Here is a 52657-nt window from a genome sequence, read left to right as displayed (position 1 = left end):
AGCCTGGTCCAAGACCACTTCCTGCACGTCACCCGGGACGTCGGCGAAGCCATGCGTGTACACGACCTCGACCGACCGCCACACATCGGGGAACCGTGCGGGGAGGCGGAGCAGACCAGCAGCCGACCACTCAGGGTCAAGCACTGTCTGCCCCGCCACCGTCAAACTCGCGACAGACACAACGGGCCACACCGGAAGCCGGAGCACCCGGGCCCCCGCCCCGTCGAGAACGATCGTGTCGTCCTCGACGAGGCTGATGGGGTTCCGGGTCTGACCGCGGAACCGCTCCGACGCCATCCGCAGCGCCAGAGCGATCCCCGGGTCACTCGCCGGTTTGCCGAGCCTTGCCGCGAGATCGGCTGGATCGGCCAGCGGGGGCAGCGTCGTCTCCTGCAGAGTCACGTCCTGCCTCCTCCACACCGCGTGCCTTGTTGTGCACCAGACCGAGACGGTTCGCGTCTTCGATCCGATACCGGATCCCGTTGATGACGACCATGCCGTCCGTCATCAGCCGGCCGCCACCGTGCCGAGCTCGACGAGGGCGAGGTGCGCCGGCTTGTAGATGACCTGCGCGGCACGCAGCTCCGCCCGCACGTACACGAGGTTGCGTCGTGCGTAGTCGGCGTGCTGGTTGAACGCGACCACGGACAGCGCCTCACGCTCGAGGACGTTGATCGTCGACAGGTCACCGACGAGCGCGGTGCCCTCCGGAATCGCCTGCGCGGTCACGTACGGACGGCCCCACAGAGTGCGGGGACCAGCACCGAACGGACCGTTGCCGTAGAAGCGCTGGTTCCCGTCCTGCATGAGATCCAGCACCTCAGCGTCGGCCGGGTTGAGGACGATGCCGGTGACCTGTGCTCCGACCTCGTCGAGGGCGGTGAGCGCCTTGCGGATCGACACCGGGATCTTGACCGGGTCGGTGCCAGCAGCGGCGATCTGCTGGATGCCTGTGGTGTTCAGGATGCCCGTGGGCTGGCCTGCAGCACCCGTGCCGTTGAGGAGGTAGTTCTCGATCACGGCCCGGATGTTGTACGCGAGCTGCCCGTTCAGGTAGGACGCGAACGCTCCCGCGTCGGCGAGGAGCTCATTCGTGACGGTGTAGCCGTCGGCGTAGGTGAACACCTTGCCGGTGGCGATCGCCGTCGACAGGTCGGACAGGGGCTTCAGAGCAGACGCGGGGTCCGTCGGCAGGATCTCGTCCTTGACGATGCCCGCGTTGCGGAGCACCGAAGTGATCTGCACGTAGTCGAAGCTGTTGCCGGTGATCGACCCGGTCGAGATCAGGTCGAGCAGCGTCAGGGGACGCTGGTACGTCAGGTCCACCTGCGGCAGACGCGTGGGCTGCAGACGGCCCACGGCGACCGACAGGGGGTTCGGGTCCGCCTTCAGACCGCGACCCTTCGCCCCGACGGTGACCTTCGGCAGCTGGATCAGCGACCCCTCACCGAACCCACCCGGGTTCGACTTGATGAGCTGCTGGTACGGCGCCGACTCCGTGTACGCCTCACCGAACGACTTGAAGCCGTCGGGCTGCTCCTCGGCCGGCTTCGGCTCGTCGTCGGACTTCGCAGGCGACGTCGACGCGAGGAGCGTCTTCATGTTCGACTGCGCGTCGTCCGCGGCCTTCACCTGCACGGTGAGCTCGTCGGCCTGCGACTTCAGCTCACCGATCTTCGTGATCTCGTCTGCCGTGAACTCACGGTCCTCGGACTTCGCCAGATCGGCGATGCTCTTCGCTTCGGCCAGGACGGCCGCGAGCTTCTCTCGGAGCGTCTTCATCGTTCCTCCATCAGGATCAGTTCTGCTGCGGTCGCCCAGGCCGCCACTTGGGCATGAGTAAGGCCCGCCGATTTCGACGGGCCTGACGGTTCCCCATCCTGGGGAGGTGAGCTTTCCGGCGGGGCGCCGGAAGATTCGGTGGGGTCGGGCGGAACCTCGACGTTGGGTGTCGGCTCCACCTCCCGAGGGTCGGCGGCAAGTTCCTCACGCACGATGCGGCGGATGTCCTCGTCGGACTTCGTGCCGAGCAGCTGCGTGTCGGGGTTCATGCCTTTGAGCGTGGGCCCGAATTCGATCAGGTTCAGCTTCCGGAGCTCGAAGAACTCGTCCTCATCCTGCGTGACGTAGCCACCATCGACGACGTCGTACCCGAAGGAGAACTCCTTCACCCGACGCTGCTTCAGCAGCTTGTACGTCTGCAGCGCCGTCGGGTTCTCGAGGTCCAGCTGCGCGGTCACGAGGAGCCCGTCAGCGGTCTCCGCAGCCGACAGGCTCCACCCGATGTGCGCGAACGGGTCCGACCACTGGTGCGACCAGATCGCGGGGATCGCGTCACCAGACGCCGCCCAGTCGCGCAGCGACTCAGCGAACGCACCAGGGACGATGACGTCGCCGCCGTGGTCCTTGTTACCGAACACCGCGACGAGCGCCGTGAACTGACCATCACCAAGACCGTCAGCGGTACCGACGGCCTTCACGTTGGCGTTGAAGCTCTTCGTCTTCATGCGCTTGCCTCCAACTGCCCGGTCGCCCAGAGCACTTCCATCGCCTGCTTCGGTTCCAGCCCCTTGCTGCGGAGCAAGTCGTACGCCTTCGCCACCTCCGGCGTCGCATCCCCGGGGGACGCCTGTGGGCCACCGCCACGCACCACGTTGAGGGGCGTGATGATGTCGTCACCGCCCTCAATCGCCGGCCGGTTGTCCATCGCCCGGGCCTCGTTGATCGTCAACCAGGGGCCACCAGTCGCCGTCGACATGATCGCCGCGGACTCCTCGAACGACCCGCGGAGCTTCGCGCCCAGGTCGAACTCGACGTACAGCGACTCGTCGCCACCGTTGAGGAGCGGAGTGATGTGCGCGTTGAACGCCTGCTCGAACTGGACGAAGTGCGGGCCCAGAGCATCGCGGTACAGCGACTGCCGGAACGCCTCCATGTTGGAGTAGTTCCCCTGCCGCGAACCGATCATCTCCGGAGGGATGTGGTACGCCGACGCAACCTCGATGTCGGTGAGGGTGCGCCCCTCAACCTCCTGCATGTCCTTCGGCGAGAAGATGTCGACCTTCTTGACGTCCGCACCGATCGGCAGGACAGGCATCTTGCCTTCGCTGCCACCACCGTCGGACCAGTTCGACATCTCCGCCTCGAGGCGACGCATCGCCGAACCGTCAAGCGATTCGACACCGTCCACGGGCTGCTGGGTGACGACTGCGGGGAACCGTGCGCCCTTCTTCCAGATCGACCGCCGGTACTTCACCGACTCCGTGTACTCGTCGAGGATGTGCCGCAACGTCTCGATCGGGGGGGTGCCGTTCCCGGACCCGTACCCCCGGTCGAAGAACAGCCCGTCGAGGCTGATGTGTTTCGGCTTCCCGTCTCCCACGTACAGGTCGACCCCGTCAACGAGCGACGTGCCCGTGAACGTGAACCGCCACGACTGCGCCGGCCAGTGCTGCAGCACCACGCCTGCTCGCGAGTCCGCGGACGGCACCAGCTGCGCCATGAACCGGTCGTAGACCAGGAAGTCGCACAACAGGGTGTGCCAGAACCGGTACTGCGTCAGGTGCTTCTGCGGCTCACGGATGAGCTCCGCAAGCGGCCCATCCGTGACTCGCTTCCGGTCAGTGTCCCCGTCACGGCGGTACACCTTCATCGGAGTCGACGCGATCTTCGTCGCGATGAAGTCGACGACCTTCCGAACCGATGGCTGCGACTGCCAGATCGAGTACGCCGACTGCGCGTAGTCCGTCAGCGGCATCCCCGGGTCAGCGACGATCGACCGGCCGTCATACCGCCACGGCGTCGACAACGACGGGAACTCCGCGAGGATCTGACCGTTCGACTGGTCAGACGACTTCTTGAAGAACAGGCTCACGTCATCCTCCAAGCGATCAGGAACAGGGCCACACCCGCGACGACGAGCGCCGCCGGCCAGTACACGGCCGCGACACCCGCGGTGATGAGGAGCACCCCGAGGATCTCGAGGAGGATCACGACAGCTGCACGAGTCATCAAGCCACCTCCGAGGTGCCGAACACGCTCGCGTCCGGATCGTTGTACGGGTTCTTCTTCTTCGGCTTCGTGACCAGAGCCTCCGACAGTGCATTCACCGTCGCCGCGACACCATCGATCTTGTCCATCGAGTGCGCCTTGTTCGGCTTCACGTTCCCGTTCGCGTCGATGTCCACCGACAGGTTGTCGACGTTCCACCGCAGCACCGGGTTCCCACCCGACCGGAACAGGGGCTTCTCCTTGCTGCCGGTCAGCAGTAGACGCTGCAGCTCCTTCAACGGAGGCGACAGGCGCCGGAAGTCCTGGTACACACGCACCAAGTTCTTCACCCCGGAGTCCTGCAAGCTGTTGACCATCTGCGTCGAGTTCCACGGGTCGAACCCGATCGACACGACATCGAACCGGTCGAGGTCCGCTTGGATCTGAGCCTGCACGAACGCGTAGTCGGTCACGTTCCCCGGAGTGGTCCGCAGGAACCCCTGCCGAACCCACGCTGATGCGTTGCCCGCGGTGCGCTTGTTTAACGCGTCCATGGCACCTTCAGGGATCCAGAACCGCGCCAGGATGTCGTACCCGTTCCCATCCGGGAACAGCAGCACCCACGCGGTGAGGTCCGACGCGGATGCAAGGTCCCAACCGCCGAACGCCTTCCGCCCGGTGAGCTTCGCCTCATCCACCGTGCCGGCGTTCCGATCCCACGAATCGAGCGTCAGGAACCGTGCCTCCTGCTTCGTGCGGATCCCAAGGTGCAGCCGCAGGAAGTCGCCGAGCTCCGCGGGGGAGTTCTTGGCCTTCAGCGCCGCAGCATCGAGGTACTTCCGTGACGGGCTGATCCCGTAACCCGGATTCGCCTTCCGCTGGGTCTCCGGAGCGAACGGGTCGTCCGTCTCGTCGGCACCCCAGATGGCGCCGTACCAGGAGTGATCCTTGATCGTCCCCGCTGCCAGCTTCTCGACGTACAGCCGCGTCTCGTCGTAGATCGTCCCCGACTTCGATGCGTCCGGGGTTGTGATCCGGATGCCCAACGGCTGCGTCCGCGAACCGCGACCAGTCTCGAGCGTCCGGACCAAGTCCGGCGTCTTGTGGACGTGGAGCTCATCGACGATGAAGCAGTGCAGGTTCGCGCCGTGCTGCGCATCAGCAGCCGACGAGATGACCTCGATGTACGACCCCGACTTCGGGTGCACGATCCGCTTCTGGTGCGCCTTGAACCGACCAGCAAGAGCCGGCGTCTTCTCCACCAACTGCTTGATCGGCCCGAACACGAACCCCGCCTGACGCTCCGTCGAAGCGGCCGTCACAACCTGACCGCCCGACTCACCGTCAGCACCAGTCATGTACACGGCAATGCCACCCGCGAGAGTCGACTTCCCGTTCTTGCGAGGAACGTCGACCATCACGTCACGGATGATCCGCACCATCGCGAGCGCGTCCTCATCCCACTGCACCCACCCGAACACCGGCGCGATCACGTACGCGATCTGCCACGGGTCAGGATCCAGCGGCTTCCCCGCCCACTTCCCCTGCGTGTGCCGCAGCAGATGGAACGTCTTCAGCACCTTGTCGACCCGCTCCGGGTCGAACTGTGCACCCTCAACCTCACGCGGCTCAGGCGTCTTGAACTTCGGCGGGATCTCCGGCAACGGGTAGCCACGGTCCTGCAAGTACCAGGCAACCTCCGGAGACAGCTTCAGCCGCTCGAGAGTCGCCTCGTCGAGGGCGTCAGAACGGGTTGTCGTCTTCCCCATCGTCGGACTCCTTCGCCAAGCTCTGCTCCGAGCTCGGCGTCAGTCCAAACTCCCGTGCCAGCAGCTGCAGCCGATGCCCCGCATTCCGCCTGATCGCAACCGCCGGATGCGGAATCTCACCCTGCTTCGCATCGATCGTCAACGACCCATGCTCCTGCAGAGACAACGTCGCAGCCTTGAACTCCGACCACGTCTCGCAGTACGTCGCCAGAACCGCCCGATCCTCCGCCTTCACAATGTCCAACCGCGTCAACTCCGGAACCACACGGTTCCACTCAGCGACCGCCTCATCCGACAACCACTCAGGCGCCGACGGAGGCACCCGCTTGAACGCCGGAGCATCCACAACCTTCCGACCACCACTGTCACGACCATTCCCACGACCCTCAACGAGCCTGAGAGCTGCCGGTCTCGCTGCACGAGGCATCGGAGACCCCCTTGTCGTCGTAGTGAGACGCGAACAGCGGGCGCACCGGCGTGCGCTCTTATGTGACATTGATATATGATCTAGACGCCCCTACCCCAGTAGCACCGCCGAAGCACCGTTCCTCACACCCGTTGTCTGGGCTGCCGTGTTGTAACTCACCGTCAGGTGGTCGCGCACGCTACGGCAGCTGCTTCCAAAGGCGAGCTGCGAGGGTTTCGGTGTTGCGGTCTTGGTGTCTCAGGGTGGTGAGGCGTTGGACCCGTTTGAGGGCTGCTTGTCGTGTCTTGTGGTCGTGGTGTGGGTTGCAGAGGGGCTGCCAGTTGCCGTGGTCCCACATGGCGCCGCCGTCGGCGAGCTCCACGATGTGGTCGACGACGGTTGCTGGTCCGTCGCAGACTCGGCATCGTGGGTTGCTGCGGAGGTACTGGGTGGACTCTGTCCGCCACCGTGCGGTGTTGCGTCCGTCGCCGGGGATGACGCGGTGTGCGCCGCTCTTCCGCTTCCGCTGGTGTTCAGCGCATCGGCCACGGTTGGTGGCGAGTTCGTCGCAGTCGAGGGCTGAGCAGCGCATGGGCGCGCGGGTGGGCATCAGTCCCGGTCTTCTACGACGTCGGACATGGCTTGGTCGATCTCGGCCACTGTCTGGGGGTGCAGGGTGAGTGGTGCCGGCCACCGGTTGCTGCGCGTTCGGTGGCTGCTGATGTCGTCTTCGGCCATCATGTACCCCGTTTCGGAGGCGGTTCTGGTCTGAGCCCGTCTCAGCGGAGCCGGTTGTACCCCATCAGTCGACGGTGATGCCGAGATCGCGGATGGTTTCCACGACTTCGTCGCCGTACATGCGGAGGCCGCGTGCTTCCCAGGCGTTGGCGACTTGCTCTTCGCTGAGGTGCACGTCCGCGTGGGCTGTGTTCTGCGCGATCAGGGTCAGCTGCTTCTCGATGCCGGCGAGCAGGTTGAGTTTCGCGCTGCGGTACTCGCCGAGGCTGAGGTCACCCGCGGTCATGCGCGTCACCCTGGTAGTTGGTGAGCGTCCGCAGACCGAGCGGGTTGCGCATGCCCTTGTGCTTCTCGTTCGCGATGTCCGCGTGCTGGATCTGGAAGTCGATGGGCATGCCGGTCGCTTGTGCCAGGTACTCGCCGATGGTGATTCCAAGGAGCTCCACCACGTTGGGGCCGGCAGCACGAAGGGCTGCGTACTTGTCGCTGTCGAGCATGAGTCGAACGTCAACGTCCCGGTAATCGTGCGCCTCACCGAGCTTCCCGAGGGTTCGCTCAACGGATGACCCGACGAGGTAAGGGTTGGCATCGAACGCTTCCGCGATGGGCTTGCATGCCTCATCGAGGCGGAACATCTGCCGGGGGCTGAAAGCGCTCATGCTTTCACCGGTTCCGGGTCGCCGTACGTGGTGGTCTTGACCACCGTGGCGAGGGTCACGTCGGGTTCCAGCATCGCGGCCCGCATGTTGCTCTCGATGCGGTGCAGTTCGTTGACCGCTTCGGCCTGGTCGACGACGTACGAGCTGATCGCCTTCCCGCCTCGAGCGACGGTGAAGACGGTCTCCTTGATGGGCTCAGGCATGCGCTGCCAGGTGCTCGTCAAGCTTCGTCATGTCAGGCAGCATGTCCACCCAGATCGACGAGCCACGCTTCATGGCAGGGCCGGGGAGCACATCGACGGGGACGCGCTCAGCGCACTCGTCACACTCGATCGTGATGCTTTCCATCGTCGCCTCCATGTGTGCCATGTACGTCAAGTAGTCGACCGCTCACGGCTGAGTTCCGCGCGCCACAGCGGGTTACTCAGGGTCACGGTCTTGAAGGGTCCTCGTGCTCGCGCCGCGATCGTTAGGTTCGCTGTGCGGCCGGTGTCGCCCTGACGTGACAGGTCGGGGCCGGCGGCTAGGTGCGGTGCTGATGCGTGTCGGCTGGCACGAGGAAGTGTGGGGCACAACGAGTGGGCCGTCACGTGGCTGATGCGACTTGCTCAGCCGCTGACACGTACCCGGCCCACTCGAAGGCGGTGCATGTTGTTGTCGCGGACTGCTCGCCGCGGGTGGACTACCACCATCGTCGGAGCCAAACCGAAGCGGCTCCGACAGCCCATCCCAGGGCGGTACATGCGAGAAGCCCCGACCGGTCATGGTCGGGGCTTCTCCGGACAGACTCGTCCGACGTGTCTCCATTCTGCCACAAAACGTGTCCGAATGGACGTGTTCCAGGGCATGGATCGGTCAGCGTGTCGCAGCTGGTCTACGTGGTCAGCTCCTCGGCTTTCTCGGTGAGTTCGTCGCCGAGTTCCGCGACCGCTTCGAACCCGACCCACTCGGTCGCGGAGCCGATGATCTCCGGGCATGCCCTGCATGTTGCGCGGGGGCGGATGGGTTGCCCGTCTACCTTGCGGTACTCGACGACGATCGGCCACCGGAACACTTCCCCGTTCTGGTCCGTCCAGAACTCGGACCGGCAGACGGGGCACACGGTGCGGATCTCAAGCCGCTTCGGCGGTTCCAGCTGCGTGCGGATGACACGCACCCACCTTCGCAGTTCCGTCGTGTACCAGCCGATGTCGGCGGGTTCGTTGCAGCGGGCGTTGAAGGTGACGTACCAGCGTCGCAGGGACCCTTGCACGTCGTCCTTCACCCAGTCGGCGCCCCAGTTGCAGCACCACCCTCGGACCGCTTCGCTGATGCGGCCCCACTCGGCCAACGCTTCAGACTTCACCATGTTCCGTTCACGGGCGGCGACGGACTTCGATCCGCCGTCGTTGCCCGCTGAGGGGGTGATCGACGCGTACAGCTGATCGAGGAGGCTGGGGTGCTGCACGGAGTGGATGCCGACGTACGTGCCGTCATCCGCTGTCTGCGTGATGTGCTCCGTGGACGGCTTCGTGAGGACGTCCACGACGTCGAGGAGATCGGTCATGCTGCGCCTCCCAACTTCATGCGCTCAGCCGCTTCGACAAGTGCCCTATCGGTTCCCGCAAGCCTCAGGGTCGTCTTCGTGACCGCTCGCGAGAAGGTGGCCTGCTGGTGGCGCCCGAACGCCTCCGGCTCACGCCGTGCGGGCTGCTTCAGCGCGCGCAGGGTGCTCCCCGAAGCGACCATGAGGCCCCAGCCGTCGGGCAGGTCGTCACGGACAATCGCCTTGTCTGAGACGACGAGCCACCAGAAGTCGCAGTACCGGGCGAACGCTTCTGCCTTCTCGGGCTCCTTCAGCTCGTGGAGCCAGTCCGATCGGGAAACCTTCACCTCGTGGCCGTGGAGCAACGGCCCGGTGGCTGTGGTTCCGTACCCGCCAGGCCAGAGGTCGAGAGCCATGTAGTCGCAGATCCGGCGGGTGTCGAAGCCCGCGGTCAGCTTCACGTGCTCGGCGCGGGCGTAGCGGAAACCGTTGCCGTTGAACGATCCGTACCGAGTGTTGAGGCGGTCGAGCATCGTCCGCTCCGTGTGCTTCACGGGTTCGTCCCACAGCTGCTCGCTCTCGCCCATCAGAACGGCGTCTCGTCGTTGAACCCGTCGGACGGGGCGGACCAGACGTCGTTCGACTGCTGCGAGCCCTGCTGCTGTCCGCCCTGCTGCCCCGTCTTAGACCGGCGATCGTCGATACCGATGCTCGGGTTCCGGAGGACCACCGTCGCGCCGGCACCGTTCTTGCCCTCGTAGACCTGCACCTCCGGGTCGCCCGAGATCGTCACGTAGGTGCCCTTCTGGACGCGGCGGGCGTAGTACTCGGCGTCCTGGTCCCAGAACGTCGCTTCCGCCCACGTGGTACCGCCGATGGTCTCGTAGCCGCCACCCTCCTGCTTCTTCGACCAGGAGTGAGCGACACGGATCGACAGCACCTTCTTCCCTGTCTGTGTCTGGTTCTGGCGGGGCTCGACGGCCCAGCCCTCGACGGTCATCGTTGCGTTGCTCATGCTGCGAACTCCTCGGTGTTGATGTGCTTGTCCATCAGGTCGGGGCGGAAACCACCCCAGGTCTCGACGGTGAACCCGCCGGGGACGGTCGGGTCGGGGTTCTGCACGATGACGATCGGCGCCGCACTGATCCCGAGCTCACGGGCGGCGGCGATCACCCCGTCGTCCTCCGCGGAGTCGTGGATGTACGGAACCTTGTGCTCCGTCAGCCACTTCTCCGTCATGCGGCACTGCACGCACGCGGGCTTCGAGTAGACACGGACGGTCTGCTGCGTGGTCATGGATTCTTGCCTTCCTTGCGGGCCTTGTAGGCCGCGATCTGTGCTTCTAGGTCTGGGTCGTACGGTTGTGTGCCGTGCGCTGTCCGGTGCCACCGGTATGCCCGCTTTTCCCACGGGTTCAGGTCCGCGTACTCGACGGTCGCCATGAACAGGTCGAATGCGGCGTCGGCGACTCCTACGCCGTCAGTGAAGCCAGCGCGGTCACCGGTGCGTTCCACGGGATCAGCCCTTCGCTACGTGCCTGGTCCCAGCGGCGGTACGTGTCGCTGTCCGGAAACCAGTTGCTTCCGAGGGTCATCCCTTGCCGGGCAGCCCGGTCGGCCTCGTACGCTGCCTTCACGGGCGCGGGGAGGGGCTTCCGGTCCGGCCAGTCCAGCGGAACCACACCGCGGTCCTTGCCCTCACGGACCATTGCGACGTTCTCCCGTGCGATTCGCTTTGCGCGAGTGACAATGTGCGCGGGCTTCAGGTACTCGGTGGATTCCTGGAAGTGCTCCACCCCTGCCTGGTAGGCGAACTCGACGTCGAGGTCTCCGATGATGGCGAACCACATTTCGACGGTCTCCGGCTCAACCTGCCTGTGGTCAACGATCGAGAAAGTGGTGAGCAGCTTCGAGAGTTCGAGCTTGTTCATGGTTGTTCTCCTGTTCGAAGTAAGCGACGACGTCGAGGGCTTTCTTGAAAGCGGGCTGCTTGTCCTGTCCGCGGCGGACGGGGAGCGGGTCGTTCCACCCCTCACCGGACAGCCAGGACTTGAAGTACGGCACGTACTGCAACGGGGTGCCGATGCGGGTGTGCTCCGTCGCGTGGGCGAGAGCGGCCTGGATGATTGGTGCCATGTCGGTTCGCTTGCTCAGGGACAGCCAGACCTTGAGTGCGCGTGCCTTGTCGTTCTTCCGAGGCCACTGCTTCCACACCTGCTCGAACGAGGCTGCGTGCGCATCTACCTCTGGTGATTCCTTCTGGGGATTCACCTGGTGGTTACTATGCGCGGAAGCTGCTTCCGGTAGGTCAGGCGTAGATTTCCGGTAGCCCTCGCGTGGATTTCCGGTAGCCGATCCAGCGGAAGAATCTTCCGGTAGCGCTCCGACGTTCAACACGTACCGGTCGCTGGACCGTGTCCCGTCGTTCCGGAGGCGCCGCGCCCGGGTCAGTAGACCCATGTCCTCGAGGTCAGCGATCGCGTCCCGAACGGTGCGCGACGTGGAGCCCGTCATGCGGGCGATGTTCTCCTGCCCGGGGAAGCACGAGAACTCCTCGTCCGCCCGGTCAGCGAGGGCGATAAGCACGAACTTGCGGCTCATCTTCAACGGCAGGGACCATGCCCATGTGATCGCTTCGTGAGCCATCAGGCAGCCGCCCCTGCGGGCAGACGGTCTAGTATGGTGAGCATCAACCCACCACCTCCAATCCAGGTGTGTCGGGCTAGGCCCGGAATGGTGTTCCACCACCTTCCGGGCCGCTTTCTGTTCTGCTCCAATTCTACCCGAACAGGTGTTCGAAAGCGTCTATCCACACCTGTGTAGAACTGCTTTTTTCCGCGGCTTTCCGGGGCATTCTTTCCACAACCCCGGTGCACGTCACGGTCGACCATGTGCAGGTGCGTGACCGCTGCCTGCTGCCTGCCGTTCATGCGAGCCACCCAGCGATCGGACGGACTTGCATGCCGAGGGAGGTGGCGACGTGGTTCTCGAGCTGCGCCCCGCGGGACTGCTCCCAGCCGGGTAGCAGCGCGAGGCCTTCGGAGTCGACCACCATCCGGAGGGCGTGGCGCATGTACCAGTCCCACGCTTGGGGTGCGCCGGTGGTGTTGTGCTGCTCGGCGTCGACCGGGTTGAGCACGTCGAAGCCGGCAGCGCGGAGCTGATACTCAGCGGAGCGGAACGCGGGGTAGTTGAAGTACTCGTACCCGGTCATGGGCCCTGCAATGTAGAGCTTCACGAGGCACCTCCCGCAGGGACCTTCGTGATCCCCAGGTCGAACAGGCGCTGCTTCGCGTCCTCGGTGCGGACCGGCGCCCACTCCTGCTTCACGCTCTCGGTGAACAGCACCCACCGCTTCGAACCCGACGGCGACGGGACGAGGATCGGGACTTCCTCCGACTCCTCCACCCACGACGGGATCGCGTAGCCGGTGGCGCGGGCTTCCTCACCGTGGCTGTGGACGTGCTCGTGGCAGTGGAGGCACAGGGCGACGAGGTTCGACATGGTGTGCCGTCCGCCGCGGGATCGGAACTTCCGGTGGTGAAGGTGCAGGGGCGCATACGCCAGTGCTCCGCACCGCTCGCACTTGTTGCCGGCACGCGAGAGGACGATGTTCCTGACCGCGGTCGGGATGCCGGCGCTCACGAGTCGTCTCCCATCGGGATCCATGTGGCGCGGAGAACTGCTTTGGTCGTTGTGACATCACCGAAGGCGTCACGTACGCGAACTTCCTCATCGCCGATCACTGCCAGAACTTCGAGGTAGACCCGGGGGTGAACCCTGGATTCCATCCACGTGCCCGGTTCGATGCTGCTCATGCGTCCGTCTCCTTCGCGAGAGGCTGACCGCCGACGGCGCGGGCGGCGGGGATGCCCATCCGTGCGCGGCGTGCTCCGATGGCGCCTCGTGACTGCCCGAGCTCGCGTGCGATCTCCCCGTCGGTTGCGCCTTCACTGTTGCGGCGGCGGATGATGGTGTCGCGTTCTTCGCGGGTCACTCGAGCGGGCAGGGTGGTGGGTGCTTCGGGGATGACCTTGATGACGAGTGCGCGGAGCAGGGTGGACACTTCGGTGCCCTGCTTGGTTGCTTCGCGGTTGAGGGTCTTGAAGCGGTGGCGGGGGATGTGCACGAGGACGGGAACGTCGAAGTTGTCGTCCATCAGGCACCTGCCGCGGTGAAGACGTCGATCTCGGTGCGGGGGTTGTCGGCGTCGTGGTGCTTGCTGATGATCAGCGACACGATCTGGGAGTCGTCGGCCCAGGCGAGCCCGTTGAGGGCGTCGAGAGGGACTTTCGCGAGGTTGTCACAGTCGACTCGTCGGTTGTCGTTGCGGAAGAACCGCAGACGGACGTTCAGCTTCCCGGTGACGGGGGTCTCGATGGTGTGGCGGACACCGAGGGTGCGGTGGAACTCGGCGGCGATGCCGGCTTCCGCAGACAGGGTGCGCTGGTCTGTGAAGGTGCGGCCTCGGCCGAAGCGGGGCCTGCCCTTCGGGATGGGTTGGCCGGGGATCGTGAGTTTCAGGATCCGGTACGTGCCAGAGTTATCGAACACGCTGGTCTCTCTTCCTGGGATGGAGGGGTTGCGAGGGTGGAAGGGGCGGCGGGTGTTACAGCACCTGCCGCCCCGGTCCAGGTCAGGACTGGTCGACCTGGACGGCTTCCTCGGGGAAGAACTCCCGAGCGGGGATGCCATCGACGGTGACCGTGGTGTGGATGCGGGCGAGGGTGCCGACGTCGCGTGCGGTCCAGTCGGCGATGGGGCGTCCGATGCGGGTGACGAGCTGTCCTGCGGTGACACCGATGCCGGCGAACTTCTCGATCGCGCCGTCGATGCGCTGCTCGAGCGGAACACCTCCGCCGCCTTCGAGGGTCTTGCGCAGGATGTCTTCCGCTTCCGAGACGAACCAGCCGGGGAGCATGGTGAAGATGCACTCGCGGACGGCTCGGGCGCCGGTGTTCTGGTTCGCGAGGTAGATGTCGCCGAGGTCGGTGAGCTGCTGCCGCTGGCGTCCCTTCATCCGCTGGTGGGGTTGGATGAACGAGCGGGTGGAGCGGACGTTGGTCTGCTGGTCCCACGCCCACACCTGCATCTCGGAGATGCCCTCGGCGTCGTCGCGTCGTAGTTCGCGGACGCCGTAGTCGACGTTCTGCCAGATGCGGACGAGTTCGCGGGCGATGTGGATGCTGAGGCCAGTGCCGCGGTTGGGGACTTCGTAGAACGCTCGCTGTGCGACGGAGAGGGATGCGCAGAGTTCCCGCATCTCCTGTGCTGCGGTGTCGGTGTTCCGGGGGAACTGGCGGGCGACCTGCACCGCTGCTGCCACTTCGGCTGCGGCTCGGGTCTGCTCGACGACGGTGCCCTGCGATGCGGGCCTGGGCTGGGGGAGTGCGACGTCGGTCATGATGCGTCCCTCTCGGTCTCGAAGACCGCAGTGAGGCCTTCCTCATCGCCGACCACGTAGTAGTCGTCGTCGTAGTCGACGCCACGGCCCTTGGCTGCTTCGAACGCGGCGTCTGCCTGGTGGAGGAAGTCACCGATGTCGCGGCGGCTGAGGCCAGCGGGACCGGTGTTCTCGATCCGCACTTCGTGCCGCGTGATCTTCTTCTTGTGGTGCTGAGCGGTGTTCATGCGTACTGCTCCTCGTGCTGGTAGATCGCCCACTGGGGCGGTGAGATGAGGCCGACGGCTTCGGGGTAACCGGGCCAGGTGTCCGCGGCGGCGCACTGCGCGTAGAGCTCACGGGCGCGGCGGGCTTTCGCGTGGCCCATCTCCCGCCAGACGACGTCGAGCTGGTGCACGCCGACGAGGTACGGGGCAGTGGTCTCGGCGACGACGAACACGAACGGGAGCTGCGCCTCTGTGGCGAGGTACAGGGTGTCGTCGTAGTGGCCTTCCTGTGTCTCGTACCCGAAGTTCGCCACGGTCTTCGCGAACCCCTCGGGCGACGCGGACTTCCCGGTCGTCTTCAGGTCGACGGCGATCGGGTTGCGGCTGTCCAGCAGCGGGAGGAAGTCGAAGCGCGCCCTGAGCTCCACACCGGTCTCCGGGTCGGTCGCGAACACGGATGCTTCCGAGTTGCCGGGCTGCTCGAACAGCAGCCGTGCGGTCGGGTGTGCGAGGACGGCTTCGGACATGTCGTGCACCGTCTGGTGCACGTCGGACTTCACCGGGGTGTTGCCGGCGGCACGCTGTTCCTCGATCCACTCCTTCGCTGCCTTGGTGGAGGCGGCGCCGTTCGACGCGAGGAGGTCGTCGGGGATCGCGACGGTCGGTGCACCGGTGCCGAGCACCTTGGAGTGGACGGCGGTGCCGAGGTCGAATTCCTTCTTCGGTGCCTGCGGGTGGTCGCGGTCCCACTTGTAGCGGGCGGGGGAGTCGAGGAGTTTGCGGGCTTGGGTGGAGGACAGCTCGGGGCGGGAGTGGTACTCGGCTTCGTCGAGGTCCAGGACGATGCCGTTCACCATGTGCGCATCTCCTTCTTCCACTGGCGGAGCATGAGCCAGCGGGTGAACGGTCCGGGGAGGGTGGCCCACTCGGACGGGTCGGAACGGTCCCAACCGACGGGGTTCACGCGTCCACCGCCCGGGCTTCGCTGTCGAACCCGTAGTGATCGCGGGCGAACTCACACCAGCAATCCGTCACCCAGAACTCGACTTCACCTTCTGCATCGATCACAGCGCTGTGCATCTTGTGCTTCGCGCCGACGTCGTAAGTGCCGCTCATGCGACGACTTCCATGCGGGTGAAGGGCGCGAACTGGGATGCGTGCTGGGCGGTGAACCACCGGTCCTCGCAGTGGCCGCGCGACACGTCCATCCACGGTGTCTCGGACTCGACCTTGGTGTGGTACCAGGGGATGCCTTCACGGTCCTGGTACATGCCGGGTTCGGTGGGCATCGGGTGGCTGTGCACCGTGGGCTTCCGGAACTGGATCTCGTACTTGGGGGCCGGTTGCTCGTCGGTGAGGAAGTGCAGGATTGCCATGAGGGCGTGGGTCTGGGCGGTCTGCTGGTTGCCGGCGCGGTAGTTGTGTTCGGCGGCGTCCGCGGCTTCGGCCACATCGGCGCTGACGGGCCTTCTCGTGGTGGTGGTCATGGTGTGTTCTCCCTGGGATGGGTGCGACGTCAGTCGCAGGAGTCGGTGTGGTCGTGCTCAGCGGCCCGGGCGATGGCCTTGCCGAGTCGGTCGTCGTCGAGGTCTTCGGTGACCCAGCAGACGGGGCAGGCGCAGAGGACACCGTGGGTGGTCATGCGCTCATCCGTTCGTCGGCGGCGAGGATCGCGCCGACGATGTGCTTGATGAACGTCGGGATGGAACCTTCGGGGATCCGGCGGTACAGGTACAGGGCCTCGTCGATTGCGTCGAGTAGGGCGGGGTTACCCGCGGTCAGCATGATGAGATCGGTGTCTGCGTCGTTACGCAACCATGCACGCCAGTCGCCGGGAGTCGCTGATCCCCGGTGCTTCTCGAGCACGTCGCGGGCGCGCTGGATGTCGGTCATGCGGCCACCCCCAGCATCGCGAGGACGTCGGCCGGGTCGCCGGGGCACGTGTTGAGGACGAGCTGGCGGGCTGCCTGCTTCTCCCCATCGGTGAGCACGAACTCGGGTCGCGGGTCCACGGAGGACAGGTCGGTGGGGCCGGTGAAGCCGGTCATCGTGGAGCTCATCGGTTCACCCCCGGGGCGTTCACGACGGCGTGGACTCGGAGGAGGGCTGCAACGAACAGGACGACGACAGCCCACACGAGGACCGGCCACAGGAGGGACACGGTCGGAACGCCGGACGCGAACACGGCTGCGACGAACGACAGGTACAGGAGGACAGCGGCGGTCTTCACAGCGCACCCCCACAAGCGATGCCGACAGCGGCGACGACGAGCGTGACACCGACGAGGGTGAGGAAGGCGCCGATGATGCGGTTCTCGAACCGCTCCTGCCGATTCACGACTTCGGCTCCGTCGGGAGGGACACAAACTCATCCGCGTGGGTGAACATGCGGCTTCGCAACAGCGCAGCGGCTAGCGCGGCTTCGTCAGCGGTTGTGTGATAACCCGCCGAGTGCTGCTTTCCGTTGTGCCTCACGTACGCGTAATACGGCTTGCTCCGTCGGTCGGGCCGCTTGTATACGCCTCGTAAACGCGAGGCGCTAGACGCGTTAGCTCCTTGCCGGTGCTCGATGTTCTGCTTCGGCGTGACGAGCCGGAGGTGATCCGGGTTAACGCAGCGCCGGTTGAAGCAGATGTGGTCAACCAACATGCCATCTGGGATCTGGCCACGAGCGTTGACGTACGCGACCCGGTGTGCGTCTTCCTGACGCCCGTTGATTCGGATGAGGCCGTAACCGGTTCGGGTGCAGGCCGTCCAGTTCCAACACTTGTCGGTCCTGGCGACGTTGGTGTCGAAGCGCTGCATGTCGCTCGCGCTGGCAATGATGGCGCTCATGCCTTCGGCTCCGTCGGCAGGTTGCGGAGCCACTGCAGTGCGTCTTCGCGCGTGATCAGCGGCTTCTTCTTCGCTGGGTACCGGCGGACTAGGTCGCCACGCTTAGCCGCTTCGTCGACGGTCGTTCGGCTAAGGCTGACGAGCCCAGCGAACGACTCGACGTCGTACGCCAGCCTCTGGTCCTCTGCCACTGCCAGGTAACGGACAAGCGCGGGGAGGAGGTTCGCAGAGATTCGATCAGCCAGAGAGTCGGAGAGGCCCGCCTGCTGGATGATCGCAGCGATCGTGTCGTTGAGCTCGAGTTCCCGGGTGGCGCTCATGCTGCACGCCCGAGCTCGAATCGGGTGTCACCGAGTTCCAGAGCGACGGTGGCGAAGTCGGCCCAGTCGAAGGGGACGACGCCGTCGAGCTCTGCGGTGAGTGTGGGGAGTGGAATGCCTGTGGCCTCAGAGAGGTCGGCATCGGTGCGTCCCGTGGACTGCATCCGCTGCCTGATCCTCCTGGCCGTGGTCTGACTGGTCATGATGGACACACTACACCTCAAAAGTGAGGTGTTCAAGACGGCACGGTACCGCCGTGTCGCTTTTTAGCCGTTGAACGCTGCTAAAGTGACGTAGTGCGAAACGACAAGAAGCAGGTGCAGACGAGCGCCTTGAACCGATCTATGGCCGCCGTGATCCGAGGCGAGTACAACGCGCTCGATCTGTCTCAGGCCGAGCTTGTTCAGGCGACGGGCATCTCGCTGGCGACCGTGCAGCGCCTCCTGAAGGGCGAGCAGAAGTTCAGCTTTGATCAGGTCGAGGCATTTGCGAAGGCGCTCGGCCTCGAGGTTGACGAGCTGTCGCGCCGCGCAGTCGAGTGGCGCTCAACACGAATGTCGGAGGCTGCACCCGACAATGTGACCCAGCTGCAGCCCCGGAAGCGCGTCGAAGACATGACCGTGGAAGAGATCGAGCAGCTGAAGCATGCGGCCACCGTCGACCCTGAGATGGATGAGCCGGAACAGTTCGACTAACCACCGGCCTGGGGGCACCTTGTACGACCCGTACCAACACGCGGAAGAGCTCAGCATTCAGGTGCTGCACCGTCCGCTCCGCACAGCACACGAGATGTGGCTGCCGGACCACAACATCATCGTCGTCAGGTCCGGCCTGCGAAGGATCCACGACCGGTCAGCGCTTGCTCACGGCATCGCACACGCGGCCCTCGGTCACCCCGACGACCGACCGAAGCACGAAGTGCAGGCAGACCGGTATGCCGCTGAGCGCCTGATCGATGAAGACCAGGCGCTCGCACTGTGCAGGTGGACGCAGGACCCCGCCCGCATCGCAGCGGAGCTTGGGGTGTCAGGACGACTCTGGCGGGTGTGGGCAAACACCCACCGGCAGGTCGCCTAGAACTCCTCGGCCGAGTCGCGCAAGATGTCCCAGCCGTCGTCGTAGTACATGGCAATTGCTTCGAACTCAGTGTCCTCTGCCGCCTTGAACCGCTCGATAGCAGCAGTCAGGCCGTTCAGCGATGCCGCGGCCTGCGCGAAGCCCTTGGCGATGACCTCCCGCGCGTAGAGCATGGCGTCATCGGCGCGAAGCATCAGCATCTCGTACTCTTCGTCGCTCATCTCGCTCATGCTGCTTCTCCTTCGTCCGTGGTTCCAAGGGTACGGTCCGGCCGCGTCAACGGCAGGTACGCCCGCGTGAACGCTTCGCGGAGCACTTCACGGTTCTGCCGTGACCGGTAGTGGCGGGACATGACGACGGTGGAGTGGCCGACGATGTCGATGATCGTCATCTCGTCCACGTTCGCCGCGTACAGCATGTCCACCGTCGTGTTGCGTGCCGTGCGGAGTTGCGTGTCCTGAACGCCGGCACGGGTAAGGACGTCGTGCCAGTACGCAGTGTCGGTGGACGGGTCGATCGGTGAACCATCAAGGGCAGGGCCCCCCGGGGCGCGCTTGGGTTCCGAGGTCCACAGCAGACCGTGCGGGTTCGGTTCCGACGCTGCCGTCTCCACCCGTCGTTCGATGATGGACCGGAGCGGGTCAACGAGGGGGATGATCCGCCACCCCGAGTCCGACTTCGGCCGGGACAACCACAAGCCACCCTCCAGGTGTCGGTACTCGCGATCCTCGGGCGCGTTCAAGTACCGTTCCGGGCACTTTGCTCCCTGCTTCTCACCACAGTGCGGTTCCCACGGCTTCGCCGGGTTGCAGCCGTGCGACCACGAGAACCGCTTCAACTGCCACGACAGGTCCAGCTCGTCGGTGACACGGTCGAGCTCGAGGCCGATGACCTCACCCTGACGTGCACCGGCAAGCAAGGCGGTCGCGACCCTGGAGCCGAGACGTTCATGCTGCACCGTCTCGAGAACACGGATACCACCGTCCACGTCGAGGCGGGGGAGTTGCGCCTTCTTCTTCTTCGGCTGGTCAACCAGGGTCGCGACGTTCCGGCTGACACGTCCGTCGCGCATGGCATCGCGGAGAGCGAGGGACAGCACCCGGTGCGCCTGCTGCGCGCTCGCACCCCCCAGCCCCTTGTCGCGGATCGCCTGCTCCACCTTCCGCACATGCTGCGGGGTCAGCTTGTCGAGGCGGGTCTTCCCGATCGCCGGCACGATGTACTGCTCGATGCTGGTCCGGTACGACGCGATGGTCTTCGGGGCGATCTTCTTCGAGTGGATGTGCGCGAACCAGTATCGGATCCACGACGTGAGCGTCTGCGACGCGGTCGGCATGTCCCCGATGTCGGCGAGGTCTTTCTGCAGCCGCTTCAACTCCGCGACGACAACGGCCTTCGACTTGTTGCGGACGAACTTCCGGCGCCGCTTCCCATCCATCGACGGGAGCTCCAGGACCGCCTGCCAGTACTTCAACGGCTTCGTCGGGTCCTTCGGAACACGGAACAGGGCACCCTCACCAGCACCACGCTGAATCGCACCCATCAGGCGGGCCCTTCCGTGTCGAGCCAGATGTCGACCCAGTGGCCGTTCTCGTCCGTACGCGCGAGCTCCGCGCCAGCGACGCGGAGCGCGTCGGGGTGATCCGACATGTAGGCCTTCACGGCGATGTCCTGCGGCTCCGGCCCTTCTAAGCGCGGATCGATACGGTACGTGACTCGGTGCCACACGCTGTCGATCGCCATCGTCAGTCCTCTTCCCTTCTTGCTGGCAGCTGCACGTCGCGGATCGTGGACGGGTCGACGTAGTCCGGGCGCGCGCCGGTGCCGTGCGTCAGGCAGGTCAGCCAGCGGACGCCGCCTCGCTCCATGAGGTGGAAGCGATGCGGAGTGTCCGGCACGCCTGCGCCCTCGGCGGTGAACCGCGTTCCCGGCTGCATGGTGTTGAGGTCCGCATCGTCAGCCACGGTCGGCCCCCTTCTGGAGCAGGGCGAGTACGGCGTCAGCCTGGACCTCATACCGGTTCTCGCCCCAACGCGCGGTCTGGTCCGCGCGCTGAATCACTTCCGCGATCTGCTCGCGCGTCGGCAGGGACGAGGGCTCGTCGGGCGGCAGTGGCAGACCGACAAGCTCATGGATCACGACCGTGGTCGGCACCGGGCGCTCGATGCGGACGACAGTGTCATCGTCGGACGGCCGGCCGGCCGCATCGGCTGTGTACCGATCGCGTGCCTTGACATCAACCCACTGCGGGTCGTCGCCCTTGTCCCTGTCCGCGATCACGCGGTACTGCTGCTGCTCGGTCATGCTGACATCGCCTCCGTGTGCTCGTGCGCCCATTCGGGGTGCTGTCCTGCGATGTGCTCGCGCACGTTCTGAAATGACCGCCGGCAGTTCGGCACGGGGCAGACGCCATTCGCGATCTTGTTGCGGAGCCGAGTCAGGTGACCTCGGTACGAGCGTGAAGATCGCTCTGCCGCGGCAGCCTGATCCTCCGCGGCTTCACGGGCCACGCGGGCGTAGTCGCGGGAGCGCTCGGCTGCCTTCCGCAGACGGCGTTCCTTGTCGACGTCGGACTCGCCGTTGAAGACGAGGGGGTGACCGTTGGGGCAGTAGAAGCCGTCGTGCTTGCGACGCCGGTCCTTCTCCCAGAGCTCCGGCACGCCGAACGTCATGTGGCAGTTGGCGCACTCGATCGTGGTCAACGTAATGGTGTGTTCCGTGATCATGTCGTCCTCCTTCTTGGGCTTCCGCCCTGTCCTGTCCTCCTGTCGTGTGCAACCCAGATACGGCAGGTGGGTCTCCTACGTCGGTGGTTGGTCGTACTGTCCACTTCTGTTCCTTCCGGTGCTTACTTCACTGGTGGGGGCGGGGCTGATCCGTGAGCGCGGGTCAGCCCCTTTCTCTTGCTGAGGTCAGGCGTTGATGCGCTGGTCGGCGGCGATGATGACACCCGCGAGAGTGATGGCTTCTCCGACAGCGCCGGGTTCGTCTGTGCGACCAAGCCGCCCGCGTGCCGCCTCGAGGTCTGCTTCCGAGTCGCGCAGGAAACGATCGATCCAGTCGAGCAGTTCCGGGTTGCCCGCGGTACCGACGATCAGGTCTGCCACGGCGCCGTCAGGCTGGCGGTCGTCGTCGAACTTGACCACGTACTCCTTCTGCGCCGGGGCGAAGAGTCCGACGAGGTCCGCGCTGAACGGCAGGTTCTTGTCGACCTCCCACAGGCTGTTGAAGCGGTTGGTCCGCCACTTCGCGAGCACGTTGCGGGCCTGCTGGATGTCGGTCACTGTGTCCTCCTGCGGTGGTGCAAGGTGTTCTCTTCCTGGTGGTTCGACGCGTCAGCTTCGGGTGAAGACGCGGCGTGTGCGCTGGGGTGCGGGCGGCAGTTTCGTGCCGCTGCGGTCTCCTGCGGGCGTATTTGGGGTGCATCCGCCTCGTGTATCCATCGGTGCGTGTCCGTACGGGTTCGTGCGGTCACATTGGACACGTTACACGTCCGAAAGGACGTTCGCAACGTCCGAATGGACATCTTCCAACTGACTCTTAATCAGTGGGTTCTCGGTTCAAGTCCGAGGGGGTGCACCGCAGGACGAACGCCCCGGCTCATCGAGTCGGGGCGTTCGTGCGTTCCCGGCAGGCTTCCACGCCGACGCGGAGACACGCCCGAGGTGTGCAGGAACGGCGAATTGCGTCCGCGGGGACGTCAGCCGGCGCGGACGTCAGCCGGCGCGGACGTCGACGATCCGCTCCTCGCCGATGACGGGTGCGAGCGAACCGGCCGACGCGGCGGCGAGGTCGGCGGTCAGGGCTCCGAGCGCCTCGTGGGGGACCCACACCTCGAAGGTCGCCGCCTGGCCGTACTCGGTCGGGCCGAGCGTCGCGTGGTGGTGCCGGACCCAGTCGCGCAGCACGTTGTCGAGCCGCCCGGCGTCGGCGTGGTCGACGTCGAAGCGCACCTGCGTCAGGGCCTCGCGACGGACGAGGACCGCCGTGTCGAGCGCCTCGGACACCGAGGTCGAGTAGGCCCGGACCAGTCCGCCGGCACCGAGCTTGACCCCGCCGAAGTACCGCGTGACGACCGCGACGACGTCGGTCAGCCCGCGGCGTCGCAGGACCTCGAGCATCGGGACGCCAGCGGTGCCGGAGGGCTCCCCGTCGTCCGAGGATCGGGCCTGGTCGCCGAGCACGCCGGTGACCATCGCCGTGCAGTTGTGCCGGGCGTCCCAGTACCGTCGGCGGACCTCGGCGATCACGCGGTCGGCGTCCTCGACCCCGGACACCGGCGCGACGGTCGTGATGAACCGCGACTTCGTGATGACGATCTCGTGCTCGACCGGTGCCGCGACGGTGGCGGGGAAGCGGCGGGACATGCCCACGAGGGTAGCGGCGCGCGTGCCGGGCACCCGCGCTAGCATGGCGTCCACGCGCCGGACCCACAGGTCGCGCGGACACGGCTGGGGAGGAGTCCGAGATGGACACGGGTGATCTGAAGGGCGGGGCGCTCGACGCCGCCGAGCTCGCGCGCCGCCTCAACCTGCTCCTCGACTTCGAGGAGTCGCAGCGTGGCGCCCCGGTGCCGTTCTCCTCGATCGAGGAGTACGTCGCGGCGCACGGCGGTTCGCTGTCGCGGGCGAAGTGGACCTACATGCTCTCCGGCGACGGCCGCCGCAACCGCGACACCGAGCTCCTGCGCCTGCTGGCCGGGTACTTCGAGGTCGACGAACGCTTCCTGCTCGAGGACAGCGAGGTACCGGAACGGATCGGTGCCCAGCTCGCCCTCGTCCGGTCCCTGCGGTCCGCCCGGGTGAGCGGCTTCGCGGCCCGGACCTTCCCCGGTGAGCTCTCACCCGACGCGCTGCGGCGCATCGCCGAGGTGCTCGAGGAGGAATCGCAGCGGGGGAGCGTCGCATGACCGACGCCCTCGTCGAGGCGTTCTGGGCTCGTGGTGCCGCCGAGGGGTGGTCGGACGTCGACCAGGCCGTCGCCGCCGCCGCTGACGTCGTCGGCAAGCCGATCGTGGTGCGCGAGGAGTCGTTCCTGGCCGCCGAACCCGTGTGCGGCTTCGTGGCCACCCTCGAGCACGCGCACCTCGTGATGATTTCCCCGACGACCTCGCCGACGTTCCGCTCGTTCGTGATCGGGCACGAGCTCGGACACGTCCTGCACCGGCACCAGGAGCACGCCCCGCAGAGCGCCTACATCCGTGACGTCATCCCCGACCTGCCCGAGTACAAGGTCGAGCGGGCGCTCGCCCGTGGGCTGTTCTCGAACACCTACGAGCACGAGGCCGAGGTCTTCGCCGACCGCCTGGCCACCGTGATCCGCCAGCACCGCGGCCGCCCGAGCGCCTTCCGCGGGGTCTTCGGGTGATCATCGCCGTCGTCCAGGCGGTGCTGCTCATCGTCGGGACGATCGTGCTGTTGGTCCTGCAGCGCGGGCAGGACCGCACCCTGGCGTTCACGTTCCTGCTCTTCGCCGCCACCATCGTGACGAACGTCGACCCGCTGTACCGGTGGCTCGACCCGCTGCTCGGTGGGTTCAACGTCGTGACCGTCATCAGCGACTGCCTCATGGTGGCCGGCACGAGCACGCTGCTGTGGGGCGTGGCGAAGGCGGTCGGCGCGGCGCGGCCCTGGCTCCGGAACGCGGTCGTGGTGTCCTTCGCCGTGGTCGTCGTGGTGGTCGTCGTCGCGTTCACCGTGCTCGACAAGCCCGCGACCACGACGACCTTCATGCTCGACGCCGGCTCGCACCCCGCGGCCACCGTCTACTCGATCGCGCAGACCGTGTACCTCGGCGTGGCCCTCGGCGCCACGGGGTTCATCTGCGTGCTCCGGCTGCGCGAAGCCCGGACGACCACCGACCTGGTGGGGCTGTGGGTCCTGGTCCTCGGCGGGGTGCTCGGGGTCGTCCGCATGGTCGTGGTCGTCGTGATGGACGTCGCCCACGTCGCCGGCGACCTGGACGTCACGCACGCGCTCTCGCTGCCCTACGACGTCACCACGCCGGGAGCCGTGCTGTGCGTGGCGTCCGGCATGCTCCTGCTCGTCTTCGGGCACCGGATCTCCCGCCGCCGCCGTGCCCGCCGTGTCGACGATGCGCTCCGCCGCCTGGCACCGCTGCACGAACGGATCGGCGTGGACAACGCCTACCCGCCGACCGACGACCCCGCGACCCGGCTCAGCCGCCGCATCGTCGAGATCAACGACGGCGTCCGGGGTGCACGGGCGTCCCTGACCGACGCCGAGCGTGCCGCCCTCGCCGACGCCGAGGCCGCGCTCGAGACCGTGTAGTCCCTCGACGCTGCCGAACAGGCCGTGTACAGTCTGTAGCAAGTGCTACAGATCCTGTGGCCTGCCGGGTCGGGACTCGGCCGCGTTGGGGGCGGCCGAGCACCACCCGCCCGGCGTCGCCGTACCGGCATCGTCGGTCCGGCGTTCACTAGGATCGTCCCGTGCTCGTCTTCGCCGCAGTCGTCCTGTTCATCGGCGCCGTCTTCAACGTCGTCACCTGGCCGCGCTTCTTCCAGCGCGTCGCGAAGGACTCCCGTGCCCGCGACGCCGCCGGCAAGCCGACGACGTTCTACACGGTGCACCTCGTGCTCCTGCTCATCGCGCTCGCCATCGCCGTCGCGTCCGTGATCGCCGGGATCCTGCTGCTGGTCTGAGCACGCCGGGTCGGCGCGGCCCTGGTCCGGACCACCGCCGGACGGGAGGCCCGTGGCGGCGCCGCCACGGGCCTCCCGTCCGCCCCGGTCACCGTCGCGAGCCGCGCTGGCGGGCCGCTTCAGCCCTGCTTCAGCGGGGCACGGCAGGATCGACCCCATGCGTGTGCTGGTGGTCGACGACGAGGTCCGGCTCGCCGACGGCGTGCGCCGCGGCCTCGAGGCCGAGGGGTGGGCGGTCGACGTCGCGAACGACGGCGTGGACGGTCTGTGGCACGCGCGTGAGTTCCGCTACGACGCGATCGTGCTCGACCTGATGATGCCCGGCCTGAGCGGCTGGGCCGTGTGCGCGCAGCTCCGCGCCGACGGCGACTGGACCCCCGTGCTCATGCTGACGGCCAAGGACGGCGAGTGGGACCAGGTCGAGGCGCTCGACGCGGGGGCCGACGACTACGTCACCAAGCCGTTCTCGCATCCGGTGCTCGTCGCACGGTTGCGGGCGCTCGTCCGACGGGGTGCCCGTGAGCGCCCCACCGTGCTGACGCTCGGCGACCTGGTGGTCGACCCCGCGGCGCGCACCGTGGCCCGCGGCGAGACCCCCGTCGAGCTGACCAGTCGCGAGTTCGCCGTACTCGAGTACCTCGCACGGCACCCGGGACAGGTCCGGTCGAAGCGCGACGTCATCGAGAACGTCTGGGACGTCGACTTCGAGGGCGACCCGAACATCGTCGAGGTGTACGTCGGACACCTCCGCCGGAAGCTCGACCGACCGTTCGGGCGTGCCGCGATCGAGACGGTCCGTGGCGCCGGGTACCGCTTGGCGGCGGACGGTGGCTGAGCGGCCGAACCCCCGTGCGAGCGAGGCCGCACGAAGCAGGCCACGGCGCGCCCGGTCGGTCCGGGCCCGCACCACCCTCGGCGCCGGTGCCGTCGTCCTCGCGGCGCTGGTCATCGGAGCCGTCGCGTTCGTCGTCGTGCTGCGGCTCGTGCTGCTCGACGGCGTGCGGACCTCGGCCGAGGCCGGTCTCGAGCAGGTGTCCTCCCGGGTCGAGGCGGACGGTGCGGCCACGGTGACCGGCTACGAGGACGTCCTGGTGCAGGTGATCGGCGACGGCGGGGCGGTCCTGGCGCACGGTGAGGACGCCGACGGGGACGCCCTCCCGACCGCCGACGAATCCCGGTGGACGCACGACGGCGAACGCTGGTTGCTCGTGGCGGACGACGTGGATCTGCCCGGCGGCGGTGAGGCAACGCTCGTCTACGGCGCCACGCTCGACCAGGCCGACACCGCGGTCCGCACCGCCGTCGTGCTCCTCGCCGTGGGGGTGCCCGTGCTGGTGCTCCTGCTCGTCGCGGTCACCTGGGCCGTCACCGGGCGCTCACTTCGGCCGGTGGAACGGATGCGCACCGAGGTCGAGACGATCCGGTCGGCCCGTCCCGACGCCCGGGTCGAGGTGCCGGACACCGGCGACGAGGTCGCCCGGCTCGCGAGCACCATGAACGCCATGCTCGACCGCCTCGAACGGTCCGCCGAGAGCCAGCGGCGCTTCGTGTCCGACGCCTCGCACGAACTCCGGTCGCCGATCGCGTCGATCCGGCAGCACGCCGAGGTCGCCGTCGCGCACCCGGAGCGGACCGAGGTGGCCGACCTCGCCGACGTCGTCCGGTCCGAGGCGGTGCGCCTGCAGGACCTGGTGACCGGGCTGCTCGAGCTCTCCCGCCTCGACGAGGGCGGGATCCGCACGCGGCGCCCCGTCGACCTCGACGACCTGGCGCTCGACGCGGTGGCTCGGGCTCGGGCGCGGTCGACGGCCGGTGTCGCGCCGGCGCGGGACGGCGACGCCCCGACGGTGCGGGTGGACGGCTCGGCGATCTCGGCAGCGCGCGTCCTCGGTGACGAGCGCGTGCTGGCGGGGGTGGTCCGGAACCTCGTCGACAACGCCGTCCGGCACGCGAGCACACGCGTCGCCGTGTCGCTCACCGAGCACGACGGGTCCGCGGTGCTCACGGTCGACGACGACGGCACCGGCGTCCCCGAGGACGAGCGCGAGCGCGTCTTCGAGCGGTTCGTCCGTCTCGACGAGGCCCGCAGCCGGGACGCCGGCGGCGCGGGGCTCGGCCTCGCCATCGTCCGCGACGCCGTGCGGGCCCACGGCGGTGAGACAACCGTGGTCGCGTCCCCGCTCGGTGGCGCACGGTTCGTCGTCCGCATCGCACTCGGCGGCTGAACAGGCGGCTTCAGGGCTGCTTCAGCACCCCGACGCGATGCTCGTCCACATGAACTTCCGTACCCAGCACCAGAAGCCCTCCGCCCGCCGCATCGCCGCGTTCGCCGCCCTGCCGATCGTCGCGGCGCTCGCACTCACCGGGTGCGCCAGCGACGACTCCGACGACGACACCGGCTCGGCCGGCTCCGGTTCGGTCGGCTCGTCGGCGACGGACTCGGCCGGCACCGGCACCGGCTCGTCATCGTCCGGCTCGGCGTCCGCCGGCTCGAACAAGGCCCTGCTCGCCGCCGTCGCCACCGCACGCGGTGAGGTCGGCTCGGGCACCGTCATCTCGGTCGAGCAGGAGCAGGGCGCCTCCGCCTACGAGGTCCTGGTCGTGACGAAGGACGGCACCGAGCACGAGGTGCACACGAACGCCGACGGTTCCGCGGTCGCCGGCACCCCGCAGACCGAGGCCGCCGACGCGGACGACAAGGCCGAGCACGAGCGCTTCGTCGCCGCCGCCGACCTGAGCGTCAAGCAGGCCGTCGACGCCCTGCAGGACCTGCACGCGGGGACCGTGACCGAACTCGGACTCGACGACCACGTCGGCACGGTCGTCTGGGAGGGCGACGTGCTCGACTCGTCCGGAACCAAGCACAGCGTGCGCATCGACGCCGGCTCGGGTGACGTCGTCACCGACCGCGTCGACACCGACGACTGAGCCGGCCCCCGGGCAACGGGGCCCCGGGCAACGGGGCTGCGGGCCCCGGCACCGGCGTCCTCAGGACTCCAGCGGCGGGCCGAGCACCTTCCGGATCGCCAGCGCAGCGAGCTGCTCGTCCGGGGTGTCGAGCAGCACCCGGTAGGTGTCCTGCCCGGCGATGAACTCGACGCAGACGGCGTCCTCGTCGCACGGTCCGAGGCGCCACCCCTGCACCGCGTCCATCGGCACCACGGTGCGGGTCTCGCGCTGGTAGTCGGTCTCGGCCTCGAGACGATCCGCGAACACCCGGAGGCGTCCGTAGGCACCTCGCCAGCTGAGCTGCAGGTCGAGGGTGGGAGAAGGAGAGCGGTCCGGCACCCGCTGATGGTAGCGACGGGTGCCGGACCGCTCGTGTTCGGCGCCGGGGGCCTTGCGTTCCGGGGACAAGCGGAGCGCTAGCTCCTGTCGCCGTCGCGTCGCACCGAGGCAGCGGGGTCGCGGACGCCGATCGGGTAGGGGCCCGTGACGCCCTCGCGCAGGGCGGCGATGCGCAGGATGCGGTCACGCTGCAGGAACCAGCCGACGACGAGCAGCGGGATGATGATGACGAGCGACGCGATCGTGTACGTGCCGACCGGGTAGTCGATCGCCATCAGGACGATGACCGAGGCGAGGAACGCCAGGGTCAGCCAGGCGGTGACCGGCGCCCCGGGGAGCTTGAACGAGGGTTCCTTCGCGAGCCCCTGCTTGGCCCACTGGCGCAGTCGCATCTGGCACAGGATGATCGTGCCCCACGCGGTGATGATGCCGAGGCTGGCGATGTTCAGCGCAATCTCGAACGCCTGCTTCGGGACGAAGTAGTTCAGCACGACGCCCGCGACGGTGAACGCCGCGGTGAGCAGGATGCCGGCGTAGGGGACGCCGCCCTTCGACATCTTCGTGGTCCACTTCGGCGCCGAACCGTTCATGCCCATCGAGTGGAGCGCGCGTCCGGTGGAGTACAGGCCGGCGTTCAGCGACGACAACGCGGCGGTGAGCACGACGAAGTTCATGATGCCGCCGACGATCGCACCGACGTGCGGGTTGCCGAGCGACGAGAAGAACGTCACGAAGGGGCTCTCGCCCTCCTTGTAGGCCGTGTACGGCAGCAGCAGGGAGAGCAGGATGATCGATCCGACGTAGAAGACCGCGATGCGGAAGACGACGGAGTTGATCGCGCGCGGGATGACCTTCTCGGCGTTCTGCGTCTCACCCGATGCCGTGCCGACGAGTTCGATCGCGGCGTAGGCGAAGACGACACCCTGGATCACGATGACCGCGGGGAGCAGCCCGTTCGGGAACAGCCCGCCGTTGTCGCCCCAGATCGTGAAGCCGGTCCGGACGGCCTCGCCACCGGCCTCGACGGGGAACGCGAAGACGAGCCAGATGATCGCGACGACGAGGAACGCCACGAGCGCGGCGACCTTGATCAGGGCGAACCAGAACTCGAGCTCGCCGAACACCTTCACGGCGACCATGTTCGCCGCGAGGACGACGATCAGGGCGATCAGCGCGAGCAGCCACTGCGGCGCCGCGGTGAAGGCCGACCAGTACTGCAGGTAGATCGCGACGGCGGTGGTGTCGACGATCGAGGTCATCGCCCAGTTCAGGAAGTACATCCAGCCGGCGGCGTACGCGAACTTCTCGCCGTAGAACTCGCGGGCGTACGAGATGAACGACCCCGAGGACGGGCGGTGCAGCACCAGCTCGCCCAGGGCCCGCAGGATGAAGAAGGCGAAGATCCCGGCGACCAGGTAGGTCAGCGCGAGCGCGGGGCCCGCGGTGTGCAGGCGTCCACCGGCACCGAGGAAGAGGCCGGTGCCGATCGCGCCGCCGATCGCGATCATCTGCAGTTGCCGGGGCTTCAGACCGTGCTGGTAGCCCTCCTGCTCGTGCGAGAAGTCGTTCGCCGGCGCTCGGTTGCCACCCGTGTCGTTCTGCGCTGTCATGCGAGAGAACCTACATGCGCACCGGACCGGGGCGTCACGCAAACCCCGGTTCGGTCGAACCGCAGCTGCTGAACGTCCGCACAGCCGACGGCGGCCCGAACCTGAACGACGACCGTCGTCCGTTGCTTGCATGGAGGGATGGACATCCTCCTCCGACTCCTCGTCGCGATCGGGTTCGCCCTGCTCGTGACCGCCGTCGTCGCCCTCGTCCTGCACCTGGTCCTCCGGGCGATCGCGCGCCGGGAACGGTGGGCCGGCGTGCTCTCACGCCGGACGAAGCACCCCTTCCGCACCGTGCTGCTGGTGGTCCTGCTCTGGATCGCGTTCACGTCGAGCATCCCGCGGGACCCCAACGCCTACCCGTGGCGCGACGAGGTCGTGCACGGCTTCCTCATCGTCACGATCGCGGTCGGCTGCTGGCTCGCGTGCCAGGTCGCGATCTTCCTCGAGGACCTCGGGCTCCACCGCTTCCGCATCGACGTGCCCGACAACCGGCAGGCGCGTCGCATCCGCACCCAGGTGCTCATCATCCGGCGGCTCACCGTCGCCGTGCTCGTCATCATCGCGGTCGGCGCGATCCTGCTGACCTTCGACGGGGTCGAGGCCGCGGGCGCGAGCGTGCTCGCCAGCGCCGGCCTCATCTCCGTGGTCGCGGGCCTCGCCGCGCAGTCCACGCTCGGCAACGTGTTCGCCGGCATGCAGCTGGCGTTCTCCGGGTCGATCCGCGTCGACGACGTCGTCGTGGTCGAGCAGCAGTGGGGACGGATCGAGGAGATCACGCTGACCTACGTCGTCGTGCACCTGTGGGACGACCGTCGGTTCGTGCTGCCGTCGACGTACTTCACGAGCACGCCGTTCGAGAACTGGACCCGGACCGGCAGCGAACTGCTCGGTGCCGTCGAGTTCGACCTCGACTGGCGGGTGAGCCCGGCCGACATGCGTGCGGAGCTCGACCGGATCCTCGACACCTCGACGATCTGGGACCGCCGGGTCAAGGTGCTCCAGGTCACGGACGCCGTCGGGGGACTGGTCCGGGTCCGCATCCTCGTGACGGCACCCGACGCCGGCGGCCTGTTCGACCTCCGCTGCTACGTCCGTGAGGAGATGGTCGAGTGGATCCAGCGCACCCACCCGGACGCCCTGCCGGTCCAGCGGGTGCAGCTCACCGAGCCGGGTGCGGCGGCACCGCGCCGCCGCGGACGCCCGGCAGAGGGGGACTCGCAGCTGTTCGGTGACGACGAGCGCGGCGCGCTCTTCACCGGACCGATCCAGACCTCCGGCATCCCGGAGTCCGAGCGCTGACCCGGTGACCGGATCGGCGTGCCCTGGACGGCCAGGACGACGAACGGGAGGCACGGTGCCAGCTGGCACCGTGCCTCCCGTTCGTCAGGCCGGTCGCGTCTGCAACCGCCTGCCGCGTCTGGGCCTACTGGCGCGCCTTGACCGCGCGGTCGTCCTCGACGACCGTGCCGATCGCCACGATCGTCGTGGCGAGCCACGCGACCCAGGTCAGCGCGAGCCGCCAGTCACGCGGTCCCTGGCGGGTGGTCTGCAGCACGCTGTAGCCGCTGATGAGCGAACTCCACACCGCACCGTTGAACATGAACTTGCGCACAGAGGCCTCCTGTCGTCGTGCTGACAACGCTACCGGCCCGTACATTGGAGCGCCGCCGGTCACCCTGCCGCGGTGTCTGCCAGAGGAGTGTTCGTGCGTCAAGCGGTCATCGGAGCGGCCCTGCTCGTGGTCGGCGCGGTCTGCGTCGTGTTCGGGCTGCTGCCCCTCGACGACCTCGCCGTGCTCGCCGACCGGGTCCTGCCGGTCCTCGGGTTCGTGCTCGGGCTGACCGTCGTCGCCGAGCTCGCCGCGGACGCCGGGGTGTTCGACCGCCTCGCCGACGTCGCCGCCCGGGTCGGTGGCGGACGCACCATCGGCCTCTGGGGCGCGGTCGTCGTGCTCGCCGTGCTCTGCACCGTCTTCCTGTCGATCGACACCACCGCGGTGCTCCTCACCCCCATCGTCATCTCGCTCGCACGGCGTGTGGGGCTGCCCCCGATGCCGTTCGCCCTGACCACGGTCTGGCTCGCGAACACGGCCTCGCTGCTGCTGCCGGTGTCGAACCTGACGAACCTGCTCGCCGTCGACCGGATGGGGCTCGGCGGCCCGCTGCCGTTCGCCGGGCTGATGGCCTGGCCCGCGGTCGCCGGCGTGGTCGTGCCGTGCGTCGTCCTGCTCGTGGTGTTCCGCGGCAAGCTGTTCGGCCGGTACTCGCCGGTGTCCGTCCGCACGCCGAAGGACCCGGTGTTCTTCTGGGCGGCCTCCGCGGTGCTCGTCGCGCTCGTCGTCGCCCTGACGGCCGGGGTGACCGTGTGGATCGCCGCGGTCCTGGCCGCCGTGGTGCTCGTCGTGGTCGCGGCGTTCCGGTCTCCGTCCGAACTCCGGGTGTCCCGCGTGCCGTGGTCGACCCTGCTGTTCGCCGCCGGGCTCTTCGTGGTGGTCGAGGCACTGCACACGACGGGCATCACCGACCCGATCGTGCACGCGCTGCAGGGCGGCACCGGGACCGGCCCGCTGCTGCTGCTCGGCGGTGCGGGCGCGGTCGCCGCGAACGGCATCGACAACCTGCCGGCGTACCTGGTGCTCGAACCGGCAGCCGGGCACGAGGCCGTCCGGTACGCGGCGCTGCTCATCGGCGTCAACGCCGGCTGCCTCATCACGCCGTGGGCCTCGCTCGCGACGCTGCTGTGGCACGCACGGCTGTCGGCCGAGGGCGTGCACCTGTCCTGGGGCCGGTACATGGCGCTCGGGTGCGTCGTCGCGCCGCTCACCGTGGTCGCCGGGGTCCTGGCGCTCGCGATCTGACGCCGGCGGAGCCCGGTGCCGAGGCGGTGCCGGTACCGGTGCCGTGCGCGGTCAGAGCCAGTCGCGGGTCTTGAAGACGCGGTAGAGCACGAGCGACGACGCGGTGATGATCGCGAGCGAGGCCCAGAGACCACTCCAGGCGCCCTCGCCCGGGAACTCCACGTTCTGCCCGAAGAAGCTCGTCACACCGGTCGGGATCGCGATGATCGCCGCCCAGCTCGTGACCTTCTTCATGACGGTGTTCTGCCGGTTCGACGCCAGGTTCAGGGTCGTGTCGAGCACGCTCGACACGGCGTCACGGAGCTGTTCGACGGAGTCGGCGATCGAGACCAGGTGGTCCTCGACGTCGCGGAAGTACGGCCGGATGCCGTTCGAGATCGTCTCCGCGTCACCGTGCAGCAACGAGGCGACGCTGTCCCGCGTCGGGACGACCAGCCGCCGGAGCACCCCGAGGGTCTTGCGGAGCCGGAACGACCGCCGCTGGATCTGCTGCTCGCGGGGGTCGCCCGGTTCGAACAGGTCGTCCTCGAGCGCATCGATCTGCCGCTCGAGGTCCTCGACGGTGTCGGTGGCCCGGTCGACGACCGCGTCGAGCAGCGCCCAGACGAGCCAGGGCACGCCGTGTTCGGCGATGTCGGAGTTCGCCGTGAGCCGGTGTTCCATCGGGGTGGTGTCGACGTCGGACCCGTGGATGGTGACGAGGGCCCTTTCGGTGACGAAGGCCTTGACCTCGTGCGTGATCAGGTCACCCTCGTCGTCCGTGCCGCCCACGTCGTAGACGACCAGGAACAGGCTGTCCCGGTACCGGTCGAGCTTCGGCCGCTGTCCGTGCTCGACGGCGTCCTCGACGGCGAGCGCGTGGATGCCGAGCTCCTCCTCGATCTGCTCGAGGTCGGCCGCCGTCGGGTCGGTGTAGTCGATCCAGACGAAGGTGTCCGGGTCGGCGACGAGGTCGGAGATCCGGTCGACGGGGAAGTCCCGCTCGACCGTGTCGCCCTTGCACCACGCCCGTGTCCTGACCATGCTCGTCAGCCTACTGAGACGGCCGACCCGGGAGGTCCCGGGTCGGCCGTCGTGGTGCTGCGGAGCCGCTCGGTCGGCTCCGGCTCAGCTGGCTCCTGCTCAGTAGGCGGAGACGAGCTTGCCGTCCTCCACCTTCAGGTACTGGTTCACACTGAACGAGTCCTCGCCGCGCTTCTTGTCACCGAGGTACGAGGTGTAGCCGTACGAGACGCTCCCGTCCTTCGTGCTCGTCACCATCACGATGCCGGCGCGGGACGCCTCGACCTCCAGCTCGGGCATCGACGTGACGTCGTACTGCACGCCGCCGTCGGCGTCGTAGGGCCCGTACCAGGGGCAGCCGCTCAGGGCCCGGAGCTCGGTCTTCTCGGCGCAGTCGTCGATGAGGTCGGTCACGTACTGCTCGGCGTCCTGTTCGAGCGCCTTGGTCGCCTTCGGCGCGAAGTCGACGTAGCCGGACGTGACCGCGCCCACGGCGACCTTCTCGGTGCCGCCGGTGAAGTACTTCGTCCCGCCGACCGAGACCTGGTAGGTGCCGGGGTAGGCGAGGGACGTGAACTTGCCGTCGCTGATCTCCCCGATCTCCTTGCCGCCGACGGTCACCGGAGCGCCCTCGAGGACGTCGGAGGCCGTCAGGGTGACCTGCTGCGCCAGCGGCTGCGTGACACGCCACTCGTCCTTCACCAGGAACGAGGTGCCCGTGCGCCGCAGCGACACCTGGCCGGAGCGGTTCTTGCCGTCCTGGGTGTAGCTCAGGGTGGCGATGGCGGTGTCACCGGTCCGGGCGACCCGGCCGACGCGGATGTCCGACGGGCGGTCCTTCGCGCTCCCGAGCACCTTCGAGTCGAGCATCGCCGCGTCGTCGGGGATCTCGCTCAGGTCGGCGGCGGTGTCGGCGTCACCGCTGGCGATGGCCTGCACGTAGGACTTCACGGTCGGCGCCGGACCCCAGACGTTGGCGCGGAGGACGCTCGTCGTGACCGCACCGGCGATGACGACGACGATGACGGCGCCACCGGCGATGAGCGAACGGACCAGGATCTTCTTGGCCCGCGGGGACATCGGTGCCGGAGCCGGGGCACCACCGCCGATGAACGGCTGCGACCCGTCGGCCGGTTGTGCGCCGTACGGGGGCTGCGTGCCGTAGGGCGGCTGCGACCCGGCCGCCGGCTGCGCGCCGGAGATCGACTGCACGCCGTACGCGGGCTCCTGGGCGGGCCCGGCCGGCGGGTACGGCACGTGCTGGTCGGCGGCCGGGGGAGTGTTCCACGCGGCGGCAGCCGGTGCGTCGGCGGCGGCAGGAGCGCCGGGCGCAACGGGAGCGCCGGGCGCACCGGGCGCGGCTGGGTCGACGGTCGCGGTGGGCGCGACGGGCGCACCCTGGCCGGCGGCGGGCCCGGCCGGGAACGCCGGCGGCACGACGGGGCGGGGGTCCGCTCCGACCAGGCGGGACGTCCGGAGCACCACGGCTCCGCCGAGGCGGGGCAGGAGCACCGGGGCGAGGTACCGGGCGACGACCTCGATCGCGCCGCCCCACAGGGCGAAGACGATCGGCGTCCACGGTGCGATGCCGATCGACCCCGACCCGTCCACGGAGCTCGTGCTGCTCACCTGGTACGAGACGACACCGGTGCCGAGGACGAAGGAGAGCAGACCGAGTGCGAACCACACCAGCGGCGTGACGACCCAGTCGAGCGTGGTGCGGATCCGGTCGTTGCGGCGGACGGCGAGGGCGAGCCCGGCCGCGACCGAGGTGACGACGACGAACAGCACGACGAGCCAGGTCCAGCCGCCGGCTCCGCCGAACACCGAGGCGGTGTCGCTGGCGGACCCGAAGCCGGACGTCCCCACACCACCGAAGAACCCGAGCGCTGTCAGTCCGATCGCGACGTTGCCGAGCAGGAGCGGCAACGCGGAGCCGTAGGACGGCTGGGCGATCAGGGCGACGACGATGACGACGAGGGCGACCAGCACGACGAGGACCGTGAGCTGCGACGCGGCGACCCGGAGCGTGCCGAGCAGGCGGGCGGTGAAGACGTTGCGCCCGGCGAGGACGGAGGGCCGGGCGAGGAGTGCCGCCAGGGCCCCGATGACGAACGCACCGATGATGCTGCCGAAACCGACGGCGTGCACCGGCTCGATGACCGCGCCGGACACCGACGGGAACCGGATCGCGAAGAGGCCGGCGGCGACGTTCGTGAGCACGGTGGTGACGAGGCCGGAGACCACCGCGGTGACGAGCACCTGCGTGCGGCCGAGGCCACGCGTGCGGATACGGCGGGTGAGCACGACGGCCAGGACGACCTGCGCGGCGAGCACCAGCGCGGGCACCACGGCGAGCGAGCCCGAGCCGGAACCGAGGAACCCGATCGACCCGGACAGGTGCAGTCGGCCGAGGTCGGCGAGGGCCACGAGCTGCGCCGGCGCGCCGAGCAGGACGCTCACGCCGGAGAGCAGGGACTCCACGTCGGGGGCCGAGCCCGCGCCGAGGTCGGTGCCGGACCCGGTGGACGGAGCGGCCGACCCGCTGCCGCCCGACGCGAGCAGTCCGACGGTGATGAGCAGCGAGAGCCCTGCGACGACGTACGCCGCGACCCAGCCGCCGACTGCGGCGAGCACGGCCGCGAGCCAGTCGCGGCCGGACACGGACCGCAGGAAGCGACCGAACGCATCGGACGGCTGCGCGGCGGGGGCGGGCTGACCCGACCACTGCTGCGGGCCTCCAGGCTGCTGCTGCTGCTGCTGCTGCCAGGCGGGCTGACCGTTCCAGGCGGGCTGGCCGGAAGCGGGCTGGCCCGAAGCGGGCTGGCCCGATCCTGGCTGGCCGGCACCGGGCTGGCCCGGACCGGGCTGCGACGGCGGGACGGGCTGGTTGGGCGGGTTCTCGCTCACGGCTGGGGTCCTCTCCGACCGGGAGGCCGGCGCCGCACTCCAGCACCCGTGTCCCCCCGACACGTGCCTGCAGCGTAGCGGAACCGCCGATCCGCCGTGAATACGCTGTCCCCACGCTGGTAACTTCGGCAGCGCACCCGGCGCAGCACGCCGGACCACCCGGCGCACCACGCCGGCCGTCGCACCCGACGCACCGACGCAAGACGCACCCGACGCACCCGACGCACCCGGCCCCGGCCGGGCGGAACGGAGATCACACCACCCCATGCCTGCAGACCGCACCGAACAGACCCGCTACTCGTTCGTCGTCGCCTCCAACCGACTCCCGGTGGACCGCGTCGTCGACCAGGACGGCAACGAGGGCTGGCGGCACTCGCCGGGTGGCCTCGTCACCGCCCTCGAACCCGTGATGCGCGCGAACGACGGAGCCTGGGTCGGCTGGGTGGGGCAGGCCGAGGTCGAGGTCGCACCGTTCGACAACGAGGGCATCCACATCGTCCCCGTCCCGCTCTCCGACGACGACGTCGAGGAGTACTACGAGGGCTTCAGCAACGACACGCTCTGGCCGCTGTACCACGACGTCATCGAGCACCCGAGCTACCACCGCGACTGGTGGAACGCGTACAAGCGGGTCAACGAGCGCTTCGCCGAGCAGATCGCCGAGATCGTCGAGCAGGACGGCATCGTCTGGGTGCAGGACTACCAGCTGCAGCTCGTGCCGGCCCTGCTCCGCGCCAAGCGCCCCGACCTGACGATCGGCTTCTTCAACCACATCCCGTTCCCGCCGGTCGGCATCTACGCGCAGCTGCCGTGGCGTGCGCAGATCCTCGACGGGCTGCTCGGCGCCGACGTCATCGGCTTCCAGCGTCACGACGACGCCAGCGACTTCCTCCGAGCGGTCCGGCACATCAAGGGCTACACGACCAAGGGCACCACGATCGACGTCCCGGTGGACGACCCGGCAGCCCCGCGCAGCCGCAAGGGCATCACGGTCCGCCACGTCGAGGCCAGGCACTTCCCGATCTCCATCGACGCCGAGAGCTTCGAGGCGATCGCCCGCAAGCCCGAGGTGCAGGAGCGTGCGCGCGAGATCCGCGAGAGCCTCGGCAACCCGAAGACGGTGCTGCTCGGCGTCGACCGGCTCGACTACACCAAGGGCATCCGCCACCGCATCAAGGCCTTCGGCGAGCTGGTGGAGGACGGCCGCATCGCGGTCGAGGACGCCACCCTGATCCAGGTCGCGAGCCCGAGCCGGGAGCGTGTCGACTCGTACGCGGCGCTCCGCGACGAGATCGAGCTGAGCGTCGGCCGCATCAACGGCGACCTCGGCGTCATCGGCCACCAGCCGATCTCGTACCTGCACCACGGCTACCCGCGCGAGGAGATGGTGGCGCTCTACCTGGCCGCCGACATCATGCTCGTCACCGCACTGCGCGACGGCATGAACCTCGTCGCGAAGGAGTACGTCGCCGCCCGCTTCGACAACGACGGGGTGCTCATCCTGTCCGAGTTCGCCGGCGCCGCCGACGAGCTCAAGCAGGCCGTGATCGTCAACCCGCACGACATCGGTGCGCTGAAGGACTCGATCGAGCGCGCCATCCAGATGCCGCGTCGCGAGCGGTCGACGCGCATGCGCGCGCTCCGCAAGCGCGTCCGCGACAACGACGTGGCGCGCTGGTCGCGCTCGTTCCTCGAGGCGCTCGACCGGCACGCGCCGCGGAACGCCCAGATCGACCCGTCCGCCGCCGACCCGCGCGAGCAGCACCGCGAGGCGCAGACCGACAACATGTCGATCTTCGACCAGGACGCCCAGTCCGCCAGGGCTGCCGAGGACACCCGGGAGGCACGTGATGACTGAGACCGCCACCGACCAGTCCGCCATCGACGCGGCCCTCGAGACGCTCGCGGCTGCGCCGCGACTGATCGTCGCCCTCGACTTCGACGGCACGCTGGCCCCCTTCGCCGACGACCCCTCGCAGGTCGGCGCGCTGCCCGGGTCGTGGGCCGCTGTCCTGACCCTGCACCGTGCGAAGGACACCGAGGTGGTGCTCGTGTCCGGGCGTCCCCTCGTCAGCCTGGCCGCGGTGACCCACGCACCCGAGGACATGGCGCTCGTCGGCTCGCACGGCGTCGAGTGGCGCGTGGACGGCCACGACGAGGCCGCGCTGTCCGATGACGAGGTCGAGCGTGTGGCACGGATCGGTGCGGCGCTCGACGCGGTCGGCGAACGGTTCCCGGGCGTCGTCATCGAGCACAAGCCCGCCGGGCACGGGGTGCACACGCGCCGCGTCTCCGCCGAGGTCGCGGCCGAGGCGAACGCGGCGGCGAGCCGCGCGGCACACGAGGCCGACCCCGAGGTGCTCGAGCGCGGTGGCAAGGACATCGTCGAGTTCGCGGTGCGTCACGTCACGAAGGGCGACGCGATCGCCCGGCTCCGCGAGCTGCACGGTGCCGACGCGGTGTTCTTCGCCGGCGACGACGTCACCGACGAGGACGCCTTCCGCGTGCTCGGCGACGGCGACGTCGGGGTGAAGGTCGGGCCGGGGGAGACCCGGGCCGGGTACCGCATCGCCGACCCGGCGGCACTGACCGGGGTCCTGAAGCAGCTGGCGAGGCTGCGCGCCACCCGCTGATCACGGCCCCCGAGCATGAGAAAGCACGGGGGTGCACGGCTGGTATCCCAAAGCGTCCTAGACTCATCCCATGCCTGATATCGACGTCAAGCCGCGCAGCCGGGTCGTCACCGACGGGATCGAAGCAACCACCTCGCGTGGCATGCTGCGGGCCGTCGGTATGGGAGACGAGGACTGGAGCAAGCCGCAGATCGGCATCGCGTCCTCGTGGAACGAGATCACGCCGTGCAACCTGTCGCTCGACCGCCTCGCGCAGGGTGCGAAGGAGGGCGTGCACTCCGGTGGCGGCTACCCGCTGCAGTTCGGCACCATCTCCGTCTCGGACGGCATCTCGATGGGCCACGAGGGCATGCACTTCTCCCTCGTCTCGCGTGAGGTCATCGCGGACAGCGTCGAGACCGTCGTCAACGCCGAGCGCCTCGACGGCACCGTCCTGCTCGCCGGCTGCGACAAGTCGCTCCCCGGCATGCTGATGGCCGCCGCGCGACTCGACCTGGCGAGCGTGTTCCTGTACGCGGGTTCGGTCATGCCGGGCTACGTGAAGCAGGCCGACGGCACGATGAAGGAAGTCACCATCATCGACTCCTTCGAGGGCGTCGGTGCCTGCAAGGCCGGCACCATGAGCGAGGAAGAGCTCAAGAAGATCGAGTGCGCCATCGTCCCGGGCGAGGGCGCCTGCGGTGGCATGTACACGGCGAACACGATGGCGAGTGTGGCCGAGGCCCTCGGCATGTCGCTGCCGGGCTCCGCCGCTCCGCCGAGCGCCGACCGTCGCCGCGACTACTACGCGCACCGCTCCGGCGAGGCCGTGGTGAACATGCTCGAGCACGGCATCACCACCCGCCAGATCCTCACGAAGGAAGCCTTCGAGAACGCGATCGCCGTCGCGATGGCCCTCGGCGGGTCGACGAACGTCATCCTGCACCTGCTCGCGATCGCCTACGAGGCCGAGGTCGAGCTGTCGCTGGACGACTTCAACCGCATCGGTTCCAAGGTCCCGCACCTGGCCGACATGAAGCCCTTCGGCAAGTACGTCATGGTCGACGTCGACCGCAACGGCGGCATCCCCGTGATCATGAAGGCGCTGCTCGACGCGGGCCTGCTGCACGGCGACTGCATGACCGTGACCGGCAAGACCGTCGCCGAGAACCTGGCCGAGATCGACCCGCCGGCACTCGACGGCGAGGTCTTCCGCACGCTCGACAACCCGATCCACGAGACGGGTGGCCTGACCGTCCTGCAGGGCTCCTTCGCTCCCGAGGGTGCCGTGGTGAAGACCGCGGGCTTCGACGCCTCCGTCTTCGAGGGCCCCGCCCGCGTGTTCGACCGCGAACGTGCGGCGATGGACGCCCTGACCGAGGGCACGATCCAGAAGGGCGACGTCGTCGTCATCCGCTACGAGGGCCCCAAGGGCGGCCCGGGCATGCGCGAGATGCTCGCCATCACCGCGGCCATCAAGGGCGCGGGCCTCGGCAAGGATGTACTACTCTTGACCGACGGTCGATTCTCAGGCGGCACAACCGGCCTGTGCATCGGCCACATCGCACCGGAAGCAGTGGACGCAGGTCCAGTCGCTTTCGTTCGTGATGGCGACCGCATCCGTGTCGACATCGCGGCTCGCTCGCTCGACCTACTGGTCGACCCGGCCGAGCTGGAGGCCCGCCGTGACGGCTGGGCCCCGCTGCCCCCGCGCTACACCCGCGGAGTCCTCGCGAAGTACGCCAAGCTCGTGAAGTCCGCCGCCCAGGGCGCGGTCACGGGCTAGCGTCCGACACCCGCACCACCGCCACCACTCAGGCAAGGACCACTCATGCCCACGGAAGCAACTCCGTTGTCCGCGGCCGCCGGTGCACGCCGGTCGCCGGAGATCCTCACCGGCTCGGGAGCCGTCCTCCGGACGCTCGAGCACCTCGGGATCACCGACGTCTTCGGCCTGCCCGGCGGCGCGATCATCCCGTTCTACGACGAGCTGATGGCGTCGACCACGATCCGCCACATCCTCGTCCGTCACGAGCAGGGCGCCGGCCACGCCGCCGAGGGCTACGCCTCGTCGTCCGGCAAGGTCGGCGTCGCCATCGCGACGTCCGGCCCCGGTGCGACGAACCTCGTCACGGCCATCGCCGACGCCTACATGGACTCGGTGCCGTTCATCGCGATCACCGGCCAGGTGTTCTCGACGCTGATGGGCACCGACGCGTTCCAGGAAGCCGACATCGTCGGCATCACGATGCCCATCACGAAGCACTCGTTCCTGGTCACCGACCCGGCCGACGTGCCGGCGACCCTCGCCGCGGCGCATCTCATCGCGACGACCGGTCGGCCCGGCCCCGTGCTGGTGGACATCACGAAGGACGCCCAGCAGAAGTCGGCGCCCTACGTGTGGCCGCCCAAGATCGACCTGCCCGGCTACCGCCCGGTGACCAAGGCGCACGGCAAGCAGATCACCGCGGCGGCGCAGCTGCTGTCCGAGGCGAAGCGTCCGGTGCTCTACGTCGGCGGCGGCGTCATCCGCTCCCGCGCGACCGCCGAGCTCCTCCGCTTCGCCGAGGCGACCGGTGCGCCGGTCGTCACGACCCTGATGGCACGCGGCGCGTTCCCGGACTCGCACCCGCAGCACCTCGGCATGCCCGGCATGCACGGCACGGTGCCCGCGGTGCTCGGGCTGCAGGACAGCGACCTCATCGTCGCCCTCGGTGCCCGCTTCGACGACCGCGTGACGGGCAAGGCCGACGAGTTCGCGCCGGACGCCAAGGTCGTGCACGTGGACATCGACCCGGCCGAGATCTCGAAGATCCGCTTCGCCGACGTCCCGATCGTCGGTGACGCCCGCGAGGTCCTGGTCGACCTGCTCGACGCCTGGGGCGGCATCGCCGTCGAGGACCGCGCGTCGACCGACGAGTGGTGGGCGAAGCTCCACCAGCTCAAGACCGACTTCCCGCTCGGGTACGCCGAGCCGACCGACGGGCTCCTCGCGCCGCAGGGCATCATCAAGCGCATCGGTGAGCTCTCCGGTCCCGAGGCCGTCTACGCCTCCGGTGTCGGCCAGCACCAGATGTGGTCCGCGCAGTTCATCAAGTACGAGCGGCCCAACGCCTGGCTCAACTCCGGTGGCGCCGGAACGATGGGCTACTCCGTCCCCGCGGCGATGGGTGCGAAGGTCGCCCAGCCGGACCGTGTGGTCTGGGCGATCGACGGCGACGGCTGCTTCCAGATGACGAACCAGGAACTCGCGACCTGCGTCATCAACGACATCCCGATCAAGGTCGCGATCATCAACAACTCGTCGCTCGGCATGGTCCGGCAGTGGCAGACGCTGTTCTACGACGGCCGGCACTCCTTCACCGACCTCGAGACGGGGCACGCCTCGCGCCGTGTGCCGGACTTCGTGAAGCTGGCCGACGCCTACGGTGCCCTCGGCATCCGGGTCGAGAAGGCCGACGAGGTCGACGCCGCGATCGAGCTCGCCCTCGCGACCAACGACCGCCCGGTGGTGATCGACTTCGTCGTGAGCCGTGACTCGATGGTGTGGCCGATGGTCCCGCAGGGCGTCAGCAACTCGTCCATCGAGTACGCCCAGGCACTCGCGCCCACCTGGGACGACGAGGACGCCGACATGACGGGAGAAACCGCATGAGCCACGTCCTCTCCCTCCTCGTGGAGGACAAGCCCGGCCTGCTGACCCGTGTCGCCGGACTCTTCGCCCGGCGCGGGTTCAACATCGAGTCGCTCGCCGTCGGCAACACCGAGGTGGACGGCCTCAGCCGGATCACGGTCGTCGTCGACGTCGAGGACCTCCCGCTGGAACAGGTGACGAAGCAGCTCAACAAGCTGGTGAACGTCATCAAGATCGTCGAACTGGACTTCTCGCAGTCGGTCCAGCGCGAGCACATGCTCGTGAAGGTGCGCGTCGACAACCAGACGCGCTCGGCGGTGCTCGAAGCAGTGAACCTGTTCCGTGCCCAGGTCGTCGACGTGGCGACCGACTCCCTGATCGTCGAGGTGACCGGCGACCCCGGCAAGATCCAGGCGATCCTCCGCGTGCTCGAGCCCTACGGCGTCAAGGAGCTCGCCCGCGCGGGCCTCCTCGGCATGGGCCGCGGACCGAAGAGCATCACCGACCGGGTGCGCTGAGCGCCCGTCACACCCTTCCCGGGCGCCGATGGTGCCCGGCACCGACCACAGAACCAAGGAGACACACCCTCGTGACTGACATCGTGTACGACGCCGACGCCGACCTGACGCTCATCCAGGGCAAGAAGGTCGCCGTCATCGGCTACGGCTCGCAGGGCCACGCCCACGCCCTCAACCTCCGTGACTCGGGTGTTGAGGTGAAGATCGGCCTGCAGGAGGGCTCGAAGAGCCGGCAGAAGGCCGAAGAGGCGGGCTTCGAGGTCCACACCCCGGGCGACGCCACCGCCTGGGCCGACGTCGTCGTCATCCTCGCGCCGGACCAGGTCCAGCGCATCGTCTACGCCGAGGACATCCGCCCGAACCTCAAGCCGGGCGCGACGCTCGTCTTCGGCCACGGCTTCAACATCCGCTTCGGCTACATCGAGGCGCCCGAGGGCGTCGACGTGTCGCTCGTCGCGCCGAAGGGCCCGGGGCACACCGTCCGTCGCGAGTACGAAGCCGGCCGTGGCGTCCCCGTGATCGTCGCCGTCGAGGTCGACGCGTCCGGTTCCGCCTGGGACCTCGCGTGGTCGTACTCCAAGGCGATCGGTGGCCTCCGCTCCGGCGGCATCAAGACGACCTTCACCGAGGAGACCGAGACCGACCTGTTCGGCGAGCAGGCCGTCCTCTGCGGTGGCACCTCGCAGCTCATCCAGTACGGCTTCGAGACCCTGGTCGAGGCGGGCTACCAGCCGCAGATCGCCTACTTCGAGGTCCTGCACGAGCTCAAGCTCATCGTCGACCTCATCTGGGAGGGCGGCCTCACCAAGCAGCGCTGGTCGATCTCCGACACCGCTGAGTTCGGTGACTACGTCTCCGGCCCGCGCGTGATCTCGCCGGACGTCAAGGAGAACATGAAGGCGGTGCTCGCGGACATCCAGAACGGTGCCTTCGCGAAGCGCTTCATCGAGGACCAGGACGCCGGCGCACCGGAGTTCAAGGCGCTCCGTGCCAAGGGCGAGGGCCACCCGATCGAGGCCACCGGCCGTGAGCTCCGCGCGCTCTTCGCGTGGAAGCAGAACGACGGCGACTACGTGGACGGCTCGGCCGCGCGGTAGTCTTCCGAGAACCACTCGACGTCGAGGCGGCGGTGCGTCTGCACCGCCGCCTCGCGATGTGACCCGAACGTTATGCAGCAGCTCTTCTCCAGCCCCGACGCCGCGGACCGGCGTCCCTCCGCCGTGCGCGCGGACGATTCCCGACACCCGTCGGTCGTGCTGCGCACCCGCGGTCAGGACCGCCCCGACCAGCATGGGATGATCGTTCGATGGCGGTGACGAAGCGAGCGGTCCACATCGGCGCCGGCAAGATCGGGCGCGGGTTCGTGGGCCAGTTCCTCGTGGCGAGCGGCTACGAGCTCACCTTCGTCGACGTCGACGAACGCGTGGTCTCGGCCCTGAACGAAGCCGGCCGGTTCGTGGTGCACGAGGTCGGCGAGATGCCGGTCGAGCACCTCGTCTACGGGTTCCGCGCGCTCAGCAGCAAGACCGACCGCGAGCGTGTGGTGCAGGCCATCGCCGAGGCCGACGTCGTGACCACCGCCGTGGGCGCACGCACGCTGCCGCTCGTCGCGCCGCTCATCGCCGAAGGGCTCGCGGCACGCCCGCTCGAGCGCGGTGACGTCACGATCGTCGCCTGCGAGAACGCGTTCAACGCGACCGATTCCCTGCACGCCAGCATCCGCCGCGCCCCGATCCTCGAAGACCGCGACATCGCCGCCGTCTTCGCGAACTGCGCGATCGACCGCATCGTCCCGGACCAGTCCGGTGTGCTCGGTCAGTCCGGCGGCCTCGACGTCGTGCTCGAACCGTTCTACGAGTGGGTCATCGAGCGCACCCCGTTCCTGGGCTCCGACGCCGAACCGCCGACGATCGAAGGCGTCACCTGGGTCGACGACCTGCAGCCGTTCGTCGAGCGCAAGCTCTACACGGTCAACACGGCGCACGCCACCGCCGCCTACCACGGCTACGTGCGGGGCATCCGGCTCATCCGCGAAGCACTCGAGGACGACGCCGTCCGCGCCGAGGTCGACGGGGTGCTGGCCGAGACCACCGCACTGCTGATCGCGAAGCACGGCTTCGACCCCGAGGACCACGCGCGCTACGTCGCCGCGAACCTCTCCCGCATCGCGAACCCGCACCTGCCGGACTCCACCGCGCGCGTCGGCCGCAACCCGCTCCGCAAGCTCGGCCGTCGCGAACGCTTCGTCGGCCCGGCGTCGCAGCTGGCCGAGCGCGGCCTGCCCGTCGAGCACCTGCTCGGTGCCGTCCGCGTGGCGCTCGCGTTCGACGACGAGAACGACCCGGAGTCGATCGAGCTGCACGCACTCCTGCGTTCCGGGGCGACCGCGCACGCGCTGACCGAGATCCTCACGGGCCTGATGGAGAGCCACCCGCTCTTCCCGGCCGTCCGCGACGTCGTCGCCGAGGTCCTCGCGACGCAGCCGGCCGACGTCTGACGTCGGCCTCCCGGCCGTCGCTGGTCCTCCCGGTGTCGTGTCCCTCGTAGAATCGGGGCATGACCACGGCAGCATCCCCACCAGACGGGTCGATCGACCCGGACGTGCCGAACGCCGTCGACACCGACGACGCCGCCCTCAGCTGGGGTGACGCCGACGACGCCACCCACGTCGACGCGGCGCACAACCCGGTGGCGGTGCGCGAGCGCGGCGAGCGGGACCCCGAGGCGCCCGAGACCTCCGGCGCGCTCGTCGGGTTCGGCGTCTTCGGGGGCCTCTACCTCCTCTACACGGTGGCCTGGCTCCTCACCGCGTCGACCGCGTACGTCTCCGGCGTCGACACGGTCCTCACGCTCTTCGTCGAGGTGCTCCGCTTCCTCGCGATCCTCGCGCCGGCACTCTGGTTCACGGTGGTGCTGTGGGCGGCGCGCAGCAGCCGCACGCGGACACGCCTGCTCTGGATGCTCCTCGGTGCCGTCGTGCTCTTCCCCTGGCCGTTCCTCCTGACGCGGAGCTTCGGGTGACCGGGGCAGTGCCGGCGACGACCCGCCGGAGCAGCGCCCCCGTGGTCGCGAAGATCGTGGTCTGGGTCGTGTTCGCGGCGCTGTTCGCGTACATGACGGTGCAGGCCGTCGGCAACCTCACGCAGATCAACCAGCGGGTGGACGCCTTCAACGCGTTCCTCCAGACGACCTCGGGCGGCGACTCGCTGCAGACCAGCACCCCGTGGCTGTGGCTCGTGCTCGACATCCTCATCGCGCCGGTCGCGTTCGTCGCGGCGATCGTCATCACCCGGCGCGCGAGCCTGCCCGTCACGATCGCGGTGTTCGTGGTCGCGTTCGCGGGTGCCGGCGCCCTCTGGCTCGACCTCCAGCTGTTCGTCCCGACGCTGCTGGACTTCTGACGCGACCCGCCCACGGCCAGGAGGCTCGGTGCGGCCCCGCCCCGCGCCTCCTGCCCTCGTGTGGTTCTCCACAGGACCGCTCCCGCGGTCGTAACCACCGGCCCGCGTCGATAGCATGGTGGGATACCAACCGTCTCGAGTGAGGAAACAGCTGCTGTGTCGAAGCCGGTCGTCCTGATCGCCGAAGAACTCTCGCCCGCAACGGTCGACGCCCTCGGGCCCGACTTCGAGATCCGGAACGTGGACGGCACCGACCGTCCGGCGCTCCTGGCGGCGCTGTCCGACGCGCACGCCGTCCTCGTGCGGTCCGCCACCAAGATCGACGCCGAGGCGATCGCCGCTGCACCAGTCCTCAAGGTCGTCGCCCGTGCCGGCGTCGGCCTCGACAACGTCGACATCAAGGCCGCGACGACCGCCGGCGTGATGGTGGTGAACGCCCCGACCTCGAACATCATCTCGGCGGCGGAGCTCACGGTCGGGCACATCCTGTCGCTCGCACGCCACATCCCGGCCGCCCACGCCTCGCTGGCCGCCGGTGCGTGGAAGCGCTCGTCGTACACCGGTGTCGAGCTCTACGAGAAGACCGTCGGCATCATCGGCCTCGGCCGCATCGGCGCGCTCATCACCCAGCGGCTGCAGGCCTTCGGCGTGACGGTCATCGCGTACGACCCGTACGTCACCACCGCACGTGCGCAGCAGCTCGGGGTCGAGCTCGTCTCCCTCGAGCACCTGCTGCGTCGGGCGGACTTCACCACGATCCACATGCCGAGGACGCCGGAGACCCTCGGCATGATCTCGGACGCCCAGTTCGCCCTGATGAAGCCGACCGCGTTCGTCGTGAACGTGGCCCGCGGTGGCCTGATCGACGAGGACGCCCTGCACCGGGCCCTCACGTCGAACACCATCGCCGGCGCCGGCCTCGACGTCTTCGTCGCCGAGCCCCCGAAGGACTCGCCGCTCCTGGCACTCCCGAACGTCGTCGTGACGCCGCACCTCGGCGCCTCCACCGACGAAGCGCAGGAGAAAGCAGGCGTCTCGGTCGCCAAGTCGGTCCGTCTCGCCCTCGGCGGCGAGCTCGTGCCCGACGCGGTGAACGTCGCCGGCGGGGTCATCGACCCGTACGTGCGCCCCGGGATCCCGCTCGTCGAGAAGCTCGGCCAGGTCTTCACCGCCCTCGCGACCTCACCGGTCACGAGCATCGACGTCGAGGTGCACGGCGAGCTCGCCGAGTACGACGTCAGCGTGCTGAAGCTCGCGGCGCTCAAGGGCGTCTTCACCGACGTCGTCAGCGACCAGGTCTCCTACGTCAACGCTCCGCTCATCGCCGAGCAGCGCGGGGTCACCGTCCGCCTCATCACCGAGACCGACAGCCCCGAGTACCGCAACGTGCTGACGATCCGCGGTGCCCAGTCCGACGGCCCGGCCATCAGCGTCTCCGGCACGCTCACCGGCCCGAAGCAGGTCGAGAAGCTCGTCGAGATCAACGGGCACGACGTCGAGGTGCCGCTCGACCGGCACCACGTCGTGATGGAGTACACCGACCGACCCGGCATCGTCGCGGTCTACGGCAAGGAGTTCGGCCAGGCCGGCATCAACATCGCCGCGATGCAGATCTCGCGCGAAGCCGCTGGCGGCCAGGCACTGAGCGTCCTGACGGTCGACTCGCCCGTGCCGGCCGAGATCCTCGAGCACGTCCGCTCGGCGATCGACGCGTCCTCGCTCCGCGAGATCGACATCACGCTCTAGGGGAGTGGCGGACATGAGCAGCGCGCAGACGATCCGACTCGCGGTCATCCGTGGTGACGGCATCGGCCCCGAGGTCGTCGACGAGGCCCTGAAGGTCCTGCACGCGGTCCTGCCGGACGACCTCGTGGTGCAGGAGACCCCGTTCTCCCTCGGCGCCGCACGGTACCTGGAGACCGGCGACGTCCTGACCGACGACGACATGGCAGCGATCGCGCAGCACGACGCGATCCTGCTCGGAGCGGTCGGCGGCGACCCGCGTGACCCGAGGCTCGCCGGGGGAATCATCGAACGCGGGCTGCTCCTCAAGCTCCGCTTCGCGTTCGACCACTACGTGAACCTCCGGCCGACGACGGTGCACCCGGCCGTCCCGACGCCGCTCGCCGACCCCGGCGAGGTCGACTTCGTGGTCGTGCGCGAAGGGACCGAGGGGCCCTACGTCGGCAACGGCGGTGCCATCCGGACCGGTACCCCGCACGAGATCGCGACCGAGGTCTCGTTGAACACCGCCTTCGGTGTCGAGCGGGTCGTGCGGTACGCCTTCGCGCTGGCGGACCGACGTCCGCGTCGCCACCTGACCCTCGTGCACAAGAGCAACGTCCTGGTGCACGCCGGAGCCCTCTGGCAGCGCACCGTCGCGGCCGTCGGCGCCGAGTACCCGGACGTCACGGTCGACTACCAGCACGTGGACGCGGTCACCATCCACATGGTGCGCGACCCCGCACGGTTCGACGTCATCGTCACCGACAACCTGTTCGGCGACATCATCACCGACCTGGCCGGCGCGATCAGCGGCGGCATCGGTCTGGCGGCCTCGGGCAACATCAACCCGGACGGCACCTTCCCCAGCATGTTCGAGCCGGTCCACGGTTCCGCGCCGGACATCGCAGGTCAGCAGCTGGCCGACCCCACCGCAGCGATCCGTTCCGTCGCCCTGTTGCTCGACCACCTCGGTCGCGGTGACCTGGCGGCCGCGGTGACGGCTGCGGTGGAGTCCGACCTCGCCGACCGGGGCACCACGCCGCGTCGCACGGCCGAGATCGGCGACGCGATCGCCGCCGCGGCCACGGCACGCACCACCACCGCCTGAGAAGGAGTCCTCCCCATGAGCACCGACACCGCCTTCGGACTCGAGTTCGCCAGCACCCCGTCCGCCGACCGCCGCGCGGCTGCCGAGCGTGAGCAGATCCTCGCCGACCCGGGCTTCGGCAAGCACTTCACCGACCACATGGCGACGGTCGAGTGGACGGTCGACGACGGCTGGCACAGCGCGTCGATCCACCCGTACGGGCCGCTGTCCCTCGACCCGAGCGCGAGCGTCCTGCACTACGCCCAGGAGATCTTCGAGGGGCTCAAGGCGTACCGGCACGCGGACGGCTCGGTGTGGTCGTTCCGACCGGACGCCAACGCGCGACGCTTCCAGCGGTCCGCCCGACGCCTGGCACTCCCGGAGCTCCCGGTCGAGGCGTTCGTCGAGTCGATCCGGCAGCTCGTGCAGACCGACGTCGACTGGGTGCCCTCGGCGCCCGAGACCAGCCTGTACCTGCGGCCGTTCATGATCGCGACGGAGTCGTTCCTCGGGGTGCGCGCTGCACAGGCCGTCGCGTACCACTGCATCGCGAGTCCGGCCGGTGCGTACTTCACCTCGGGCCCGAAGCCGGTGTCGATCTGGCTGTCGACGCAGTACGCCCGTGCAGGCAAGGGCGGGACCGGTGCGGCGAAGACCGGCGGCAACTACGCCTCGTCGCTGCTGCCCCAGCAAGAGGCCTACGAGCACGGCTGCCAGCAGGTGATGTTCCTCGACTCGGTGGAGGGCAAGTACCTCGAAGAGCTCGGCGGCATGAACGTCGTCCTGGTCAAGTCCGACGGCACCCTCGTCACGCCCGACTCCGAGTCCATCCTCGAGGGGATCACGCGTGACTCGATCCTGCAGTTGGCCGAGGACCGCGGCCTGACCGTCGAGAAGCGCCGCGTGACCCTCGACGAGTGGCGCGACGGCGTCGCCGACGGGTCGATCACCGAGGCCTTCGCGTGCGGGACCGCCGCTGTCGTGACCCCGATCGCCGAACTCCGGGGCGACGGCTTCACGATCGGTTCGCCGACCGTGGGTGCCGGGGAACTCACGATGTCCCTGCGCGATGAACTCACCGACATCCAGTACGGCCGTCGTCCCGACCCGCACGGGTGGATGACCAAGCTGACCGACGCGTCCTGATCGACCGGCGGGCGTGGGTAGGGTCGAACGGTGAAGATCGCACGGTTCAGCAGCAAGGGTGAAGACCCCCGGTACGGCATCCTCGACGAGCGCGCTCTGGTGGTGCTCGCGGGAGACCCGATGTACCAGGGGTTCGAGACCACGGGGGAGCGCGTGGCACTCGCCGACGCCAAGCTCCTCGCCCCCGTCATCCCGCGGTCGAAGGTCATCGGCGTCGGGCTCAACTACTCGGAGCACGCCTCCGAGATGGACGAGCGTGCCGGCGACGACCCGGTGGTGTTCCTCAAGCCGAACACCTCGGTGATCGGTCCGGACGAACCCATCCGCCTCCCCGCCGACATCGGACGCGTCGACCACGAGGGCGAGCTCGCCATCGTGATCGGCTCGCTCGCGAAGAACGTCCGGCGTGAGGACTTCGCGAGCGTGATCCTCGGCTACACGATCGCCAACGACGTGACCGCTCGAGACCTGCAGGCGCGCGACGGTCAGTGGACCCGGGCGAAGGGCTTCGACACGTTCTGTCCGCTCGGCCCGGTGATCGAGACCGAGATCGACCCGTCGGACATCCGCATCGAGACCCGCGTCGACGGTGACCTCCGGCAGGCGGCCTCGACGAACGAGATGGTGCACGACATCCCGTCGCTCGTCGAGTTCGTGTCCTCCATCTGGACCCTCCTGCCCGGTGACGTCATCCTGACCGGTACTCCGGCGGGTGTCGGACAGATCCGCGACGGGGAGATCGTCGAGGTCACCATCTCCGGCATCGGTTCGCTCAAGAACCCGGTCATCGCGCGGCACTGACAGCGCTCCCGAACGGCCCGTTCCCCCAGGTGGGGAGCGGGCCGTTCGTCATTGCCGGGGGAGTACCCAACCGCGGCGCAGAGGGCGACACGCCCGGGATGTGGCCCGGCTTGGCGCTGCCGTTCACCTCTGCGTAAAGTAATCACTCGTTGCCGCTGAGGCGGAGAACGGAACGGCCGAGACGATCACCGGGTTGAACACCTGGAGATGCAGTCCGGACGGGGTCCCGCTCAGGCAACCAACTCCTCGGAAACACGACCTCTGGTTGTGCGCCCAGGATGTTGTACAAGACGAATGCCTCTCTGGCGGAACCTGTGATGGGTCGAGCGGGGAGTGCGTCTGGTCCTTGAGAACTCAACAGCGTGCACATTGTCAATGCCAATTTATTGATTGACCTCGTGCCTGGTCGGCTTGCTGACCGGGTCATGAAGCAATTCCTTTTGGATTGAAGATTGTCAGTAGACAGTCAACA

The 52657-nt window shown here is 68.5% G+C and carries 71 protein-coding genes (1 of these 71 cut by a window edge); 25 read left to right on the top strand and 46 right to left on the bottom strand.

Translation table 11 applies throughout. From position 1 onward, the window contains the following. The 33 genes from DEJ21_RS18035 to DEJ21_RS18025 form a co-directional block, all read right to left on the bottom strand. Positions 1 to 144 carry the start of a hypothetical protein gene (locus tag DEJ21_RS18035; RefSeq protein WP_146247802.1) on the bottom strand. The gene continues 147 nt to the left of window position 1, outside the view, so only the first 144 of its 291 coding nucleotides appear in the window; it begins with the start codon at positions 142 to 144; its stop codon lies beyond the left edge, outside the window. 363 nt (positions 145 to 507) lie between these two features. Then, on the bottom strand, positions 508 to 1782 hold the full coding sequence (locus DEJ21_RS14245) for a phage major capsid protein (protein WP_111225032.1): 1275 nt from the start codon (positions 1780 to 1782) through the stop codon (positions 508 to 510). Further along, positions 1779 to 2507 carry an HK97 family phage prohead protease gene (locus tag DEJ21_RS14240; RefSeq protein WP_110892614.1) on the bottom strand — a complete coding sequence of 243 codons (729 nt, stop codon included), beginning with the start codon at positions 2505 to 2507 and terminating at the stop codon, positions 1779 to 1781. The genes DEJ21_RS14245 and DEJ21_RS14240 overlap by 4 nt, the downstream gene beginning before the upstream one ends. Then, complete coding sequence (locus DEJ21_RS14235; RefSeq protein ID WP_181435911.1) at positions 2504 to 3874, bottom strand: phage portal protein; 1371 nt, start codon at positions 3872 to 3874, stop codon at positions 2504 to 2506. The genes DEJ21_RS14240 and DEJ21_RS14235 overlap by 4 nt, the downstream gene beginning before the upstream one ends. Next, positions 3871 to 4011, bottom strand: a complete 141-nt coding sequence (locus DEJ21_RS18345) for a hypothetical protein (RefSeq protein WP_181435910.1) — start codon at positions 4009 to 4011, stop codon at positions 3871 to 3873. The genes DEJ21_RS14235 and DEJ21_RS18345 overlap by 4 nt, the downstream gene beginning before the upstream one ends. Beyond that, positions 4011 to 5759, bottom strand: a complete 1749-nt coding sequence (locus DEJ21_RS14230; protein ID WP_111225030.1) for a terminase large subunit — start codon at positions 5757 to 5759, stop codon at positions 4011 to 4013. The genes DEJ21_RS18345 and DEJ21_RS14230 overlap by 1 nt, the downstream gene beginning before the upstream one ends. Next, positions 5734 to 6186: a phage terminase small subunit P27 family gene (locus tag DEJ21_RS14225; RefSeq protein WP_111225029.1), complete on the bottom strand. Its 453-nt coding sequence runs from the start codon at positions 6184 to 6186 to the stop codon at positions 5734 to 5736. Before DEJ21_RS14225 ends, DEJ21_RS14230 begins: the two co-directional genes overlap by 26 nt. 781 nt (positions 6187 to 6967) lie before the next feature. Then, on the bottom strand, positions 6968 to 7189 hold the full coding sequence (locus tag DEJ21_RS14215; protein ID WP_111225027.1) for a hypothetical protein: 222 nt from the start codon (positions 7187 to 7189) through the stop codon (positions 6968 to 6970). Further along, complete coding sequence (locus DEJ21_RS18030; protein WP_146247801.1) at positions 7176 to 7400, bottom strand: hypothetical protein; 225 nt, start codon at positions 7398 to 7400, stop codon at positions 7176 to 7178. The genes DEJ21_RS14215 and DEJ21_RS18030 overlap by 14 nt, the downstream gene beginning before the upstream one ends. Positions 7401 to 7558: 158 nt before the next feature. After that, positions 7559 to 7765 carry a hypothetical protein gene (locus DEJ21_RS14205; protein WP_110892609.1) on the bottom strand — a complete coding sequence of 69 codons (207 nt, stop codon included), beginning with the start codon at positions 7763 to 7765 and terminating at the stop codon, positions 7559 to 7561. After that, positions 7758 to 7910 carry a hypothetical protein gene (locus tag DEJ21_RS18340; protein ID WP_181435909.1) on the bottom strand — a complete coding sequence of 51 codons (153 nt, stop codon included), beginning with the start codon at positions 7908 to 7910 and terminating at the stop codon, positions 7758 to 7760. The genes DEJ21_RS14205 and DEJ21_RS18340 overlap by 8 nt, the downstream gene beginning before the upstream one ends. A 526-nt stretch (positions 7911 to 8436) precedes the next feature. Continuing rightward, positions 8437 to 9108, bottom strand: a complete 672-nt coding sequence (locus DEJ21_RS14200; protein WP_111225025.1) for a hypothetical protein — start codon at positions 9106 to 9108, stop codon at positions 8437 to 8439. Next, positions 9105 to 9674 carry a hypothetical protein gene (locus DEJ21_RS14195; protein WP_111225024.1) on the bottom strand — a complete coding sequence of 190 codons (570 nt, stop codon included), beginning with the start codon at positions 9672 to 9674 and terminating at the stop codon, positions 9105 to 9107. Before DEJ21_RS14195 ends, DEJ21_RS14200 begins: the two co-directional genes overlap by 4 nt. Beyond that, on the bottom strand, positions 9674 to 10102 hold the full coding sequence (locus DEJ21_RS14190) for a single-stranded DNA-binding protein (protein WP_111225023.1): 429 nt from the start codon (positions 10100 to 10102) through the stop codon (positions 9674 to 9676). The genes DEJ21_RS14195 and DEJ21_RS14190 overlap by 1 nt, the downstream gene beginning before the upstream one ends. Then, the gene (locus tag DEJ21_RS14185) at positions 10099 to 10383 is read right to left on the bottom strand and encodes a glutaredoxin domain-containing protein (protein WP_111225022.1); all 285 of its coding nucleotides are present in this window, start codon (positions 10381 to 10383) and stop codon (positions 10099 to 10101) included. Before DEJ21_RS14185 ends, DEJ21_RS14190 begins: the two co-directional genes overlap by 4 nt. A gap of 175 nt (positions 10384 to 10558) precedes the next feature. Next, positions 10559 to 11017, bottom strand: a complete 459-nt coding sequence (locus DEJ21_RS14180) for a hypothetical protein (RefSeq protein WP_146247800.1) — start codon at positions 11015 to 11017, stop codon at positions 10559 to 10561. Beyond that, positions 10968 to 11732, bottom strand: coding sequence for a helix-turn-helix domain-containing protein (locus tag DEJ21_RS14175; RefSeq protein WP_111225020.1), 765 nt, complete (start codon positions 11730 to 11732; stop codon positions 10968 to 10970). Before DEJ21_RS14175 ends, DEJ21_RS14180 begins: the two co-directional genes overlap by 50 nt. 280 nt (positions 11733 to 12012) lie before the next feature. Next, the gene (locus tag DEJ21_RS14170; RefSeq protein ID WP_258375082.1) at positions 12013 to 12324 is read right to left on the bottom strand and encodes a DUF4406 domain-containing protein; all 312 of its coding nucleotides are present in this window, start codon (positions 12322 to 12324) and stop codon (positions 12013 to 12015) included. After that, complete coding sequence (locus tag DEJ21_RS14165; RefSeq protein WP_111225018.1) at positions 12321 to 12755, bottom strand: HNH endonuclease; 435 nt, start codon at positions 12753 to 12755, stop codon at positions 12321 to 12323. Before DEJ21_RS14165 ends, DEJ21_RS14170 begins: the two co-directional genes overlap by 4 nt. Further along, a complete protein-coding gene (locus DEJ21_RS18335; RefSeq protein ID WP_181435907.1) occupies positions 12728 to 12904 on the bottom strand; it encodes a hypothetical protein in 177 nt (58 codons plus the stop codon). Before DEJ21_RS18335 ends, DEJ21_RS14165 begins: the two co-directional genes overlap by 28 nt. Continuing rightward, positions 12901 to 13245, bottom strand: a complete 345-nt coding sequence (locus DEJ21_RS14160) for a hypothetical protein (protein WP_111225017.1) — start codon at positions 13243 to 13245, stop codon at positions 12901 to 12903. Before DEJ21_RS14160 ends, DEJ21_RS18335 begins: the two co-directional genes overlap by 4 nt. Beyond that, positions 13245 to 13640 (bottom strand): RusA family crossover junction endodeoxyribonuclease, encoded by a 396-nt coding sequence (locus DEJ21_RS14155; protein WP_181435906.1) that lies wholly within the window; start codon positions 13638 to 13640, stop codon positions 13245 to 13247. The genes DEJ21_RS14160 and DEJ21_RS14155 overlap by 1 nt, the downstream gene beginning before the upstream one ends. A gap of 82 nt (positions 13641 to 13722) precedes the next feature. Then, the gene (locus DEJ21_RS14150; protein WP_111225015.1) at positions 13723 to 14490 is read right to left on the bottom strand and encodes a hypothetical protein; all 768 of its coding nucleotides are present in this window, start codon (positions 14488 to 14490) and stop codon (positions 13723 to 13725) included. Beyond that, positions 14487 to 14717 (bottom strand): hypothetical protein, encoded by a 231-nt coding sequence (locus DEJ21_RS14145; RefSeq protein WP_111225014.1) that lies wholly within the window; start codon positions 14715 to 14717, stop codon positions 14487 to 14489. Before DEJ21_RS14145 ends, DEJ21_RS14150 begins: the two co-directional genes overlap by 4 nt. Continuing rightward, positions 14714 to 15553 carry a PD-(D/E)XK nuclease-like domain-containing protein gene (locus DEJ21_RS14140; RefSeq protein WP_111225013.1) on the bottom strand — a complete coding sequence of 280 codons (840 nt, stop codon included), beginning with the start codon at positions 15551 to 15553 and terminating at the stop codon, positions 14714 to 14716. The genes DEJ21_RS14145 and DEJ21_RS14140 overlap by 4 nt, the downstream gene beginning before the upstream one ends. A 103-nt stretch (positions 15554 to 15656) precedes the next feature. After that, positions 15657 to 15812, bottom strand: a complete 156-nt coding sequence (locus DEJ21_RS18330; RefSeq protein ID WP_181435905.1) for a hypothetical protein — start codon at positions 15810 to 15812, stop codon at positions 15657 to 15659. Beyond that, positions 15809 to 16183 carry a hypothetical protein gene (locus DEJ21_RS14135; protein WP_146247799.1) on the bottom strand — a complete coding sequence of 125 codons (375 nt, stop codon included), beginning with the start codon at positions 16181 to 16183 and terminating at the stop codon, positions 15809 to 15811. Before DEJ21_RS14135 ends, DEJ21_RS18330 begins: the two co-directional genes overlap by 4 nt. Before the next feature lie 29 nt (positions 16184 to 16212). After that, entirely contained in the window at positions 16213 to 16338 is a 126-nt protein-coding gene (locus DEJ21_RS18640) for a hypothetical protein (protein WP_258375081.1), read from the bottom strand. After that, positions 16335 to 16589, bottom strand: coding sequence for a hypothetical protein (locus tag DEJ21_RS14130; RefSeq protein ID WP_111225011.1), 255 nt, complete (start codon positions 16587 to 16589; stop codon positions 16335 to 16337). The genes DEJ21_RS18640 and DEJ21_RS14130 overlap by 4 nt, the downstream gene beginning before the upstream one ends. Continuing rightward, positions 16586 to 16756, bottom strand: coding sequence for a hypothetical protein (locus tag DEJ21_RS18325; RefSeq protein WP_181435904.1), 171 nt, complete (start codon positions 16754 to 16756; stop codon positions 16586 to 16588). Before DEJ21_RS18325 ends, DEJ21_RS14130 begins: the two co-directional genes overlap by 4 nt. A 273-nt stretch (positions 16757 to 17029) precedes the next feature. Continuing rightward, a complete protein-coding gene (locus DEJ21_RS14125; protein WP_111225010.1) occupies positions 17030 to 17530 on the bottom strand; it encodes an HNH endonuclease signature motif containing protein in 501 nt (166 codons plus the stop codon). After that, on the bottom strand, positions 17527 to 17850 hold the full coding sequence (locus DEJ21_RS14120) for a hypothetical protein (protein ID WP_111225009.1): 324 nt from the start codon (positions 17848 to 17850) through the stop codon (positions 17527 to 17529). The genes DEJ21_RS14125 and DEJ21_RS14120 overlap by 4 nt, the downstream gene beginning before the upstream one ends. After that, positions 17847 to 18053: a hypothetical protein gene (locus DEJ21_RS18025; protein ID WP_146247798.1), complete on the bottom strand. Its 207-nt coding sequence runs from the start codon at positions 18051 to 18053 to the stop codon at positions 17847 to 17849. The genes DEJ21_RS14120 and DEJ21_RS18025 overlap by 4 nt, the downstream gene beginning before the upstream one ends. Before the next feature lie 93 nt (positions 18054 to 18146). Between DEJ21_RS18025 and DEJ21_RS14115 the strand changes: the two genes are divergently transcribed. Continuing rightward, positions 18147 to 18545, top strand: coding sequence for a helix-turn-helix domain-containing protein (locus DEJ21_RS14115; RefSeq protein WP_146247797.1), 399 nt, complete (start codon positions 18147 to 18149; stop codon positions 18543 to 18545). Beyond that, positions 18496 to 18927, top strand: a complete 432-nt coding sequence (locus DEJ21_RS18720; protein WP_111225007.1) for an ImmA/IrrE family metallo-endopeptidase — start codon at positions 18496 to 18498, stop codon at positions 18925 to 18927. Before DEJ21_RS14115 ends, DEJ21_RS18720 begins: the two co-directional genes overlap by 50 nt. Here the strand turns inward: DEJ21_RS18720 and DEJ21_RS14105 are convergent. After that, entirely contained in the window at positions 18924 to 19157 is a 234-nt protein-coding gene (locus tag DEJ21_RS14105; RefSeq protein ID WP_111225006.1) for a hypothetical protein, read from the bottom strand. The genes DEJ21_RS18720 and DEJ21_RS14105 overlap by 4 nt on opposite strands. Next, positions 19154 to 20263 (bottom strand): tyrosine-type recombinase/integrase, encoded by a 1110-nt coding sequence (locus DEJ21_RS14100; RefSeq protein WP_375342405.1) that lies wholly within the window; start codon positions 20261 to 20263, stop codon positions 19154 to 19156. Before DEJ21_RS14100 ends, DEJ21_RS14105 begins: the two co-directional genes overlap by 4 nt. On the opposite strand from DEJ21_RS14100, the gene DEJ21_RS18635 reads away from it, so the two are divergent. After that, positions 20157 to 20459: a hypothetical protein gene (locus DEJ21_RS18635; protein WP_258375079.1), complete on the top strand. Its 303-nt coding sequence runs from the start codon at positions 20157 to 20159 to the stop codon at positions 20457 to 20459. The two genes, DEJ21_RS14100 and DEJ21_RS18635, sit on opposite strands and share 107 nt — an antisense overlap. 10 nt (positions 20460 to 20469) lie before the next feature. On the opposite strand, the gene DEJ21_RS18630 is transcribed toward DEJ21_RS18635, so the two are convergent. From DEJ21_RS18630 to DEJ21_RS14070, 6 genes are all read right to left on the bottom strand, one after another. Then, complete coding sequence (locus DEJ21_RS18630) at positions 20470 to 20670, bottom strand: hypothetical protein (RefSeq protein WP_111225004.1); 201 nt, start codon at positions 20668 to 20670, stop codon at positions 20470 to 20472. Positions 20671 to 20672: 2 nt separating this feature from the next. Beyond that, positions 20673 to 20891 carry a hypothetical protein gene (locus DEJ21_RS14090; protein WP_111225003.1) on the bottom strand — a complete coding sequence of 73 codons (219 nt, stop codon included), beginning with the start codon at positions 20889 to 20891 and terminating at the stop codon, positions 20673 to 20675. Then, positions 20884 to 21231 (bottom strand): hypothetical protein, encoded by a 348-nt coding sequence (locus DEJ21_RS14085; RefSeq protein WP_111225002.1) that lies wholly within the window; start codon positions 21229 to 21231, stop codon positions 20884 to 20886. Before DEJ21_RS14085 ends, DEJ21_RS14090 begins: the two co-directional genes overlap by 8 nt. Then, complete coding sequence (locus DEJ21_RS14080) at positions 21228 to 21653, bottom strand: hypothetical protein (RefSeq protein WP_111225001.1); 426 nt, start codon at positions 21651 to 21653, stop codon at positions 21228 to 21230. Before DEJ21_RS14080 ends, DEJ21_RS14085 begins: the two co-directional genes overlap by 4 nt. 186 nt (positions 21654 to 21839) lie before the next feature. Continuing rightward, a complete protein-coding gene (locus DEJ21_RS14075; RefSeq protein ID WP_111225000.1) occupies positions 21840 to 22211 on the bottom strand; it encodes a hypothetical protein in 372 nt (123 codons plus the stop codon). Positions 22212 to 22643: 432 nt separating this feature from the next. Then, positions 22644 to 23294, bottom strand: coding sequence for a YigZ family protein (locus DEJ21_RS14070; protein WP_375342404.1), 651 nt, complete (start codon positions 23292 to 23294; stop codon positions 22644 to 22646). A 101-nt stretch (positions 23295 to 23395) separates the two neighbouring features. Between DEJ21_RS14070 and DEJ21_RS14065 the strand changes: the two genes are divergently transcribed. From DEJ21_RS14065 to DEJ21_RS14035, 7 genes are all read left to right on the top strand, one after another. Next, a complete protein-coding gene (locus DEJ21_RS14065) occupies positions 23396 to 23836 on the top strand; it encodes a hypothetical protein (protein ID WP_051596928.1) in 441 nt (146 codons plus the stop codon). Next, entirely contained in the window at positions 23833 to 24294 is a 462-nt protein-coding gene (locus tag DEJ21_RS14060; RefSeq protein ID WP_111024367.1) for an ImmA/IrrE family metallo-endopeptidase, read from the top strand. The genes DEJ21_RS14065 and DEJ21_RS14060 overlap by 4 nt, the downstream gene beginning before the upstream one ends. Continuing rightward, positions 24291 to 25217 carry a hypothetical protein gene (locus tag DEJ21_RS14055; RefSeq protein ID WP_111224999.1) on the top strand — a complete coding sequence of 309 codons (927 nt, stop codon included), beginning with the start codon at positions 24291 to 24293 and terminating at the stop codon, positions 25215 to 25217. Before DEJ21_RS14060 ends, DEJ21_RS14055 begins: the two co-directional genes overlap by 4 nt. A 161-nt stretch (positions 25218 to 25378) precedes the next feature. Further along, positions 25379 to 25591, top strand: coding sequence for an SCO4848 family membrane protein (locus DEJ21_RS14050; RefSeq protein ID WP_027466517.1), 213 nt, complete (start codon positions 25379 to 25381; stop codon positions 25589 to 25591). Positions 25592 to 25748: 157 nt separating this feature from the next. Further along, a complete protein-coding gene (locus DEJ21_RS14045; protein ID WP_110865386.1) occupies positions 25749 to 26426 on the top strand; it encodes a response regulator transcription factor in 678 nt (225 codons plus the stop codon). Continuing rightward, entirely contained in the window at positions 26419 to 27816 is a 1398-nt protein-coding gene (locus tag DEJ21_RS14040) for a cell wall metabolism sensor histidine kinase WalK (protein ID WP_111224998.1), read from the top strand. The genes DEJ21_RS14045 and DEJ21_RS14040 overlap by 8 nt, the downstream gene beginning before the upstream one ends. 49 nt (positions 27817 to 27865) lie before the next feature. Continuing rightward, on the top strand, positions 27866 to 28519 hold the full coding sequence (locus tag DEJ21_RS14035) for a PepSY domain-containing protein (RefSeq protein WP_181435902.1): 654 nt from the start codon (positions 27866 to 27868) through the stop codon (positions 28517 to 28519). Between the two features lie 60 nt (positions 28520 to 28579). On the opposite strand, the gene DEJ21_RS14030 is transcribed toward DEJ21_RS14035, so the two are convergent. Together DEJ21_RS14030 and DEJ21_RS14025 are read right to left on the bottom strand one after the other, a co-directional pair. Beyond that, positions 28580 to 28879 (bottom strand): hypothetical protein, encoded by a 300-nt coding sequence (locus tag DEJ21_RS14030; RefSeq protein ID WP_128780676.1) that lies wholly within the window; start codon positions 28877 to 28879, stop codon positions 28580 to 28582. 77 nt (positions 28880 to 28956) lie between these two features. Continuing rightward, a complete protein-coding gene (locus DEJ21_RS14025) occupies positions 28957 to 30489 on the bottom strand; it encodes an amino acid permease (protein WP_111224996.1) in 1533 nt (510 codons plus the stop codon). Between the two features lie 138 nt (positions 30490 to 30627). Between DEJ21_RS14025 and DEJ21_RS14020 the strand changes: the two genes are divergently transcribed. Further along, positions 30628 to 31791, top strand: coding sequence for a mechanosensitive ion channel family protein (locus DEJ21_RS14020; protein ID WP_111224995.1), 1164 nt, complete (start codon positions 30628 to 30630; stop codon positions 31789 to 31791). A gap of 124 nt (positions 31792 to 31915) precedes the next feature. Here DEJ21_RS14020 and DEJ21_RS14015 read toward each other — a convergent pair whose 3' ends face one another. Next, positions 31916 to 32104: a hypothetical protein gene (locus tag DEJ21_RS14015; RefSeq protein ID WP_027466522.1), complete on the bottom strand. Its 189-nt coding sequence runs from the start codon at positions 32102 to 32104 to the stop codon at positions 31916 to 31918. 93 nt (positions 32105 to 32197) lie between these two features. Here DEJ21_RS14015 and DEJ21_RS14010 point away from each other — a divergent pair, with 93 nt between their 5' ends. Then, entirely contained in the window at positions 32198 to 33349 is a 1152-nt protein-coding gene (locus DEJ21_RS14010; RefSeq protein ID WP_111225077.1) for an SLC13 family permease, read from the top strand. A gap of 51 nt (positions 33350 to 33400) precedes the next feature. Here the strand turns inward: DEJ21_RS14010 and DEJ21_RS14005 are convergent, their stop codons facing one another. Together DEJ21_RS14005 and DEJ21_RS14000 are read right to left on the bottom strand one after the other, a co-directional pair. Next, positions 33401 to 34372 carry a magnesium transporter CorA family protein gene (locus tag DEJ21_RS14005; RefSeq protein ID WP_111224994.1) on the bottom strand — a complete coding sequence of 324 codons (972 nt, stop codon included), beginning with the start codon at positions 34370 to 34372 and terminating at the stop codon, positions 33401 to 33403. Positions 34373 to 34471: 99 nt separating this feature from the next. Beyond that, positions 34472 to 37261, bottom strand: coding sequence for a hypothetical protein (locus DEJ21_RS14000; RefSeq protein WP_111224993.1), 2790 nt, complete (start codon positions 37259 to 37261; stop codon positions 34472 to 34474). Between the two features lie 265 nt (positions 37262 to 37526). Here DEJ21_RS14000 and otsA point away from each other — a divergent pair, with 265 nt between their 5' ends. From otsA to DEJ21_RS13930, 13 genes are all read left to right on the top strand, one after another. Then, the gene (otsA, locus tag DEJ21_RS13995; protein WP_111224992.1) at positions 37527 to 39119 is read left to right on the top strand and encodes an alpha,alpha-trehalose-phosphate synthase (UDP-forming); all 1593 of its coding nucleotides are present in this window, start codon (positions 37527 to 37529) and stop codon (positions 39117 to 39119) included. Beyond that, positions 39112 to 39894, top strand: coding sequence for a trehalose-phosphatase (otsB, locus tag DEJ21_RS13990; RefSeq protein ID WP_111224991.1), 783 nt, complete (start codon positions 39112 to 39114; stop codon positions 39892 to 39894). Before otsA ends, otsB begins: the two co-directional genes overlap by 8 nt. Before the next feature lie 70 nt (positions 39895 to 39964). Continuing rightward, positions 39965 to 41659: a dihydroxy-acid dehydratase gene (gene ilvD, locus DEJ21_RS13985; protein ID WP_111224990.1), complete on the top strand. Its 1695-nt coding sequence runs from the start codon at positions 39965 to 39967 to the stop codon at positions 41657 to 41659. A gap of 45 nt (positions 41660 to 41704) precedes the next feature. After that, entirely contained in the window at positions 41705 to 43528 is a 1824-nt protein-coding gene (locus tag DEJ21_RS13980) for an acetolactate synthase large subunit (protein ID WP_111024378.1), read from the top strand. Further along, positions 43525 to 44025: an acetolactate synthase small subunit gene (gene ilvN, locus DEJ21_RS13975; RefSeq protein ID WP_017888842.1), complete on the top strand. Its 501-nt coding sequence runs from the start codon at positions 43525 to 43527 to the stop codon at positions 44023 to 44025. The genes DEJ21_RS13980 and ilvN overlap by 4 nt, the downstream gene beginning before the upstream one ends. A gap of 71 nt (positions 44026 to 44096) precedes the next feature. Then, positions 44097 to 45122, top strand: a complete 1026-nt coding sequence (gene ilvC / locus DEJ21_RS13970) for a ketol-acid reductoisomerase (RefSeq protein WP_027466530.1) — start codon at positions 44097 to 44099, stop codon at positions 45120 to 45122. A gap of 209 nt (positions 45123 to 45331) precedes the next feature. Beyond that, on the top strand, positions 45332 to 46522 hold the full coding sequence (locus DEJ21_RS13960; RefSeq protein WP_071405813.1) for a mannitol-1-phosphate 5-dehydrogenase: 1191 nt from the start codon (positions 45332 to 45334) through the stop codon (positions 46520 to 46522). Positions 46523 to 46581: 59 nt separating this feature from the next. Next, entirely contained in the window at positions 46582 to 47046 is a 465-nt protein-coding gene (locus tag DEJ21_RS13955; protein WP_111047588.1) for a hypothetical protein, read from the top strand. Beyond that, on the top strand, positions 47043 to 47426 hold the full coding sequence (locus tag DEJ21_RS13950; RefSeq protein ID WP_146247795.1) for a hypothetical protein: 384 nt from the start codon (positions 47043 to 47045) through the stop codon (positions 47424 to 47426). The genes DEJ21_RS13955 and DEJ21_RS13950 overlap by 4 nt, the downstream gene beginning before the upstream one ends. Positions 47427 to 47582: 156 nt before the next feature. After that, on the top strand, positions 47583 to 49172 hold the full coding sequence (gene serA, locus DEJ21_RS13945; protein ID WP_111224988.1) for a phosphoglycerate dehydrogenase: 1590 nt from the start codon (positions 47583 to 47585) through the stop codon (positions 49170 to 49172). A 13-nt stretch (positions 49173 to 49185) separates the two neighbouring features. Continuing rightward, entirely contained in the window at positions 49186 to 50259 is a 1074-nt protein-coding gene (locus DEJ21_RS13940; RefSeq protein WP_110862911.1) for a 3-isopropylmalate dehydrogenase, read from the top strand. 15 nt (positions 50260 to 50274) lie between these two features. Then, entirely contained in the window at positions 50275 to 51384 is a 1110-nt protein-coding gene (locus DEJ21_RS13935; RefSeq protein WP_111224987.1) for a branched-chain amino acid aminotransferase, read from the top strand. A gap of 30 nt (positions 51385 to 51414) precedes the next feature. Next, a complete protein-coding gene (locus DEJ21_RS13930) occupies positions 51415 to 52185 on the top strand; it encodes a fumarylacetoacetate hydrolase family protein (RefSeq protein ID WP_027466538.1) in 771 nt (256 codons plus the stop codon). Positions 52186 to 52657: the final 472 nt, after the last annotated feature.

The organism is Curtobacterium sp. MCSS17_006, from assembly GCF_003234215.1.
GTDB classification, from domain to species: domain Bacteria; phylum Actinomycetota; class Actinomycetes; order Actinomycetales; family Microbacteriaceae; genus Curtobacterium; species Curtobacterium flaccumfaciens.
Note: the sequence above shows the minus strand (reverse complement) of the source record. Positions and strands in the feature narration are given on the sequence as shown.

Coding starts and splice junctions, on each gene's coding strand:
- DEJ21_RS14145 (WP_111225014.1), bottom strand. CDS start 14,717: ATGAACACCGCTCAGCACCACAAGAAGAAGATCACGCGGCACGAAGTG.
- DEJ21_RS14140 (WP_111225013.1), bottom strand. CDS start 15,553: ATGGTGAACGGCATCGTCCTGGACCTCGACGAAGCCGAGTACCACTCC.
- ilvN (WP_017888842.1), top strand. CDS start 43,525: ATGAGCCACGTCCTCTCCCTCCTCGTGGAGGACAAGCCCGGCCTGCTG.
- DEJ21_RS14020 (WP_111224995.1), top strand. CDS start 30,628: ATGGACATCCTCCTCCGACTCCTCGTCGCGATCGGGTTCGCCCTGCTC.
- DEJ21_RS18720 (WP_111225007.1), top strand. CDS start 18,496: ATGCGGCCACCGTCGACCCTGAGATGGATGAGCCGGAACAGTTCGACT.
- DEJ21_RS14225 (WP_111225029.1), bottom strand. CDS start 6,186: ATGCCTCGTGCAGCGAGACCGGCAGCTCTCAGGCTCGTTGAGGGTCGT.
- DEJ21_RS14175 (WP_111225020.1), bottom strand. CDS start 11,732: ATGGCTCACGAAGCGATCACATGGGCATGGTCCCTGCCGTTGAAGATG.
- DEJ21_RS14070 (WP_375342404.1), bottom strand. CDS start 23,294: ATGTCCCGCCGCTTCCCCGCCACCGTCGCGGCACCGGTCGAGCACGAG.
- DEJ21_RS14025 (WP_111224996.1), bottom strand. CDS start 30,489: ATGACAGCGCAGAACGACACGGGTGGCAACCGAGCGCCGGCGAACGAC.
- otsA (WP_111224992.1), top strand. CDS start 37,527: ATGCCTGCAGACCGCACCGAACAGACCCGCTACTCGTTCGTCGTCGCC.
- DEJ21_RS14230 (WP_111225030.1), bottom strand. CDS start 5,759: ATGGGGAAGACGACAACCCGTTCTGACGCCCTCGACGAGGCGACTCTC.
- DEJ21_RS18630 (WP_111225004.1), bottom strand. CDS start 20,670: ATGGCGATCGACAGCGTGTGGCACCGAGTCACGTACCGTATCGATCCG.
- DEJ21_RS14245 (WP_111225032.1), bottom strand. CDS start 1,782: ATGAAGACGCTCCGAGAGAAGCTCGCGGCCGTCCTGGCCGAAGCGAAG.
- DEJ21_RS14100 (WP_375342405.1), bottom strand. CDS start 20,263: ATGCCGACCGCGTCGCAGACGCTCACGTCGTGGATCCGATACTGGTTC.
- DEJ21_RS14120 (WP_111225009.1), bottom strand. CDS start 17,850: ATGAGCGCCACCCGGGAACTCGAGCTCAACGACACGATCGCTGCGATC.
- DEJ21_RS14005 (WP_111224994.1), bottom strand. CDS start 34,372: ATGGTCAGGACACGGGCGTGGTGCAAGGGCGACACGGTCGAGCGGGAC.
- DEJ21_RS18640 (WP_258375081.1), bottom strand. CDS start 16,338: ATGACCACCCACGGTGTCCTCTGCGCCTGCCCCGTCTGCTGGGTCACC.
- DEJ21_RS14150 (WP_111225015.1), bottom strand. CDS start 14,490: ATGACCGACGTCGCACTCCCCCAGCCCAGGCCCGCATCGCAGGGCACC.
- DEJ21_RS14035 (WP_181435902.1), top strand. CDS start 27,866: ATGAACTTCCGTACCCAGCACCAGAAGCCCTCCGCCCGCCGCATCGCC.
- DEJ21_RS18025 (WP_146247798.1), bottom strand. CDS start 18,053: ATGACCAGTCAGACCACGGCCAGGAGGATCAGGCAGCGGATGCAGTCC.
- DEJ21_RS14195 (WP_111225024.1), bottom strand. CDS start 9,674: ATGGGCGAGAGCGAGCAGCTGTGGGACGAACCCGTGAAGCACACGGAG.
- DEJ21_RS18635 (WP_258375079.1), top strand. CDS start 20,157: ATGCTGGTCCGGTACGACGCGATGGTCTTCGGGGCGATCTTCTTCGAG.
- DEJ21_RS14160 (WP_111225017.1), bottom strand. CDS start 13,245: ATGGACGACAACTTCGACGTTCCCGTCCTCGTGCACATCCCCCGCCAC.
- DEJ21_RS14240 (WP_110892614.1), bottom strand. CDS start 2,507: ATGAAGACGAAGAGCTTCAACGCCAACGTGAAGGCCGTCGGTACCGCT.
- otsB (WP_111224991.1), top strand. CDS start 39,112: ATGACTGAGACCGCCACCGACCAGTCCGCCATCGACGCGGCCCTCGAG.
- DEJ21_RS14185 (WP_111225022.1), bottom strand. CDS start 10,383: ATGACCACGCAGCAGACCGTCCGTGTCTACTCGAAGCCCGCGTGCGTG.
- DEJ21_RS14165 (WP_111225018.1), bottom strand. CDS start 12,755: ATGGATCCCGATGGGAGACGACTCGTGAGCGCCGGCATCCCGACCGCG.
- DEJ21_RS13955 (WP_111047588.1), top strand. CDS start 46,582: ATGACCACGGCAGCATCCCCACCAGACGGGTCGATCGACCCGGACGTG.
- DEJ21_RS13960 (WP_071405813.1), top strand. CDS start 45,332: ATGGCGGTGACGAAGCGAGCGGTCCACATCGGCGCCGGCAAGATCGGG.
- DEJ21_RS14060 (WP_111024367.1), top strand. CDS start 23,833: ATGACCGACGCCCTCGTCGAGGCGTTCTGGGCTCGTGGTGCCGCCGAG.
- DEJ21_RS18030 (WP_146247801.1), bottom strand. CDS start 7,400: ATGCTCGACAGCGACAAGTACGCAGCCCTTCGTGCTGCCGGCCCCAAC.
- DEJ21_RS14135 (WP_146247799.1), bottom strand. CDS start 16,183: ATGACCACCACCACGAGAAGGCCCGTCAGCGCCGATGTGGCCGAAGCC.
- DEJ21_RS14065 (WP_051596928.1), top strand. CDS start 23,396: ATGGACACGGGTGATCTGAAGGGCGGGGCGCTCGACGCCGCCGAGCTC.
- DEJ21_RS14125 (WP_111225010.1), bottom strand. CDS start 17,530: ATGAGCGCCATCATTGCCAGCGCGAGCGACATGCAGCGCTTCGACACC.
- DEJ21_RS14205 (WP_110892609.1), bottom strand. CDS start 7,765: ATGCCTGAGCCCATCAAGGAGACCGTCTTCACCGTCGCTCGAGGCGGG.
- DEJ21_RS14085 (WP_111225002.1), bottom strand. CDS start 21,231: ATGACCGAGCAGCAGCAGTACCGCGTGATCGCGGACAGGGACAAGGGC.
- DEJ21_RS18325 (WP_181435904.1), bottom strand. CDS start 16,756: ATGAGCTCCACGATGACCGGCTTCACCGGCCCCACCGACCTGTCCTCC.
- DEJ21_RS13980 (WP_111024378.1), top strand. CDS start 41,705: ATGCCCACGGAAGCAACTCCGTTGTCCGCGGCCGCCGGTGCACGCCGG.
- DEJ21_RS13935 (WP_111224987.1), top strand. CDS start 50,275: ATGAGCACCGACACCGCCTTCGGACTCGAGTTCGCCAGCACCCCGTCC.
- DEJ21_RS14200 (WP_111225025.1), bottom strand. CDS start 9,108: ATGACCGATCTCCTCGACGTCGTGGACGTCCTCACGAAGCCGTCCACG.
- DEJ21_RS14180 (WP_146247800.1), bottom strand. CDS start 11,017: ATGAACAAGCTCGAACTCTCGAAGCTGCTCACCACTTTCTCGATCGTT.
- DEJ21_RS18335 (WP_181435907.1), bottom strand. CDS start 12,904: ATGAGCAGCATCGAACCGGGCACGTGGATGGAATCCAGGGTTCACCCC.
- DEJ21_RS14215 (WP_111225027.1), bottom strand. CDS start 7,189: ATGACCGCGGGTGACCTCAGCCTCGGCGAGTACCGCAGCGCGAAACTC.
- DEJ21_RS13940 (WP_110862911.1), top strand. CDS start 49,186: ATGAGCAGCGCGCAGACGATCCGACTCGCGGTCATCCGTGGTGACGGC.
- ilvD (WP_111224990.1), top strand. CDS start 39,965: ATGCCTGATATCGACGTCAAGCCGCGCAGCCGGGTCGTCACCGACGGG.
- DEJ21_RS14130 (WP_111225011.1), bottom strand. CDS start 16,589: ATGACCGACATCCAGCGCGCCCGCGACGTGCTCGAGAAGCACCGGGGA.
- DEJ21_RS18330 (WP_181435905.1), bottom strand. CDS start 15,812: ATGAGCGGCACTTACGACGTCGGCGCGAAGCACAAGATGCACAGCGCT.
- DEJ21_RS18345 (WP_181435910.1), bottom strand. CDS start 4,011: ATGACTCGTGCAGCTGTCGTGATCCTCCTCGAGATCCTCGGGGTGCTC.
- DEJ21_RS14045 (WP_110865386.1), top strand. CDS start 25,749: ATGCGTGTGCTGGTGGTCGACGACGAGGTCCGGCTCGCCGACGGCGTG.
- DEJ21_RS14190 (WP_111225023.1), bottom strand. CDS start 10,102: ATGAGCAACGCAACGATGACCGTCGAGGGCTGGGCCGTCGAGCCCCGC.
- DEJ21_RS14080 (WP_111225001.1), bottom strand. CDS start 21,653: ATGATCACGGAACACACCATTACGTTGACCACGATCGAGTGCGCCAAC.
- DEJ21_RS18340 (WP_181435909.1), bottom strand. CDS start 7,910: ATGGAAAGCATCACGATCGAGTGTGACGAGTGCGCTGAGCGCGTCCCC.
- DEJ21_RS14105 (WP_111225006.1), bottom strand. CDS start 19,157: ATGAGCGAGATGAGCGACGAAGAGTACGAGATGCTGATGCTTCGCGCC.